This is a genomic window from Klenkia terrae (genome assembly GCF_900491935.1).
Classification (GTDB): domain Bacteria; phylum Actinomycetota; class Actinomycetes; order Mycobacteriales; family Geodermatophilaceae; genus Klenkia; species Klenkia terrae.
Genome location: NZ_UEXK01000004.1, coordinates 4,143,358 through 4,198,257, shown reverse-complemented (window position 1 = coordinate 4,198,257; position 54,900 = coordinate 4,143,358). Strand labels below are relative to the sequence as shown.

Genomic DNA, 54,900 nt, shown 5'->3' with positions numbered 1-54,900 from the left:
GAGGACACCCCGGACGACGCGGTGGACCTGCTCGCCGCCGAGGGCGGCCGGGCGTGGCGGGTCCGCACCCCCGAGCTGGGGGTGTCGGTCAACGGTGCCGGCGACGCTATCGCCGCGCTGTTCCTGGCGCACTGGATGTCCACCGGCTCGGCCGCCCGCGCGCTGGGTGCCGCGGCGTCCTCGGTGTTCGGCCTGCTGCGGATGACCGCCGAGGCCGGCAGCCGGGAGATCCTCACCGTCGCGGCGCAGGAGGAGTTCGTCTCCCCCACCCGCACCTTCGAGGTCACCGAGGTGACCGCGGCACCGTAGGACGGAGACTGTCACCACGGGTGCCGGGTCGGTCACCCCCAGCGCACCACCGGACGGCGAGGAGCCCGGGATGACCGCACCAGGCACAGCCGCACCCGGGACGACGACCGGGGCACGCGCCCTCGTCGCGGCCTTCTGCGCGCTGGTCGCCGCGACCCAGGTGCTCTGGCTGACCTTCGCGCCGGTGACCGACGAGTCGGCGCGCGCCCTCGGGGTCGGCACCGGGGCGATCGCCAACCTGGCCGCGGTGAACCCGCTGGTCTTCGTGCTGCTGGCGGTGCCCGCCGGGCGGTGGCTGGACCGCAGGCTGGTCCCGGCGCTGGTGGCCGGTGCGGTGCTGACCGCCGCCGGTGCCGTGGTCCGCGCCGCCGGGGTCGACTCCTACCCCGTGGTCCTGACCGGCCAGCTGCTGGTCTCGGCCGGCCAGCCGCTGGTGCTCGGCGCGACCGCGCTGCTGGCGGTCCGCTACGTCGCCCCCACCGCCCGCACCGCGGCGATCTCGGCGGCCAGCGCGGCGCAGTTCGTCGGCATCCTGGTCGCCGCCCTGGTCGGCGGGCCCGTGGTCGACGCGGTCGGGCTGGCCGGGTTGCTCCGGGCCGAGGCGGTGGCGGTGGCGGTGGTCGCCGCGGTGTTCGTCGTCCTGGTCCGCCGGGTGGCTCCCCGGCCCGTCCCCGCCTCCGCCGCTGCACCCGCGGGTGGGCGGCTGGTCCGGGACCGGCTGCTGGTCGGCCTGGCCGTCATGCTCTTCGTCGGCGTGGGCGTCTTCAACGCGGTGGCCACCTGGCTGGACCCGGTGCTCGACGACCTGGACCGGCCCGGTCTCGGCGGCCCGCTGATCGCCGGCATGACCGTCGCCGGGATCGCCGGCGCCGCCCTGCTGCCCGCCTGGGCGGCCGCCCGGGACCGCCGCCGGACCGTCCTGCTCGTCGCGGCGGTCACCAGCGCGGTGGGCTTCGCGGTCGCCGCGGCGGTGCCGGCGGAGGCGACCGTCGGGGTGCTGCTGGGGGTGCTGCCCCTGGTCGGCTTCGTGCTGCTGGCCGGCCTGCCGGTGGCGCTGGAGTGGGCCGAGCTGCACGTGGGCGCCGACCACGCGGCCCGGGCCACCAACCTGCTGCTGCTGGCCGGCAACGCCGGCGGGGTGGTGCTGGTGCTGGCCGTCGAGGTCGCCGGCGGCCGCGCCGCGCCGACCCTGCTGGCGCTGGCCCTGCTCTCGCTGCCGGCGGTCGTCGCCGCCTGGGTGCTCCCCCGGCGAGCGACGGGACCCACGACGGGCTAGGTGCCCCGGGCGACCGGGCACGCCGTGCGGCGGGCCCGGTCGATCCGGATCAGGGCAGGACGACCTTCTCGTTCTCGCCGACGTCGGTGCGCTCGCCGGTGGCCTTGGCCTTGACGAAGCTGATCGCCGTGGTCACCGCACCGGGGGTGTCCCAGTACTCGGCGCTGCTGCCGTCGACCTTGATCAGCACCACCGAGGCGTCCTCGGGCCCCTGCGGCAGCCAGGCCTCGGCGCCGGAGTTCCACAGCTCCTTCTTCTTCGCCACGTCGGTGACGACGATGCCCTCGCCGGCGATCGACACCCAGCTGGACCGGGAGCCGGTCGTCACGTTGACCTTCGGGTTGGCCGCGATGCTCTTCGCCGGCCCGCCGTCGGCCTCCGCGAAGAACCACAGGTCGCCGTCGAACTCGGTCTCCTGCAGCGACATCGGACGGCTCTCCAGGGAACCGTCGGCACCCAGGGTCGTCAGCATCGCGATCTTCTCGCCCGCCACCAGCTCGCGGACCTTCTCCACACCGTGCTCGGCCATCAGGCGCGCTCCTCGCAGTCGATTTCGATCTCCAGGACTGCGGTGCCCGGCGTGGTCCAGCGCAAACCGGATGTGCCCAGCGTCAGTCCGGCAGCCGCTCCGCCAGGCGGCGGAGGTCGGCCTCGGCGGTCGGCTCCAGCGGCAGGTCGGGGAGGACGGCGAGCACCTCGTCGCGCTCCAGCCCCTCGGCCAGCAACGCGTCGAGCACCCGGGTCACCGCGGTGTCCGGGATGGGGCTGCCCAGGTCGGCGACCGCGGCCCGGGCCAGGAACAGCACGCCGGCCAGCGCGTCGGGCCCGGCCGGGGGCGGCGGGACGGCCTGCCGGGTGAGCGCCTCGGCCGCCCGGACCAGCGACAGCGGCACGCCCTCGGCCTCCACCACGGCCAGCGGGGTGTCGCCGATCCCGGCCAGCACCAGGTGCTCGGCGACGATCCGCAGCGGCGCCTCCCACTCCCCCGCCCGCACCACCGCGGCGGTGTCCTCGGCGTCCTCGCCCACGTCGTCGGCCAGCTCGGCCCAGGCGGCCGGGCGCGCCGCCCGCAGCCGGTCGGCGGCCAGCTCGCAGGTGGCCAGCACGAACGGCTCCAGCACCTCGACGTCGAACCGGTCGGCCAGCAGGCCGCCCTCGGCGTCGGCCATGTTCAGCGCGTCCCGGAACGTGCCGGGTGCGGCGTCGGCGAGGTCCAGCCGGCCGACCTCCTCGTCGCCCAGCAGCTGCCCGTTCTCGGCCCGCACCCCCACGGTGGTCCCGGTCGTGACCAGCCGGCCGCGGCGGTGCGTCCGGTGCGGCCGGTCGCCGGTGCCCACCGCCCAGGCGCACGCCTCGGCGATCAGCGCGGCACCCCGCTCGCGGAGCACCTCGCGGGTCAGCAGGGCCATCTCGTCGATCTCGAACACGACTCCATGGTCCCCCCGCCCGGCGCCCAGCACCCGTCGTGGGCGTGGCCGGTCAGCCCTCCAGGGCGCGGCGGAGGTCGGCGGCCTCGGTGCGGACCTGGGTCAGCACGGGGACGACGTCCACCTCGCGCACCCGGTCGCAGGTGAGCCGGTGGATGGGCACCGGCCGGTGGCCCTTCACGACCAGCCGCTCGGTGACCTCGAAGGCCCCGCGCAGCAGCCCGCCGTCCACCGACGTCGGGTCGTGCAGCTGGTCCAGCGGCGCGACCATGGTGCTCGGGAAGCCCCACTGGCGCATGGCGGCGGCGGTCAACTCGACGGCGTGCACGCCGTAGCGCTCCACCTCGGCCTCGCGGCGGTCGACGGCCGACCGGTGCGCGGCGGTCAGCTCGCCGTAGCCCTGCGGGTCGTGGTGGTGCAGCAGGGCCGCCCCCAGCTGGGCCAGCAGGCCCATGCACAGGGCGTCCGCGGCGCGGTGCCCCATCCGGGGGGCCAGCGTCGAGCAGGCCAGGGCCAGGTGGGTGCTGGTGGTCCAGTGCTCCGCGGGCAGGGTCATCTGGTCGGTGCTGGTGAGCGCCACGGTGGCCATCGACCGGACCGTGGCGAACCCGACCACCGTGACGGCGAACTGCAGCGAGGAGACCCGCCCGCGCAGCCCGTAGTAGGCCGAGTTGGCCAGCTTGAGCACGCGGCCGGTGAGGGCCGCGTCGGCGGCCAGCAGGCGGGAGAGGTCCTTCGCGCCGGCGTCGTCGGCGTGGGTGAGGGCCACGATCTGCGCGGCCACCGGGCGCTGGGCGGCCATGGTGTCGATGCTCGCCAGCACCGCGTGGGCGTCGAAGGTCGCGCCCGGGAGCAGGACGTCGTCGACGCCGTCCTCGGGCTCGGCCACCTCGTCGTCGTCCAGCACGACGTCGTCCGAGGCGACCAGGGGCGCGGTCACCGGGCACGCTCGGCGAACCAGGCGGTCGCGGCCGCCCCGGTCATCGGGCGGGCGATCCCGAAGCCCTGCAGGTGGGTCGCGCCCAGCTCGACCAGTGCCCGGACCTGTGCCACGTCCTCGACCCCCTCCGCCACGCTGTCCAGCCCGAGCCCCGCGGCCAGCGCGACGATCGCGCCGGTGATCTCCGGGTGCCCCTCGGACAGCTCGGCCACGAAGGACCGGTCGATCTTGAGCCGGTCCACCGGCAGCCGGCGCAGCTGCGCCAGCGACGAGTAGCCGGTGCCGAAGTCGTCGACGGCGATGGTGACGCCCAGCTCGCGGAGCTGGTCGAGCACGGCGCGGGCCTGGTCGGCGTTGCGCATGAGCGCGGACTCGGTGACCTCCAGGCAGATCCGCTCGGCGCCCACGCCGTGCCGGGACAGGGTGGTGGCCACCAGCGAGGGCAGGTGCTCGTCGAGCTGCAGCGCCGACACGTTGACGTTCACGGTGCGGGGCGCGGCCACCCCCAGCTCGGCGTCCCAGGCGGCGATCTGCCGGCAGGCCTCCTCCAGGACGTAGCTGCCGAGGGCGTCGACCAGCCCGCTCTCCTCGGCCAGCGGGACGAAGACGTCGGGCCCGACCGCGCCCCGGGTGGGGTGGGTCCAGCGGGCCAGGGCCTCCAGGCCGACCGGCACGAGCGTCGCGGCCGCCACCACCGGCTGGTAGGCCAGGGTCAGCTGGCCGCCGTCGATGGCCGCGCGCAGGTCGGCGACCAGCCGCAGCTTGTCGCGGGCCTCCTCGCGGGAGGCCTGGTCCAGCACGGAGACGCGGCCCTTGCCGTCGGCCTTGGCCTGGTACATGGCGATGTCGCAGTCGCGGACGAGCTCGTCGGCGGTGAGGTGGGCCGGGGTCTGCACGGTGACCCCGACGCTGACGCGCACGTTGACCCCCACCCCGCCCAGCTGCACCGGGCGGGCGAGCTCGACGGAGATCCGCCGGCCCAGCGCGACGACGTCGTCCTCGTCGACGTCCTCGCAGACCACCACGAACTCGTCGCCGCCGAAGCGCACCACGAGGTCCGTGGGCCGGACGGCGGCGCGCAGCCGCCGGGCCACCTGGACCAGGAGCTGGTCGCCGGCGGCGTGCCCGAGGGAGTCGTTGACCACCTTGAAGTCGTCGATGTCGAGGAACAGGCAGCCCAGGCCGTCCCGGGTGCCGGGCAGGAAGCGCTCGGCCACGTAGGTGGACAGCCGGGCCCGGTTGGGCAGGCCGGTGAGCGGGTCGTGGGTGGCCTGGTGGGCCAGCTGCGCCTCGAAGGCCAGCCGCTCGGTGACGTCCTCGACGGTGGCCACGAAGCCGCTGCCCAGGTCGGGGGTGTGCAGGTGGGAGAAGCGGATGAGCGTGCTGCGCTCGTCGTCCGGGCCGCACAGCAGCCGGGCCCGGATGTCCCCGGACCCGCCCTCGAGCACCTCGGCGGCGAGGCCCACGACGGCGTCGACGTCGTCGGGGTGCACGCTGGCCAGCCAGCCGGTGCCCAGCAGCTCCTCGGCCTGGCGACCGGTCAGCCGGCAGAACGCGTCGTTGACGTGCGCCAGCCGCAGGCCCTGCTCGGACAGCAGGGTCGGCATCGGCGAGCGCTGGGTCAGCGTGGTGAACCGGCGCTCGTGGGCGGCGGCGGAGTCGGCCAGCGCGCGCTCGGCGTCGCTGCGGGCGTGCTGGGCGGAGACCGTCCAGACCCCGCCCTCGGTGGACGGCGTGGTGACGACGGCCAGCTCGACCAGCGAGCCGGTGCGGTCCCGGGCCAGGAGCTCCAGGGTGACCGAGCGCTCGCGGCGCAGCAGGGCCCCGGTGCCGCCCAGCGGGGGGCGCGGGAACAGCGCCTCCACCGTGGTGCCCACCAGGTCGGCCGCGGCGTACCCGAGCAGTCGCTCCACCCCGGTGTTGGCCCAGCGGATCCGCGCGCCGTCGCCGTCGGCGGTGACGACCAGGATGGCCACGTCGACGCGGACCGACGCCGCGTGCACGACCGCCCGGCTGACCCGGGCCGAGTCCAGCGCCCCGACCCGCGCCGGGGACGTCGTCCGCGGCCCGGGCACCCCGGGTGCGGGGACGACGACGGGGAGGCTCACGGATCCGGTCTCGGCACCCCGCGGGCGCCCCTGGAGCCCGGCGGCACCGGTGTCCCCCGCCCGGGTGAGGTGGCCCGCACCGCCGGGCGCTCCTAGCGTGGCGGCATGGACCTGCAGCTGAGCGGGAAGCGGGCGCTGGTCACCGGCGCCGGGCGCGGCATCGGGAAGGCCGTCGCGGTGCGGCTGGCGCAGGAGGGGGCCCGGGTCGCGCTGCTGGCCCGGTCCCGCGAGGACCTGGAGGCGGTGGCCGCCGAGCTGCCCGGGGAGTCGCTGGTCGTGCCGGCCGACACCACCGACGACGCCGCCGTGCGGGCCGCGGTGGCCGCGGTGGTGCAGGCGTGGGGCGGGGTGGACGTCCTGGTCAACGCCGCTGCCCGGCCGGCGTCCACGGCACCGGTCCCGGCGCTGGCCGACCTGCCCGACGACGCCCTGCGCGACGAGGTCGAGACCAAGGTGCTCGGCTACCTGCGCACCGCGCGGGCCGCGGCACCGCACATGGTGGCCCAGGGCTGGGGCCGGATCGTCAACGTCAGCGGGCTCAACGCGCGGGCCACCGGCAACCTGGTCGGCACCGTCCGCAACGTCGCGGTGGCCGCGATGACGGCGAACCTGGCCGAGGAGCTGGGGCCGTCGGGGGTGAACGTGACCGTCGTGCACCCGGGCCGCACCGTCACCGAGCGCACGCCGGCCGACGTCGCCGCCGCCCCCGCCGCCACCCGGATCGGCCGGCTGGTCACGGCCGCGGAGGTCGCCGACGTGGTGGCGTTCCTCTGCTCCCCGCGCAGCGTGGCCATCACCGGCGACGCGGTGGCGGTGGGCGGCGGCACGCCCGGGGTGGCCGTGTACTGATCCCCGGTTACCGGTCAGTAGTAGGTATGGGATCGTCGGGGCCACGGCTGGCACGGTCGCCGCCGGAGGAGAGAGGGTCGTCCATGCAGTTGCACCTGTCGCCCGAGGACCAGGCGTTCCGGGACGAGATGCGCACGTTCTTCACCACGCAGGTCCCGCAGTCCATCCGGGACGACGTCGCCGCCCACCGCGACGTCACCAAGGAGCAGTACGTCGAGGTGCAGCAGATCCTCAACGCTGCCGGCCTCGCCGTCCCGCACTGGCCCGCCGAGTGGGGTGGCCGGGACTGGACGCCGCTGCAGCGCCACATCTGGCGCGAGGAGATGCAGCTGGCCGCCGTCCCCGAGCCCCTGGCGTTCAACGCCTCCATGATCGGGCCGGTCATCGCCGCCTTCGGCAACCAGGAGCAGAAGGAGCGGTTCCTGCCCGAGACCGCCAACCTCGACATCTGGTGGTGCCAGGGCTTCTCCGAGCCCGACGCCGGCTCGGACCTGGCCAGCCTGCGCACCGCCGCCGTCCGCGACGGCGAGGACTGGGTGGTCAACGGCCAGAAGACCTGGACCACGCTGGGCCAGCACGCCGACTGGATCTTCTGCCTCTGCCGCACCGACCCGGGTGCCGAGAAGAAGCAGCGGGGCATCTCGCTGCTGGTCTTCCCCATGGACACCCCCGGGGTGACCTTGCGCCCGATCGAGCTGCTGGACGGCGGCTTCGAGGTCAACGAGGTCTTCTTCGAGGACGTCCGGGTGCCCGCGGAGAACCTGATCGGCGAGGAGAACCGCGGCTGGGACTACGCCAAGTTCCTGCTCGGCAACGAGCGCGTCGGCATCGCCCGGGTCGGTGCGACCAAGCGGATGCTGGTCGACGCCAAGGCCCACGCCACGCAGATCACCTCCGGTGGCCGCCCGCTGATCGAGGACCCCTCGATGCGCGCCCGCATCGCCGAGCTCGAGACCGAGCTGCTGGCCCTGGAGCTCACCGCCCTGCGGGTGGTGTCCAACTCCAGCGACGGCAAGCCGAACCCGGCGTCGTCGGTGCTGAAGCTGCGCGGCTCGGAGCTGCAGCAGGCCGCGACCGAGCTGATCGTCGACATCGCCGGCCCGCTGTCGCTGGCGTCGTTCGCCGACGACGAGGCCACCGACGTCCCCGAGTGGGCGCGGTCGGCCACCCCGGAGTTCCTCAACTACCGGAAGGTCTCCATCTACGGAGGCTCCAACGAGGTGCAGCGCACCATCATCGCCGGCACGATCCTGGGGTTGTGATCTGACATGGACTTCACCTTCGACACCGAGCAGCACGCCCTCCGCGAGGCCGTCGCCGGGCTGCTGCAGCGGGCCTACGACCCGGAGAAGCGCCGGGCCGTGACCAAGGACGAGCCGGGCTTCGACGAGAAGACCTGGTCCCAGCTGGCCGAGATGGGCGTGCTGGGTCTGCCCTTCGCCGAGGAGGACGGCGGCATGGGCGCCGGCCAGGCCGAGGTGGCCCTGGTGGCCACCGAGATCGGCAAGGTGCTCGCCCCCGAGCCGTTCGTCGAGTCCGTCGTGCTGGCCGGTGGCCTCGTCGCCGCCGTCGGCACCGCGGAGCAGCGCGCCGAGCTGCTCGGCCCGCTGGCCGAGGGCGCCTCGCTGGTGGTCTTCGCCCACGCCGAGCCGGGCAGCCGCTGGACCCCCACCGCCACCGGCGTCACCGCCGCCCAGGGCGCCGACGGCTGGACCCTCACCGGGGTCAAGGAGCCGGTGCCCTCGGGTGCCCGCGCCGACGTCCTCGTGGTGTCCGCGGCGGTCGAGGGCGGGACGGCGCTGTTCGTCGTCCGCGCCGACGCCGCCGGGCTGACCCGCACGGGCTACCGCACCCACGACGGCACCCGGGCCGCCCGGGTGACCCTCGACGGCACCCCCGCGGAGCTGCTCGGCGAGGGCACGGCCGACCGCACCGCCGACGTCGAGCTGGCCCTCGCCCGGGCCACCGTGGCCTACGCGCACGAGGCGGTCGGTGCGATGCAGACCGCGCTGACCACCACCAGCGAGTACCTCAAGACGCGCAAGCAGTTCGGCGTCCCGCTGAGCAAGTTCCAGGCGCTCACCTTCCGCGCCGCGGACATGTACGTGTCCCTGGAGCTGGTCCGCAGCATCGCGCTGTGGGCGACGATGGTGCTCGACGCCGAGGGGTCCTCCCCCGAGGCCGTGCTCGCCGCCGCCGACCGGGCCCGGCTGCAGACGTCGAAGGCCGGCCGGCACATCGGCAAGGAGGCCATCCAGCTGCACGGCGGGATCGGCGTCACCGCCGAGTACTCCGTGGGGCACTACACCTCGCGGCTGACCGCCATCGACCACCTGCTCGGCGACGGCGCCTGGGCGACCGGCCGGCTGGCGGAGCGGATCGACGCGGGGACCGTCGAAGCCCTGCCGTAACCCCTGCTGCACGAGCAAGGGAGCCCTTGCGCAACGTCCTCGACGGATCCGTTGCGCAAGGGCTCCCTTGCTGGGCGGTACGGTGACGTGCTCAGGCCTGCTTGATGATCGAGACGTCGAACTCGAGCTGGACCTTGTCGCTGACCAGGACGCCGCCGGTCTCCAGCGCGGCGTTCCAGACCAGGCCCCACTCGCTGCGCTTGAGCGCCAGGGCGCCCTCGAAGCCGACCCGGGTGTTGCCGAAGGGGTCCAGCGCGCTGCCGGTGAGCGTGAAGTCCACGGCCACCGAGCGGGTCTGGCCCTTGATCGTCACGTCGCCGGTGACGGTGTACTCGTCGTCGTCGGTCTGCTCGACCCCGGTGGACACGAAGGTGATCTCGGGGAACTGCTCGACGTCGAGGAAGTCCGCCGACCGCAGGTGGGCGTCCCGGTCGGCCTGACCGGTGTCCAGGCTGCCGGCGTCGATCCGCAGCTCGACCCGGCTGGCCGTGGGGTCGGCGGTGTCCAGGTGCGCGCTGCCCTCGAACTCGGTGAAGGTGCCGCGCACCGTGGTCACCATCGCGTGCCGGGCCCGGAAGCCGATCCGGGTGTGCGCGAGGTCAACGGCGTACTCGCCGGACACGTCGGCCAGCGCCGTGGTGGCGTCGTCGAAATCGGTCTCGCCGGTCTGGCTGGCGCGGTGCTTGGCCACGGTGGACCGTCCTCCCAGGGGGTTGCAAACCCTGCAAGTCTGACGGGTGCACCTCGGTCGTGCACAGCCGGGGCCCGCGCGACCCCTGGTCAGCCGTCCGTCAGGCGCCGGCGAACAGCTCCACGGCGGCCCGCGAGAAGGCCGGGACGTCGTCGGGGTTCCGGCTGGTGACCAGGTTGCCGTCCCGGCAGACCTCCTCGTCGACCACCGTCGCGCCGCCCCGGCGGAGGTCGCCGCGGATGCTCGGGTAGGAGGTCAGCGTGCGGCCCTCCAGCACCCCGGCCTCCAGCAGCGTCCAGGGCGCGTGGCAGATCGCGGCCACCGGCTTGCCGGCGTCGAAGAACGCCGAGACGAAGGCCAGCGCGCCCTGGTCCTGCCGCAGGGTGTCGGGGTTGACCGCGCCGCCGGGCAGCAGCAGCCCGTCGTAGTCGGCCGCGGACACGTCGGCCACCAGGTGGTCGACCTGGTAGGTCGCCCCGGGGTGGATGTCGCCGTCCACGCCCTGCACGCGGCCGTCCTCGACCCCGTCGGGCACCGACAGCAGGTGCACGGTCGCCCCGGCGGCCTCGACGGCCTTGCGGGGCTCCTCGAGCTCGATCGACTCGACGCCCTTGGCGGCGAGCAGCGCGATGGTCTTGCCGGTGAGTTCAGCCATGGGGACCCGGTTCCCCGAGCCCCCGGGGGCGGAAACTCAGTACCAGCCGACGGCCTCCGACTGCGCCCAGCCGCCGCACGGCGAGCCGTAGCGCTCCTCCAGGTAGATCAGCCCGGCGTCGATCTGCCGGAACCCGTTGGAGGTCTTGGCGATCCCGGTGCCGGCCCAGGTGGAGTTCAGGAACTGCGGGATGCCGTAGGCGGTGGAGGTGGGGTTCTGCGCGTCGGGGTTCCAGCCCGACTCCCGGCCCCACAGGTTCTGCAGGCAGGAGAACTGGCTCGCGTCGCCGTCCAGCTGGGCGAGGGCGTAGTCGTGGAAGTCCGACGTGGTGGCGTTCTCCGCGGCGGCCTCGGCGTCGGCGGCGGCCTGCGCCTGGGCGGCGGCCGCGGCCTCGGCGGCGGCCTGCGCGGCCGCGGCGGCCTGCGCGTCGGCGGCGGCCTGGTCGGCGGCGGCCTGCACCTGGGCGGCGGTGGCCTCGTCGGTCTCGCGCTGCGCGCGGCTGGCGGCCAGCTCCTGCAGGTGCCCGGACAGCTCGGTGGCCGCCTCGGTGCTGTCGGCCGGTGCGGTGATGCCCAGCTGCTGGGCCACGCTGACGGCCTGCGCGGCGGGCTCGGTCGTGGTGTCGGCCTCGGCGGCGGGTCCACCGCCCACCAGGACGTTGACCAGGACGGCGCCGGCGGCGGCCGCGGCCAGGTACACCGCCGGACGGCGGACCGGGGCCAGGCGGTGGCGTCCGCGGGCGACGGCGGCGACCGTCTCCTCGGCGGAGCGGACCACCTCGAACTCGGCGGTGATGGTGCCGACGCGGAGGAGGGGCTGCTGGCCGTCGCGGCCGGCGGGTCGTGCGGAATGGCGTGCGCTCATGCGGGCGGGGCTGGTCCTCGTCTTCCGGGTGCACGGACCACGTCGGTCGGTGCTGCCGCCTACCGGGTTAGCTGACGGATTCGGGCAGGAAGACGCCCTACCGCTCGGCCCGCGGGAGCGGGTCGGGCGGATTCACCCCAGTGCTGCGGTGGGTCCCCGATTCACCTGGTGCCGTGGGCTGCGCTGCCCCGACGGTGACTCAGCGGCGTCCGGTGCGGTCTCCCGGGGAGGGAGGTGCGGCCGACCGGACAAGCCCACGTTACGAGTCCGTGACAGAAGAACACAAGCGGCGGGGTCGAGTTCCACAGGTGTTGTTCGGCTCAGGGCAGTCGCCACACCGTGGTGCGGCGCGCGACGTCCACCCCGGAGTCGGGGACGTCGTACCCGGCGACCTCCCGCAACCCGTCGGGCAGCTGGGACCGGCCGGGGTCGCCGACCAGGACGGCGGCCCCCCGCGCCCAGGCGGTGAACAGCCACGGCCGGACCCGGTCGGCCATCCGCAGGTCGTAGAACACATCGCCGGCCAGCACCACGTCCACCTCCGGCAGGTCGTCGTCCAGCACGTCGCCCACCGGCTCGACCACCGCGACGCCGTTGGCGGCTGCGTTGAGCGGCATCACCGCCAGCGCGTACGGGTCCACGTCGCTGGCCAGCACCCGCTCCGCACCGGCCAGGGCGGCCGCGATCGCGACCAGGCCGCTGCCGGCGCCCAGGTCCAGCACCGTGCGCCCGGCGACCAGCCCGGGGGTGTCCAGCACGTACCGGGCCAGCCCCTGCCCGCCGACCCAGGCGGCCGCCCAGAACGGCGAGGCCTCCCCCGGGCCCGGGACGCCGTCCACCCGGCCCTGGTCCTCCATGGCCTGCCACAGGACGGCGACGTCGTCGGCCAGGTGCAGCGCCACCTCGGGCACCAGCGGCGGGCGCACCAGCCGGGTGTGCCGCGCGAAGAACCCGGCGGGCACGCTCACCGGCGCCGCATGCGGCTGGCCATCGCGGTGTACAGCGGGGTGAGGACGACGCCGTCCCCGGCCAGGCGGTCGCGCAGCCGCCGGCGGTGGGTGAGCACCCCGGCCAGCCCGATCGCCCAGAACAGGTACTGGACGGCGAAGGCGGCCTTGAACGAGCCCAGGTCGTAGTCGGTGGAGGCGCCCGGGGTGAGCGCGTCGAGCACCGCCCCGACGGCCAGGACGGTCAGCAGCGAGGCGACGAACCCGCCGATGTTCACCACACCGGTGGCGCTGCCCAGCCGGTGCACCGGGTTCCAGGTGCGGGCGTAGTCGAAGCCGATCATCGAGCCCGGCCCGTTGGTGGCCAGCACGACGACCAGCACCACGAGCAGCCAGAGCGGGGCCCGGCCCGGCCACAGCAGGACGACGGTCCAGGCGGTGATGGTGGCCCCGGAGATGCCGAACACCAGGGCCGACCGGCGCAGCGGCCAGCGCCCGCACAGGGCGCCCAGCAGCGGGCCGACGCCCATGCCCACCACGACCAGCAGGGTGAGCAGCCCGGCCGCGGTGCCGGCGGACAGCCCCTGGCCCAGCACCAGGAACGGGTAGCCCCACAGCAGCGCGAACACGGTGCCGGAGAACTGGGTGACCAGGTGGGTGTACAGCCCGATCCGGGTGCCCGACTCGTGCCAGGCGCCGGCCACGTTCTCCCGGATCTCGGCCCAGCCGGCCACCGGCGCCACCGGGGTGCCGGGCGGGGCGTCCTTGAGCGCGGCGACCACCAGGACGACGACCAGCACCCCCAGCGCCGCGGCGCCGGTGAAGGTCGCCGTCCAGGAGGTGTGGTGCAGGGCGAGGACCAGCGGGTAGGCCGCCGCGATCTGGCCCACCTGGCCGAGGATGCCGGTGAGCTGGGTGATCACCGGGACGGTGGGCCCGGAGAACCACAGCGTGACCACCCGCAGCACGCTGATGAACGTCATCGCGTCCCCGGCCCCCACCAGCACCCGGGCGGCGATCGCGGTCGGCACGTCGGTGGCGTGGGCCAGCAGCAGCTGCCCGGCGGCCATGGTCAGCGCTCCGGCGGCGACCATCGTGCGGGAGCCGAAGCGGTCCAGGGCGATGCCGACCGGCACCTGCAACCCGGCGTAGACGGCCAGCTGCAGGACCAGGAACAGGCTGACCGCGGACGCCCCGGCGGAGAACCGCTCCTGGGCGTCGACGGCGGCCACGCCCAGCGAGGCGCGCTGGAAGACCGCGACCGCGTAGGCGAGCAGCCCGACCACCCAGACGACGTAGGCGCGGCGGGAGTTCACGCCTCACGATGACACCACTCGTCGACACGGCATTCCCGCCCCGGCAGGATCGACCCGGTGCGGGAGGAACTGGGACGGGTCAGCGGGCCGCACGGCGAGGTCGCGCTGTGGCGCCGGACCGACGACGACGGCGCGGTCGTGACCGAGCTCGTGGTGGACGGCGTGTTCGCGATGGACGACGTGGACACCTCCACCGAGCGCGCGCTGGCCACCGAGGCGCTGGCCCGGGTGGACGGCGCCGAGCTGGCCGTGCTGGTCGGCGGGCTCGGCCTGGGCTGGACCACCGCGGCGGTGCTGCGCTCCCCCGGGGTGGCCGAGGTGGTCGTGGTGGAGCTCGAGGACGCCCTGCTGGGCTGGGCCGCCGACGGGCTGCTGCCGGGGCTGCGGAGCACCGCGGACCCCCGGCTGGACCTGGTGGCCGGCGACGTCGCCTGCGCGTTCACCCCGGGCCGGTACGACGTCGTCCTGCTCGACGTGGACAACGGACCCGAGTTCCTGGTGCACGGCTCGAACGCCGGCCTCTACGGGACGGCCGGGCTGACCCGGGCGCTGGCCGCCCTGCGCCCGGGCGGGGTGCTGGCCATCTGGTCGGCCGACCCGGCCCCGGCGCTGCTCGAGCGGCTGGCCGACACCCCGGGCACCCGGGACGTCGAGCAGCTGGTGCTCCCCGTCGAGCGCGAGGGCCGGGTGTTCGAGTACGCGATCCTGCTGGCCCGCTGCGGCTAGGTGTTCTGCTGTCCCGTGGGGCAGCTGCACCCCGGGTTGGTCAGCACACCGCGGGCGACCTGGTCGGCGCTGGCCGCGCAGTACCGGGCGGAGATGCGGTCGTGGGCCGACAGCGGGTGCGGGCACACCGGGCAGAGCGCCTGGCCCGGGTCCTCGGCGTGGGTGGCGGTGGGGGTGTTGCTGGGGGTGTCGGTCGTGGTCGGGAGGGTGCTCAACGCGGACGACCTGACTGCGCCGGACGACGGCGCGGTGGGGAGTGCACCCCGATCTGGGAGCTCCCACGCTACGCGACGCAGAGAACTGCGTAAACGGTGTTTGCTGGTGGCGCTGGGCGGACATCAGGTCGGCATGACCTCTCCGAGCGACACCACCGAGACCCGCACCTTCGCCGACCTGGGCAAGGAGATGTGGTCCTACCTCACCGGCAAGGGTGCGGCCATCAACTACGAGTTCGTCGACATGACCGTCGAGGTGCCCCGCGAGATCGGCGCCGACGCGCCCCGCGCGACCTGGAAGCTCAACGGCACCCTGCGCATCACCACCGCCGAGGGCGTCTCCCAGGGATGACCACCGGCCCGCTCGCCGTCCGGGCCGACCTCACCCTGGAGTCGGGCGGGCTCACCGCCCGGCTGACCGGCGACGGCACCCGCCTGGTGCTCGACGCGTCGGACCCGGTGGCCCTGTGGCGGGCGGCGGCCGGGATCCCCTGTCCGGCCGGCGTCACCGTGCGCCGCGGTCCCGGAGCCCTCGGCGAGCTCGCCGGGGTGCTCGCCGCGCAGGGGCTGCACCTGGACGTCACCGGTCCGCGCGGCCGGATCGCCGAGCTCGGGGCCGGCGTCTCTTCCCCGACCGGGCGGGTGCTCACCGGGTCCCCCGCCGTCCGGCCGGGGTCCGTGCGCACCGTGGCGGCGACCGTCTCCACCGGGCTGCGGCTGCGCCCCGGCCTGCTGCTCGGCGCCGCGGCCGCCGTCCTGCTCCTCCGCCGGCTGGTCCGGTCCCGCTAGTCCCCCGCCGACACCGTGGCGGCCCAGTCCCGGGCCGCCACGGTGAGGGCGTCCACGTCGACGTCCAGCGGCACCCCGCCGCCCAGCCGCGACCCGGTCGCCGGGTCGGTCCAGGCCGCCGGCCCGGACAGGTGCACCCGCAGCAGCCGGCGGTCCTCCCGGGCGGCGTCCAGCACCCAGGACAGCGACGGGTCGGTGAAGACCAGCCCCTCCCCCAGCACGCCGTCGGGCCGGTCGGCCACGGCGTGCAGCCAGCCGGCCAGCCGGTGGCCGTCCCACGGGGTCAGGCAGGGCTCGCGGAACACCCACTGCCGGCCGTCGGCGGTGCGCACCTCGCCGCGCACGAGCAGCAGGGTCTGCGTCCAGTCCGGCCGGTCCAGCTCGACCGCCCGGACCTCGAGGGTCTGCCGGCGGAGCACGCGCAGGTCCAGCACCGCGCCGTCCACCGACTCCAGCCTCATGCCGGCGGCCGGTCCAGCAGGGCGGCCATCTCGTCGAGGCCGAAGAAGGCCGCGGTGGCCCGGGCGTCGGGTGACCCGTCCGCGGGGTCCGCACCGGCGGCCAGCAGCGCGGTCACCGACGGCACCGACCGGCGGAACACCGCGGCGGCGAGCGCCGTCTGGCCCCGGTCGTTGACCCGGCCGTGGTCTGCGCCGCGGTCGAGCAGGGCGGCCACCGTGCCCGGGTGGTCGTGGTAGGCGGCCAGCACCAACAGCGTGTCGCCCTTGCCGTTGGTCAGGTTGGCCGGGACCCCGGCGTCCAGGCAGGCGAGCAGCTCGTCGGTGCCGCCGCTGCGGGCCAGGTCGAAGACGTGCTCGGCGAGCGCGACGACGTCGGGGTCCACCGGGGAGGTCACCGGCCGAGCCTAGGCACCGGTGGTCCAGTGCGCGGGTCGGGCGACCCCGTCGTCGAGCCGGGTGGCCGCGTCGCCCCGGGCGGCCTCCAGCTGCGCCGGGGTGACGAACAGCGAGCGCCGCAGGTCCGCGCCCTCCAGCCGGGCCCCGCGGGTGTCGGCACCGGTCAGGTCGGCCAGCCCCAGGTCGGCCCGGCGCAGGTCGGCACCGAGCAGGACCGCCCCGCGCAGCACGGCACCGCGCAGGTCGGCACCCCGCAGGTCCGCGCCGACCAGGTCGGCGCCGCGCAGGTCCCGGGGACGGCGGACCGACCGGCGGGCGTGCGCCCCGGCCCGGGTCAGCGGCCCGTTCACCCTGCCCCGGACGGCGTCGACGTCGGTGCCGCGCAGCTCGGCGGCCGACCGGGCCACCCGGGTGGCCAGGTCCTCCTCCGCCGCGGCCAGCTCGGCGGCGAGCCCGGCGGGCAGCTCGAGCGCGCGGGCGGCCCGGACCAGCCAGCGCAGCTCCTGCAGCGCCCGCACGACCGGGAACACCGTCGACACCTGGTGCAGGGCCGTGCGGTCGCGCCGGTCCAGGCCCGGGAACACCGCGCCGGTGACGTGCTGGCCGGCCCCGAAGCAGTCGTAGACCACGCAGCCGGGGAACCCCAGCGGGCGCAGCCGGTCGTGCACCCCGCAGCGGTCGTCGGCGGTCAGGTTCGGGCACGGCGTCCCGGCCGGCTTGTCCAGGGCGAAGTCCGCACCGCGGGAGAACGCCGGCACGACGCAGCACAGCGCCGCGCAGCGCGTGCAGTCGGCCTGCAGGTGGTCGGGCGCCTCGGGGACGACGGCGCTCAGCGCGCCACCCGCTCGGTCAGCGCGAGCACGTGCTCCCAGGCGTCGTCGCAGGCGCCCGCCCACTCGGCGAACCCCCGGTCGAAGAAGGAGTGCGGGGCGCCGTCGTAGACCACCGCGTCGACGTCGGCCCCCGCGGCCCGCATGCGGTCGGCCAGCGCCAGCTGGTCCTCGACCGGGGTGGCCGAGTCCGCGCCGCCGATGAGCATGACCGTGGGCAGCACGGCCCGGTCGGCGGCGTCCCCGACCCGCTCGGGCTTGCCGTAGAAGCCCGCGCAGCCGGCCAGGTCCGCGCCGCCGCCGGACAGCCGCCAGGAGTGGCTGCCGCCCAGGCAGAACCCGACCGTGACCACCGGCAGGTCGGCGGAGCTGCGCTGCCGCAGGTACCCGACCGCGGCGGCGACGTCGGCGTCCACCCCGGCGTCGGTCAGCTGCGGCACGTGCGCCGCCCAGTCGAAGTCCTCCTCGCGGGTGCCGGTGGCCGGCAGCCCGGCGGTGCGGCCGAACCAGTCCAGCGCGACGACGGGCAGGCCGGCCTCGGCGAACCGCTCGGCCAGGGCCACGTAGTACGGGTGCAGGCCGCGGACGTCGGGCAGCACGACCACCCCCACCCCGGCGGGGTGCACGGGGGCCGCGTAGGCCGCGGCGAAGGTGTTCCCGTCGGCCGAGGTGAGGGTCAGGGTCCCGCGCTCGACGACGTCACCGGCGGGGCGCGGGGCGGCGGGCGGGCGGCTGTCGTGGTCGTGGCACACGGGACGTTCCTACCCCCACCGCCGATGATCCGCAGCCATCTCACAACTGAGATATCGTCGCCCCCGATGTCCCTCACCGAAGAAGCCACCGGTCAGTCCCTGCGCCAGATCGGCAGCCTGGTGCGCGATGCCCGCCGGCACCACGGCCTGACGCAGACCCAGCTCGCCGAGCGGCTGGGCACCAGCCAGAGCGCCGTCGCCCGGATCGAGCAGGGCGCGCAGAACCTCACCCTGGAGCTGCTGGGCCGGCTGTCCGCCGCGCTGGACAGCGAGCTGATCACCGTCGGCCGCGGCGGGCCCACCCACCTGCGGGTCACCGGCGGCGGTGCGCTGTCCGGGTCGGTGACGGTGAAGAGCAGCAAGAACGCCGCGGTCGCCCTGCTGTGCGCCTCGCTGCTGAACCGGGGCACCACCACCCTGCGCAACGTGGCCCGGATCGTCGAGGTCGAGCGGATCCTGGACGTGCTGCGCTCCATCGGCGTCCAGGCGACCTGGGACACCGCCGGCCGGGACCTGACCATCGTCGTCCCCGAGGCCCTCGACCTGGCCGCCATCGACGCCGACGCGGCCCGCCGGACCCGCAGCATCATCATGTTCCTGGGCCCGCTGATCCACCGGGAGCCGGAGTTCCGGCTGCCCTACGCCGGCGGCTGCGACCTGGGCACCCGCACGATCGAGCCGCACATGATCGCGCTGCGGCACTTCGGGCTGGAGATCGAGGCGCACGCCGGGGAGTACCAGGCCACCGTCACCGAGCCCGAGGCCCGCGACCGCACCATCGTGCTGACCGAGCGCGGGGACACCGTCACCGAGAACGCGCTGCTGGCCGCGGCCCGGCACGACGGCCGGACGACGATCCGGAACGCCAGCTCGAACTACATGGTCCAGGACCTCTGCCTGTACCTGGAGCTGCTCGGCGTCCGGATCGACGGCTTCGGCACCACCACCCTGGTCGTGCACGGGCGCACCCAGCTCGACGCCGAGGTCGACTACACCCCCAGCGAGGACCCGGTCGAGGCGATGAGCCTGCTGACCGCGGGCATCGTGACCGGGTCGGAGCTGACCGTGTGCCGGGCGCCGATCGAGTTCCTGGAGATCGAGCTGGCGATCCTGGGCGAGATGGGCCTGCGCTACGACCTGTCCGCGGAGTACCCGGCCGAGAACGGCCGCACCCGGCTGGTCGACGTGACCATCCACCCCTCGGAGCTCAAGGCGCCGATCGACAAGGTGCACCCGATGCCCTTCCCTGGGCTCAACATCGACAACCTGCCGTTCTTCGCCGTCATCGCGGCGACCGCGACCGGCGGCACGCTGATCCACGACTGGGTCTACGACAACCGGGCCATCCACCTGTCGGACCTGACCCGGCTGGGTGCCGACGTCCGGCTGCTGGACCCGCACCGGGTGCTGGTCACCGGCCCGACGCACTGGTCGGCGGCCGAGATCGTCTGCCCGCCGGCCCTGCGCCCCGCGGTCTGCATCCTGCTGGCGATGCTGGCCTGCAAGGGCACCTCGGTGCTGCGCAACGTGGACATCATCGCCCGCGGCTACGAGCAGCTCTACGAGCGGCTGGTCGAGATGGGCGCCCAGATCGAGGTCTTCTCCGACTGACGGGCGGCCCGGGTCAGCGGGCGGCGAGCACGGCGACCCCGGCGCAGGCGCCTGCCCACAGCACGCTGGTCAGGGTGCCGATGATGAAGCGCTCGGCCGCCGGGGTCTCCTTGAGCTCGGCGAACCGGCCCAGGCCCTTCACCGCCAGCACCACCGGCACACCCTCGGGCCAGCCCAGCAGCAGGGTGGCGGTGAGCGCGAGCCGCTCGAGCACCCCGATCCAGGCACCGCCGCGCAGCACGTCGGGGTCGGCCACCCCGGCGGCCCCGCCGGCCAGCCCACCGGCCGCACCGGGACCGGTACCGGGGGGCTTGCCGACCGAGGCGACCGCACGGCCCGGGTCCGCCGCGGCCAGCACGGCGGTCACCACCGGCCCCCCGCCCAGCCCGGCGGCGGCCACGGCGGCGAGCGCCACCGTGGAGCGCAACCACGGGGTGGCCGGGTCGCCGGCCCAGGCGGCGCCGGCCGCCGCGGCCACCAGCACGACCAGCACCACCGCGGTCACGGTGCCCCGGCGCCGGTCGCCGCGCACCCCCACGAGCACCCGGCTGCGCGGCACCCGGCCGACCTCGACCCGGCGCACGGCCAGACCCCCGAGCACGGTGGCCACCACCAGCAGCGCGAGGGCGACGGCGCTCACCGGCGACCACCCTCGGCCCGGCCGAGCAGCCGCGCGAGCACCGGGTGCAGGTCCTGCTCGACCTCGTTGGCCGCGGCGGCCAAACGCTGGCCCACGGCCTGCCGGCTGATGCCCAGCGCGGCGGCGGCCTCGGCCTGGGTCCGGCCGGCGGCGACCAGGTCGATGGCCTCCCACGCCTGCGGGCTGCGCCGCTGCAGCAGCACCGCCAGCGCCGTCGCCAGGGCCTGCGCGTCTGCCGCGGCCTCCTGGTCGACGCCCTGCACCGCCAGCCGCGTCGTCCGGGTCTTCGCGGTGTCCACGGCGCGCCGGGCGGCGAGGAAGGCCGGACCGGTCGCGGCCCGGGTCGACTCCGGCAAGGGGGTCTGCACCGGGCCCGCGCCGATCCCGACGCTCCAGCCACCGGCGCGGACCAGCCTGACCAGCACGTCGACCACGGCGGCCGGTCGGTCGAGCACGCCCTGGAACTCGTCGCCGGCCGTCCGCTCGAAGCCCAGCACCACCGGGACGTCGGCGAGGACGTCGAGGGCGCCGGCCACCCGGTCGGGGCCGCGCCGGCTCCCCCGCTGGTCGATGGTCAGCACGAACGGCACCCGTCAAGCATGACAGCTTGCCTCAGCCCTGCGCAAGCCTCAATCCTTGTCGGCCAGCTCGGGCGGGAAGCCGCCGGTCGCGACCGGCCCCCACCGCACCGGGGTGACCCGGATCAGCGACTTGCCCTGCCGGTGCATCGCCGCCCGGTACTCGTCCCAGTCGGGGTGCTCGCCGCTGATCGACCGGAAGTACTCCACCAGCGGCTCGACCGACTCGGGCAGGTCCAGCACCTCGGCGGTGCCGTCGACCTGCACCCAGGGGCCGTCGAAGTCATCCGACAGCACGACCACGGTGACCCGCTCGTCGCGCCGGGCGTTCCTGGTCTTCGCCCGCTGCGGGTAGGTGGACACCACGATCCGGCCCGCGGCGTCCACCCCGCAGCTGACCGGCGAGATCTGCGGCTCGCCGTCCCCGCGGCGGGTCATCAGCAGCGCCTTGTGGCGGGGGCGGAGGAAGGCGACGAGGCCCTCGAGGTCGACGCGGTCGGCGGTCGCGGTCTTCGGCATGCCCGGACGCTACGACGGGGGTCCGACACCGCGCCCGTCGCGGCCGGGCCCTCCCGACCTGTGCGCGCCCCCGGGGTGTGCTGGGATCAAGCCATGGCCGACGACCCGCAGGACACCGACGGCCCACCCACCGGGGGCAGCACCGCAGCGTCCGCCCTGCCGCCCGCGGACTTCCACGACGACTCCGGCGAGCCCCCCTCGGAGACCAGCGCGCCGGTGCCCGGCCCCGAGCGCGCCGCCCGGCTCAGCGCCGCGACCCAGGTGCTGGCGACCTTCTCCTGGCGGTTGCTCCTGGTCACCGGGGCGGTCGTGGTGATCGGGTACGTGCTGGGCGTGCTCTGGGCGCCGGTGCTGCTGCCCGTCGTCCTCGGGCTGCTGTTCTCCACCGTGATGTGGCCGCTGACCAAGCTGCTGCGCCGCGGCAAGTTCCCGCCCGCGCTGGCCGCGCTGACCACGGTCGTGCTGTTCCTGGCGGCGTTCGTCGGCATCATCGCGGCCATCGCACCGCCGGTGGTCTCCCAGGTCAACGACCTGGCCACCGGGGTCAGCTCGGGCCTGCAGAGCGTGCAGGACTGGCTGTCGGGGCCGCCGTTCAACCTGGGCCAGGAGCAGATCGGCGAGTACGTCGACGACGCGATCAACCGGCTGCAGTCCAGCGCGGGCGACATCGCGAACTTCGCCCTCACCGGGGCCAGCGCGGTCGGCACCGGCCTGGTGAACCTCGTGCTGGCCCTGGTGCTGGCCTTCTTCTTCCTCAAGGACGGCCCGCGCTTCCTGCCCTGGCTGGCCGCGCAGACCGGACCGCGCGCCGCCCCGCACGTCGCCGAGCTTTCCCACCAGAGCTGGCGGACCCTGTCGGAGTTCATCCGGCAGCAGGCCCTCGTCGGCTTCATCGACGCCCTGGGCATCGGCATCGGCCTGCTGGTCCTCGGCGTGCCCCTGGTGCTGCCGCTGGCGGTCATCACCTTCTTCGCCGCGTTCATCCCGATCATCGGCGCCTTCGTGGCCGGTGGCTTCGCCGTGCTGATCGCCCTGGTGAGCAACGGGTTCAGCACCGCGGTCTGGGTGCTGCTGATCGTGGTCGTCGTCCAGCAGGTCGAGGGCAACGTGCTGCAGCCGATCCTGCAGGGCCGGGGCCTCAAGCTGCACGCCGGCGTCGTGATCCTGGCCGTCACCGCCGGGTCCAGCCTGGCCGGCATCATCGGCGCCTTCCTGGCCGTGCCGGTCGCCGCGCTGCTGGCCGTCGGCTACCGCTACGCCCGGGACCAGCTCGACGGCCGGCACCCCGAGCGCGACGACGACGGGCGGGTGCCCGAGCTCGTCGGCGACGCCGAGGGTGCCCGGCTCACCCGCAGCGCCGAGCCCGTCCGCGACTAGCGCGGGCGGCGGATCCGCACGGGCCCGCGGGCGGTGGCGACGTCGACGACCTCGCCCCGCTGGGTCACCTGCACCGCGCCGCGGGCCGCCAACCGGCCCGCGGCGTCCCGGGCCGCCGGCATCAGGTCCCGCCAGTCGTCGGGGTCCTCGGCCCGCGCGGCGTCCGACGGGCAGATGGACGACGTCGCCGCCCGCCCGTCCAGCAGCTCCTCGATCCGGCGCTCCAGCCGCCCGCCCAGCTCGTCGGTGCCGTCGTCCGCCATGCCGACGAGCCTGCCCGTCACCCCTCCGGGCCGCGAGGCGAGGACGATGGGAATGCCACGCGGCCCGCCGGGGCTGATCCGGGGAGAACCGTCGAACCACCAGGAGGGCCCGACCGTGCCACAGCGTCCCGAGGACCTCGTCGAACTGCTGCCCGCCCACGAGCGGCTGGTCGAGCGCACCGCCGCCGACGAGCTGGTGCTCGTGCACGACCTGGCCGGTGAGTACGACGCCGCGCACGCCGGCGCCCTGGCCGGGTCGCACCTGCTGGCCACCCTGCCGCACGAGGTCGTCGCGAAGTTCGACGCCGACGCCCTGGTCGACTACCGGGGCCACCGGCCGCGGATCACCTTCTCCGGCGACCACTACGAGTCCTTCGCCGCCCCGGAGATCACCCTCTACGCCGTCGACGACGACGGCGGCACCCCGTTCCTGCTGCTGCACGGCGCCGAGCCGGACTTCGCCTGGGAGCGGTTCACCACCGCCGTCCTCGGCCTGGTCGAGACCCTCGGGGTGACCCGGATGGTGATGCTGCAGGCGATCCCGATGCCGGTGCCGCACACCCGCCCGGTCACGGTCACCGCGCACGCCACCCGGCGGGACCTGATTGCCTCCTACCCCGTCTACTGGGGCGAGATGCGGATCCCGGGCAGCGCCGGCGCCCTGCTGGAGCTGCGCGCGGGCGAGGCCGGCGTCGACGCCCTCGGCGTGGCCGCCCACGTACCGCACTACCTGGCCTCGGCCACCTACCCGGCCGCCTCCCTGACCCTGCTGGAGCACCTGGCCACGCTCACCGGGCTGCACCTGCCCACCGAGACGCTGGAGGAGGCGGCCCGCACCCACCGCTCGGAGATCGACGAGCAGATCGGCCGCTCCGAGGAGAACACCGCTGTGGTGGCCCAGCTCGAGGCCCAGTTCGACAACTTCACCGCCGCCCGCGAGGGCACCGGGCTGCTGGGCTCCAGCGGCGAGGTGCCCACCGGCGACGAGATGGCCGACCAGATCGAGGCCTTCCTCGCCGAGCAGGACCGCCGCAGCCGCGACACCGACTGATCAGCGGCGGGTGCGGGTGACCGCGAAGGCGAGCGCGCCGAGGGCACCGACCACCGCGAAGAGGTAGAAGCCCCACGGGAAGGCGATGCCGGCGGTCACCAGCCCGCCGGTCAGCAGGGGCCCGCTGATCGCCCCGACCCGCCCGACGCCGGCCGACCAGCCCAGTGCGGTGGCCCGGACGTGCGGCGGGTGGTTGGAGCTGGTGAAGGCATAGACCAGGACCTGGGCGCTGAACACGAAGAACCCGGTCAGGAAGACCATCACGTAGATGCCCACCAGGGGCAGCCGGATCGACAGCAGCGCCAGGAACACCGCACCGGCGGCGAACCAGGCCATGCCCGCCGTCCTGGACCCGATCCGGTCGGCCACCTGACCGGCGACCAGCAACCCGGCGATCGCGCCGAGGTTCAGGGCCAGCAGGAACGCCAGCGCGGCACCCAGGTCGTAGCCGGCCTCGCGCATGATCGTGGGCAGCCAGCTGTTGAGGCCGTAGACCAGCAGCAGGCCCATGAACGACGTGACGCCGATGGCCAGCGTCGTCCGCAGGTACGTGGCGCTGAAGAGGACCCGCACGGTGGTGGCCGCCGTCGTCGGCTCCGGCGCGGCGTCGGCCGGTTCGAGGGTGAGGCCGTAGGCGTCGGCGATCTGCTCGGCCTCGGCCCGCCGGCCGTGCGCGACGAGGTAGCCCGGGGACTCCGGCAGGTGCTTGAGCATCAACGGCACCAGCACCAGGGCCGGCAGCGCGCCGATCACGAACATCCACCGCCAGCCCAGCGGCTCGATCACCACGATCGCCAGGGCCGCGGTCGCCACCGCCCCGACGTGGTAGCCGGTCATCACCGTCGTGGTGGCCCGGCCGGCCCGCCGGCTGAACTCGTTGACCAGCGCGATCGCGGTCGGCAGGCAGCCGCCCAGACCCACGCCGGCCAGGAAGCGCAGCCCGCCGAAGACCCACGCGTTCGGGGCCACCGCGCAGGCCAGGGTGAGCACCGAGAAGGCGACGACGGCGCCGATCAGCGCCTTGCGCCGGCCCAGGACGTCGGTGAGCGCGCCGATCGACAGCGCACCGATCGTCATGCCGACCAGCCCGATCGTCACCACGGCCGTGGCGCCGGACCCCGACAGCGAGAAACCGTCGGGCGTGAGCAGGGTCGGGACGACGGTGCCGACGACGACGAGGTCGAACCCGTCGAGCAGGACCGCCACCCAGCAGAGCGGGGCGACCCAGCCGGCGGCGCGGGTCACCGCCGGGCGGTCGGCGCGGGTGGAGCTGGACACGGGCGACCTCCGGTGTGTCGACGCTGACCCGCCGACTCTAGGAAGCGGCTGTGCGCCCCACCACCCGGAGCTGCCACCCAGCGGGAACCGTCCCGGGGCGTCCGGTCATGCGAAGACGATGGTCTTGGCGCCGTCGACGATGACCCGGTCCTCCACGTGCCAGGTGACGGCCTGGGCGAGGACCTGGCGCTCCACGTAGCGGCCCACCCGGCGCATGTCCTCCACGGTGGCGCGGTGGTCGATCCGGGCGACCTCCTGCTCGATGATCGGCCCGGCGTCGAGCTCCGCGGTGACGTAGTGGGCGGTGGCCCCGATCAGCTTCACGCCGCGGTCGGCGGCGGCCTGGTAGGGGTTGGCGCCCACGAAGGCCGGGAGGAACGAGTGGTGGATGTTGATCAGCCGCTCGGGGAACCGGGCGCAGAACTCCGCGGACACGATCTGCATGTACCGGGCCAGCACCACCAGGTCGCAGTCCCCCACCAGCTCCAGGGCGCGGGCCTCGGCCTCGGCCTTGGTCCCGGGAGTCACCGGCACGTGGTGGAACGGGACGCCGTGCGCGGCCGCGACGGGCTCCAGGTCGGGGTGGTTGGAGATGACGACGGCGATCTCGGCCGCCAGGTCACCGGCGCTGACCCGGTAGAGCAGCTCCTGCAGCACGTGGTCGGTCTTGGACACGAACACCGCGACCCGGGGCCGGTCGGCGGCCAGGGTCAGCCGCCAGGTCATGTCCCAGTCGGCGGCGAGGCCGGCCAGCGCGGCCTCCAGCTCGGGACGGCGCCCGGCGAGGTCGTCGAGCACGAACTCCAGCCGCAGCGTGAACGTGCCGCCGGTCGGGTCGGAGCTGTGCTGCTGGGAGTCGGTGATGTTCGCGCCGGCGTCGGCCATCAGCCGGGACAGGACGGCGACGATGCCGGGGCGGTCGGGACAGCGGACGACCAGCCGGCCGGTGTGGGTCAGGGACACGGGCGGAGATGATCCCAGACCCGTCAGGGCAGGTCGGCGGGCTCCCCGACGGCGAACAGGTCCCCCTGCTCCTCGACCCGCGCGAGCACGTCGGCGGTGTCGAAGACCAGCGGGCCGTCGAGCTCCGCCCAGGCCACCGGGGTGGACACCGTCGCGCCGGCCCGGGCCCGCAGCGAGTACGGCGCGACGGTCGTCTTGGCCGTGTTGTTCTGGCTCCAGTCGACCAGCACCTTGCCCGGCCGCAGCACCTTCTCCATCCGCCAGACGACCTCGTCCGGGGTCTCCTCGGTCAGGGCCTGAGCCAGCGCCTTGGCGTACCGGGACGGGTGGTCGGGGTCGGTGCAGCGGATCGGGGCGTAGACCTGCAGCCCCTTGGACCCCGACGTCTTCACCACCGGGTCCAGGCCGTCGTCCACCAGCCGTTCCCGCAGCCGCAGCGCCAGGGCGGCGCACTCGGCGACGCCGGTGCCCGGGCCCGGGTCCAGGTCGAGCACCAGCAGGTCGGGCAGCTGCGGGACGCCGTCGTCGTCCACCCGCCACTGCGGCACGTGCAGCTCCAGCGCGGCCAGGTTCGCCGACCACGCCAGGTCGGGGACCTCGGTGAGCAGCACCATGTCCAGGGTCTCGCGGTCCTTGGTCGACCCGGGCGCCGGCACCACCACGTGCCGGACCCAGGCCGGGGCGTGCCGGGCGTTGTTCTTCTCGAAGAACGAGGCGCCGTCCACCCCGTGCGGCCAGCGGGTGAAGGTGACCGGCCGGCCGGCCAGGTGCGGCAGGAGCACCGGCGCGACCTGCACGTAGTACTGGATGACCTCGGCCTTGGTGAACCCGACCTCGGGGAACAGCACCTTGTCCAGGTTGGAGACCTCCAGCTGCCGGCCCCCGACCGAGACCCGCTGCCGGCTCACGACTCGGGCTCCACGGCGGCCGGCGCGACGTCGTCCCGCAGGCCCCGCCAGGCCGGGTGCCGCAGGTGGCCGTCCCCGGTCCAGCCGGCGAACACCACCTCGCCGACCAGCTCGGGCTCCACCCAGTGCGCCTCGCGGACGACGTCGGCGGGCACCTCCCCGGCGAAGGGGGACGTCGTCCGGCCGGCGACCTGCCCGGCGAGCTGGCGCAGCGCACGGTCGGTGAAGCCGGTGCCCACCCGCCCGGCGTAGCGCAGGCCATCGGGACCTTGCACGCCGACCAGCAGCGAGCCGATGCCGCCGGCCCGCCGGCCGTTGCCGGGCCGCCAGCCACCCACCACGACCGACTGGTGCTGCACGTTCTTGATCTTCAGCCACTCCGGACCGCGGCCCCCGGGCCGGTACGGCGACGCCAGCCGCTTGGCGACCACGCCCTCCAGCCCGTGCTCCCGGCTGGCGGCCTGCACCCCGGCGCCGTCGGTGTCGAACCAGGGGGTCGGGGACCACCGCCGGGCCGCGGGCTCGAGGGCGTCCAGCAGCTCCCGGCGCTCGCGGTAGGGCCGGTCCAGCAGGGACTCGCCGTCCAGGGCCAGCAGGTCGAACACGAAGTAGGACGCCGGCACCCGCCGCGCGGTGCGGGCGACCTCCGGGCCGGTCAGGTGCATGCGCTGCTGGAGCAGCCCGAAGTCCGGCCGGCCCTGGTCGTCCAGGGCCACGACCTCGCCGTCGAGGACGGCGTCCCGGTCGGCCAGCGAGTCGGGCAGCGCCATCAGCTCGGGGTACCGGTCGGTGACGTCGGTGCCGCTGCGCGCCCGCAGCCGCAGCTGCCCGCCGGAGACGTGGGCGAGCACGCGGACGCCGTCCCACTTGAACTCGTAGGCCCAGCCGTCGTCGGTGCGCGGCAGCTCCCCGGCGACGGCCAGCATCGGCCGGGTGCCCTCGTCCACCACCTCAGGCGGACTTGGAGGCGGCGGCCTTCTTGGCCGGGGCCTTCTTCGCCGGCGCGGCCTTCTTCGCCGCCGCCTTCTGGGCGGGCGCCTTCTTCGCCGGCGGCTCCTCGGCGTCGTCGTCGGCCTCGGCGGCGGGCTTCTTGCCGGCCTTCTCCACGCTGCGCCGCAGGGCGCTCATCAGGTCGACGACCGAGCCGTCGTCCTCGTCCTCCTCGGTCTCCTCGGGACGGACGACCTCACCACCGGCCTGCTTGGCCTCCAGCAGCTTGGCCATCGCCTCCTTGTAGTCGTCGGTGAAGACGCTGGGGTCGAACTCACCGCTCATCGTGGAGATCAGCGACTCGGCCATCTTGAGCTCGGCGGGCTTGGCGGTGACGTCCTCGTCGAGGAAGCCGAACTCCGGCGCCCGGATCTCGTCGGGCCAGCGCATGGTGTGCAGCACCAGGACGCCGTCGCGGACCCGCAGCGCGGCCAGCGACTCCCGCTGCCGGATCGCGATCTTGGTGATGGCGACCTGGCCGGCGTTCTCCAGCGCGGTGCGCAGCAGGACGTAGGGGCGGGTCGCGGTGCCCTCGGGCTCGAGGTAGTAGGTCTTCTCGAAGTGGATCGGGTCGATCTCGGACTGCTCGACGAACTGCAGCACCTCGATCTCGTGGGTGCTGCCCAGCGGCAGCTCCTCCATGTCGGCGTCGGTGAGCACCACCAGCTCGCCGCTGGGCAGCTCGAAGCCCTTGGCGATGTCCCGGTACTCGATCTCCTCGCCGTCGACCGAGCAGACCCGGCGGTACTTCACCCGGCCGCCGTCGGTCTTGTGCACCTGGTGGAACTTGACGTCGTGGTCCTCGGTGGCCGAGTACAGCTTCACCGCGATCGAGACAAGCCCGAAGGAGACCGCGCCCTTCCAGATCGACCGCACCGCGCAGACCTCCACCCCGGGGCCCGGACGGGCCATGATCACAGCGTAGGGACAGCGGGGTGACCCCGCACTCCCTCGCGCGGGTCAGTCCCCGGTCGCGTCGGACTGCAGCTTGTCGTAGACGAACTGCCCGACGTCGGCGCCGGCGACCACCGTCATCACCAGCCCGGCCAGCCGGGTGGCCCGGGGCGCGGCGACCCAGGACAGCACGAACCCGGTGCCGATCCACTGCGCCAGGCAGAACGGGCAGGTCACCAGCTCCCCCACCGCGTGCTTCCAGCCCCCGTGCTCCCGGATCTCCTCGGCCACCTCCGCCTCGCCCGAGGTGCCCCGGAACGCGGTGAACGGTGCCCGCAGCGGGCTGGTCACCGGGTCCTTGGCGACCGTGCGGGCCAGCCGGAACGTGCCGACGGTGAGCAGCAGCGCGTCGCCGACCGGGATGCGGTCGGGCAGCGGACGGCCCGATGCGCGCAGGGCCACCGCGCCGGCCGCCGTCAGCGCCCCGTAGACCCCCACCGCCGCCAGCAGGCCACCCAGTGGCCGCGGCTCGCCGTGCGCGTACTCCTGCTGCTGCGTGCGGGCCCAGGACCCGACCTTCTCCGGAACGGACATGGCGGTCGCGCTACCCGGGCCGGTGACCGGCTCAACCACGGTGTGTCGGCCCGCGCGGCGCGGGTAGGGGGCGGTCATGACGCACCCGGAGGGCCAGACCGCCCGCGACCAGTTCCCCGAGGACGACGGCATCCCCGAGATCGCCGACGACAACCCCGAGTCCGCCCTCGCCGAGGACCCCCAGTTCGCCCCCGACATGGGTCGGGAGACCGCCGGCGCCAGCGACGACTTCGGCACCACCGCCGCCGAGCAGGCCGAGGGCGAGCCGCTGGACGGCCGGCTGGCCCGCGAGGAGCCCGACGTGGACGTCGACCCCGGCACCCGCCCGGCCGCCGACCCCGACCGGGCCGTCCAGCTCGACCAGGACGACGAGCCGGGCGACGTGTCGGGCACCGACTCGGTCGGGGACGATGTGCTGGCCACCGACGAGGAGTCGATCGGCGGGGAGGGTCCCGAGGAGGGCGCGATGCACCTGACCGACGGCTGAGACCCGGCAGCCGCCCCGGGCGGCCCCGGACTTGTGGCCCGGTGCGGGCCTGTCTAGGGTCCGACCGGGCGGTTGAGCCACCAGCTTCCCGAGACCGGACGCACCGCGTCGACCGGTCCGTGCAGCAGGTACGTTGTAAGCGCTGATGTGCGCCCGTCGGGCCACGCCGCTGAGAGGAGCTCCAGTCCGTGACCTCATCTGACCTGCCCGCCGAGGGGCAGCGCGACGCGTCGGCTGCCACCGACACGGCCGACGCACCCTTCGACGACGTGATCACCCTCTCGACGTCCTCGGACGCCGACGGCACGGTCACGGTGACGGTCGTGGGCGAGGTGGACACCTTCACCGCGCCGGTGCTGCGCGCCTCGCTGGACACCCAGCTGGAGCTGCAGCCCGAGGAACTGGTCATCGACCTGTGCGGGGTGCAGTTCCTCGGCTCGGCCGGGCTCGCCGTGCTCGTCGAGACGCAGAAGTCCGCCCGCAGCCGCGAGGTCGGCCTCAAGCTCGTCGCCTCCACCCGGGCGGTCACCCGCCCGCTCGAGGTGACTGGCCTGATCGACCTGTTCACCATCGTCGACGGCAACGCCTGACCTCCGCTTGACACCTGAACCACCCAGGACCCCGGACCGCCTCGGCGGCACCCGGGGTCCTGCGCCGTCCGGGGCCGGCAGCCGTCAGGCCTAGGCGGACAGCAGGCGGCAGACCGCGGCCTCCAGGGTGCGCTGGCGCTCCCGGTCGTCGGCGGCACCGGCAGCCTCCGCGAGAGCCACGGCGATCGTCTCGCCGTGCTCGAACCGGTCCACCACCCGCGGGTCGACGTAGCTCTGCCGGCACACGGCCGGGGTGTTGCCCAGCTGGTCGGAGACCGTCCGGTACGCCTCCCGCACGGCCTTCGTGCGCCGGGACGCCGAGGCGGCGTCGGCCTGCTCGGCCAGCAGCACCGCCATCAGCACCGTCGCCGTCCAGGTCCGGAAGTCCTTGGCGGTGATCTCCGCGCCGGACACCTCGCGCAGGTAGGCGTTCACGTCGTCGCTGTGCACGTCCCGCCAGCTGCCGTCCGGGTTCTGCCAAGCCAGCAGCTCCTCCCCCGTCGACCCCGGCCGGTCCAGCAGCTGCTGCACCACCGTGGCGGTGGGTGCGTCGGCCACCTCGATCTCCCGCTGCTTGCCGCCCTTGGCCAGGTAGCAGAAGGCGACCGTCCGCCCGCGGACGTCCACGTGGTCCCGGCGCAGCGTGGCCAGCCCGTAGGTGCCGTTGTCCTCGGTGTACTGGTCGCTGCCGACCCGGAACGCCCCCAGGTCCAGCAACCGGACGGCGGCGGCCAGCACCCGCTCCCGGCCCAGCCCCCGCCGGCGCAGCGCCGCGGCGACCTCGTCGCGCACGTCGGGCAGGTGGTGGCTGATCTCCAGCACGCGCTCGTGCTTGGCCGCGTCCCGCTGGACGCGCCACTGGTCGTGGTAGCGGTACTGCCGTCGGCCGGCCGCGTCCACGCCGGTGGCCTGGATGTGGCCGTGCGGCCACGGACAGATCCACACGTCGCGCCACGCCGGCGGGATGGCCAGCGCCTCGACCCGCGCCCGCCGGTCGTCGCGGATGACCGAGCCGTGCTCGTCGCGGTAGGTCCAGCCCCGGCCGGCCCGTCGACGGGTCCAGCCGGGGGCGCCCACGTCGCTGCGCCGCAACCTCATCCCGGTGCTGTTCACCCAGCGGGGACCGGCGCAAACACGGCTGCCCCCTAGATGAGTAAGTCCGAATGACACGGGTGTGATTTCAGGGCGGAGGGTGCTGGGGTACGGGTTGTGACGACCGACCTCAACACCCTCCTGACCTCACTCTATGTCCGCATCGACGACTACCTGGGCCCTCGCTCACGTGTGGGGCGCCCTCCGCGGCTGACCGACGCCGAGCTGCTCACCTTGGCCGTGGCCCAAGCGCTACTGGGAGTCCATTCCGNGCGACCTCCGCCTCCGCGACCTCCTCCTCGGCGACCGCGGCCTCCCCGGAGGCCGCGGTCGCCGAGGAGGAGGTCGCGGAGGCGGAGGTCGCCGAGGTGGTCGCGGAGGTGGTCGCCCCGGTGTCGGAGAACCGCCGCCGGGCCGAGCGCACCGCGCCGCTGTTCGTCGAGCTCGCCGGCCTGGACCCCGACGACCCGCGCCGCGAGCGGCTGCGGGAGACCCTCGTCCAGGAGCACCTGCCCCTGGTCCGGCACTTCGCCCGCCGGTTCAGCAACCGCGGCGAGCCCTTCGACGACCTGCTGCAGGTCGGCACGCTGGGCCTGATCGCGGCGATCGACCGGTTCGACCCCACCCGCGGCGTGGAGTTCCTGTCCTTCGCCGTCCCCACCATCACCGGGGAGATCAAGCGGCACTTCCGCGACCAGGGCTGGTCGGTGCGGGTGCCGCGCCGGCTGCAGGAGCTGCACCTGTCGCTGAACGCCGCGGTCGGCGAGCTGGCCCAGAAGAACGGGCGGGCGCCCAACCCGTCCGAGCTGGCCGAGTACCTGGGCATCCCGCGGGCCGAGGTGCTCGAGGGCCTGCAGGTGGCCAACGCCTACCGGTCCTCGTCGCTGGACGAGCGCCTGTCCGGCGAGGAGGACTCCCCCACGCTGGCCGCGACGCTGGGCCAGGAGGACGCCGCGCTGGAGGGCGTGGAGTACCGGGAGTCGCTGCAGCCGCTGCTGGCCACCATCCCGGCCCGCGAGCGCCGGATCCTCATCCTGCGGTTCTTCGGCAACATGACGCAGTCGCAGATCGCCGCCGACATCGGCATCTCCCAGATGCACGTGTCCCGGCTGCTCGCCCAGACCCTGGCGAAGCTCCGCGAGGGCCTGCTCAAGGACGACTGAGCCCCACCACGACGAACCCCCCGTGCCGGTCGGCACGGGGGGTTCGGTGTCTCAGCGGCCCTGGTAACCCGGGGGCGGGCCCTGCTGCCAGCCGGGCGGCGGGCCCTGCTGCTGCTGCCACTGCGGCGGCGGGCCGTCGTACTGCCCGCCCTGCGACCCCTGCTGACCCTGCTGCGGGCCCTGCTGACCGTAGGGCGAGGGCGGCATCGGGGTCCCGTCGTCCCCACCGTCCTCGGGCTCGTCGGCCGGCTGGTTGCGCGGGTCGGCCGCGGCCCCGGACTCCTGGACGTCGGCGGTCAGCTCGGCGATCGAGGGCGTGCTGGGCATCGACGGGTGCGGGGCCTCCGGCGCGACGTCGTCCAGCGTGCTCATCTCCAGCTTGGCCTCGGGCTGGTCGGCGGCCCGGGGCACCCGGGACTCGAACCAGTCGGAGGTGTCCAGCCGCTGGGCCGGCGCCGAGGCGGGCGCGGACTCCTGGGCGTCGACGTCCAGCCAGGACCGGCGGGGCTCGCCGTCCGCGGCCGGGCCCTTGCCGGCGCCGCCGAGGTTGGCCAGCCCCTCCAGCGCGGAGGAGAACTCGCTGGGCACGATCCACATCTTGTTCGCGTCGCCCTGGGCGATCTTGGGCAGCGTCTGCAGGTACTGGTAGGCCAGCAGGCCCTGGTCGGGCTTGCCGTCGTGGATGGCCTGGAAGACGGTCTCGATCGACTTGGCCTGGCCCTGCGCCTGCAGGAAGAGCGCCGCGCGCTCACCCTCGGCGCGCAGGATGCGGGACTGCCGCTCGGCCTCGGCCTCCAGGATCGCCGCGGTCTTGTGGCCCTCGGCGGCGAGGATCTGGCTGGCCTTCTGGCCCTCGGCGGTCATGATCGCCGACTGCCGCTGGCCCTCGGCGGTGAGGATCGTCGCCCGCTTGTCGCGGTCGGCACGCATCTGCTTCTCCATCGAGTCCTGGATGGACAGCGGCGGGTCGATGGCCTTGATCTCCACCCGGGCCACGCGCAGGCCCCATGGGCCGGTCGTGCCGTCGAGCACCGAGCGCAGCTGGGAGTTGATCCCGTCGCGGCCGGTCAGGGCGCCCTCGAGGTTCAGCCCGCCGACGACGTTGCGCAGCGTCGTGGTGGTCAGCTGCTCCATGCCGGTGATGTAGTTCGCGATGCCGTAGACGGCCAGCCGCGGGTCGGTCACCTGGAAGTACACGACGGTGTCGATCCCGACCTGCAGGTTGTCGGCGGTGATCACCGGCTGCGGCGGGAAGCTGATGACCTGCTCGCGCAGGTCGATGGTGGCGCGCACCCGGTCGGCGAAGGGGACCAGGATCGCCAGGCCGGGCGACAGCGTGCGGCTGTAGCGGCCGAAGCGCTCGACCACCTTGGCCTGGGCCTGCGGGACGATCGTGACGCTCTTGGCGAGCACGATGATCACCAGGACGGCGATCACGAGCAGTGCGATGAGGGCTTCCACGGGGGGTGGGCTCCTGACGTCGGGGCGGTGATCACCACCGATCCTGCCCCTTGCGGTTCCGCGGGGCCAGCGGCGGTCCGCTCAGGCGTGCGACACGTAGGCGATCGGGCCCTCGATCTGCACGATGCGGACCACCGTGCCGACCTCGTAGGTCTCGCCCTCGATCTGGGTGCGCGCCGACCACTCGTCGTGGCCCATCCGGACCTGGCCGGACTGCCCGGTCACCCGCTCGCTGACCTCGGCGGTGCGCCCCACGTAGACCTCGACGCCGTCGATCTGCTCGGGGGTGCGCTCGGTCAGGTGCCGCTTGGCCACCGGCCGCACCACCAGCAGCAGGCCCAGGGAGACGACGACGAAGGCCAGGATCTGGAACACCACGGCCCCGCCCAGCAGGGCGACGCCCATGCCGCCCAGGGCGCCCCCGGCGAACATGAGCAGGACGAGGTCCAGGCTGGCGACCTCGCCGGCGGTGAAGAGCCCCGCAGCGATCAACCAGAGCAACCAGGCGGCCATGCCCCGAGTCTGGCAGAACCGGTCGCGGCCGCCAGGTCGCCGCCCGCCTACCCTCGACCGGGTGCCCGATCTCCGCACCCGCCGCGCCGCGGGTGACCCCGCCGGTCGCCTGGCCGCCTGGTCGACCGCCTGGCTGGGTGGCCGGGTGCCCTACGACGACGCGCTGACCGAGGTGACCGGCGACCGCGCGCACCTGGTGCAGGACGCCGCCGGCGCCGCCGCCCCGCTGGGCACGGTGCTGGCCGGTCTGCGCGGCCGGGGCGAGCGGCGGATGCGGCTGGTGCTGCCGGTGCCCGGCGACGTGCACGGGCTGCCCCCGGTGCCCGGGCTGCCCGCGGCCGCCGTGGAGGCCGGCCAGGTCGTGGTCGGCGACACCCTGGTGCTGCTGCCGTCGGCGGCGACCTCGGAGACCGTGCTGTGGACGGCGGTCGAGGTGCCCCCCGGCGTCCTGGCACCCCCGCCGGTCGAGGGCACGCTGCGGTCGCTGTCGGGCCGGCTGGACCAGGCGGTGGGCGACGCCGCCCGCACCCTGGCCGGGCTGGACCTGGCCCGCTGGCACCCCGAGGTCCCCGCCCTGCTCGCCGGGTTGTCCGCGCGGGCCGAGGACCCCGGGCTGCCGCCGGACACCGACCCGGTCGCGGTCTCCGTGCTCACCCGGGCCCGCCGGCTGGCCACCGTGCTGGACCTGGCGCTGGCCGACTCCCCCGGCGCCGCGGTCACCGCCGGCCAGATGGCCGCGCGCGAGCAGGCCCTGCGCCCGCTGTCCGACGCGGTGAGGGAAGCCACGACCGCCGTCTGGAACTGGCTCCCCCGCTAGCCCGTCCGTCGATCATCGCCTCGTGCAGCCGGGGCACGCCGGTCGACGGCGCGCCCCACCTGCAGCTGACGATGATCAACCGGGCGGGCGGGCGAACCCCTCGTCCGCGGACCCCAGGCCGAAGCCTGCGGCCGCGGCGGCCGACAGCACGAACAGCTCGACCGGGAACCCGTCCGGCCCGTGCAGGTTCAGGTGGTGGCCGGCGTCGGTCGGGGTGATCCCCGAGTTGTCCACCCCGAGCTCGTCCAGGCGCGCGGCCCATCCCTCCAGCTCGACCAGCCCGGGCACCGCCAGGGCCAGGTGGTCCAGGCCCGGCCGGGTCGGGGTGACCGGGCCCTCGACCTGGCCACCGTGGTCGGTCAGCCCGACCGCGATGCGGGCCGCGCGGTGCACCACGAACACCAGGCCGGGCATCCGGGTGGTCACCTCGAAGCCGAGGACGTCGACCCAGAAGGCGGCGGCCGCCTCCAGGTCGGGGACGCTGAACCCGAGATGGCTGATCCCGGCCAGCGGTGGTGGGGTGGTCACGGTCATGGTGGGCCTCCGTCGGCGCTCCCCCCGCGCCACGCAGTCTGGCCACCCCGCCCATGCGCCGGCAACCACGATCCCGCCCGTGCTCCCGGCCGGGAGTTGATCATCGCCTCGTGCAGGCGGGACGCGCCGGTGGACGGCGCGTCCCACCTGCAGCTGACGATGATCAACTGGTGGGCGCGGCCTCCGGGCGGGGACGGCGGGGCTCGACGAAGCAGCAGCTGGCCGGGCAGTTGGTGCCCAGCCGGGGCTCGCCGCCGGCGCGGCGCTCGGCGAGCAGGCCGACCAGCGACTCCACGAAGGCCGGGTGGGTGCCGGCGGTGCCCGCGCGGGCGAAGGCCAGACCCAGCTCGCCGGCGGTCTCCCGCGCCTCGTTGTCCAGGTCCCAGATCACCTCGAGGTGGTCGGAGATGAAGCCCACCGGGAACAGCACGACGGCCTGCTCGCCGGCCTCGGACAGCGCCCGCAGGTGGTCGTTGACGTCGGGCTCCAGCCACGGCACGGACGGCGGCCCCGACCGGGACTGCCAGACCAGGTCGAAGGACCGGCCCGGCGCGACGGCGTCCACCACGAGCCGCCCGGCGGCCTGTAGCTCGCGCTCATAGGTGTGCCCCTCCGGTCCGGCGACGGCGGCCATCGCGTCGGGGATGCTGTGCGCGGTGGCGACCAGCCGGGCGCCGTCCCGCAGGTCCTCGGGCAGCTCGGCCAGCGCGGCGGCCAGGGCGTCGGCGTTGGCCCGCACGAAGCCCTCGGCGTCGAAGTAGTGCGGCAGCTTCTCCGCCGTCGGGCCGGTCGGGCCGTCGGGGTCGGACTCCAGCGCGACCCGGGCCCGGGCGACGTCCTCGTGGTACTGCCGGCAGCCGGAGAACGAGGCGTAGGCCGAGGTGGCCAGCACGTAGGCGTGCTCGATGCCGTCGGCGGCCATCTCGCGCCAGACGTCCTCGACGTAGGGCGCCCAGTTGCGGTTGCCCCAGTAGACCGGCAGGTCGACCCCGGCCCCGCGCAGCGCGGCGACCAGCGCGCGGTTCTGGTCGTTGATCGGGCTGACGCCGTCGAAGTGGTGGTAGTGCTCGGCGACCGACGTCAGCCGCTCGGGCGGGATGCCGCGGCCGCGGGTCACGTTCTCCAGGAACGGCATCACCTGCTCGTGCCCCTCCGGGCCGCCGAACCCGAGCACCAGCAGGGCCTCGCGGCGACCGGCCGGGGCCGGCGCGGACCCGGGGACGACGCCGCCGTTGTTGCGGGCGGCGAGCGAGGGCTCCTGGTCCGGGCGCTGGCCCTCGGGGGTGATCGAGACCCCGTCGGGCAGCGGGTGCGCGGGTCGGGAATGCAGCAGGGAGTCGGTCACCACCCAGTCATACCCCGACTGCGTGGAACCCACCGTCGACGTGCACGATCTCACCCGTCGTCGCCGGGAACCACTCGCTGAGCAGCGCCACGATGGCCTTGCCCGAGGGCTCGGTGTCGGTGACCGACCAGCCCAGCGGGGCCCGGCCCTCCCAGGCCTCCTCGAACTGCGCGCTGCCCGGGATGGACTTCATGGCCATGGTGCGCAGCGGGCCGGCGGCGACCAGGTTCACCCGGACGCCCTCGGGACCCAGCTCGCGGGCCAGGTAGCGGGAGGTGGACTCCAGCGCCGCCTTGGCCGCACCCATCCAGCCGTAGACCGGCCAGGCGACCGTGGCGTCGAAGGTCAGCCCGACGACCGAGGCCTTCTCGGCGAACAGCGGCCGGCAGGCCTGGGTGAGCGAGGCCAGCGACCAGGTCGACACCTGGAAGGCGGTGGCCGCGTGCTCCCACGCCACCTCCGGGAAGCCGTCGCCCATGGCCTCCTGCGGCGCGAAGCCGATCGAGTGCACGACGCCGTCGAGCTTCGCGCCCTCGGGCAGCACCTCGCGCAGCCGGTCCGCCAGGGTGGCCAGGTGCTCGGTGTTCGTCACGTCGAGCTCGACGACGGCGGCCTCCTGCGGCAGCCGCTTGGCGATCCGCTGGCACAGGCTCAGCGCCCGCCCGAAGTTCGACAGGACGACGGTGGCGCCCTGCTCCTGGGCGATGCGCGCCGCCGAGAAGGCGATCGACGCCTCGGTCAGCACCCCGGCGATCAGGACCGTCTTGCCCTCGAGGATTCCCATGCTCAGTGCCCCATTCCCAGTCCGCCGTCCACCGGGACGACGGCCCCGGTGATGTAACCCGCCTGCTCGGACGCCAGGAAGCGCACGACGCTCGCGATCTCGTCGGCCTCGGCCAACCGACCCAGCGGGACCTGCCCGAGGATCTCCTGCTGCCGCTTCTCCGGGAGCTCCGCGGTCATGTCGGTGCGCACGAAGCCCGGCGCCACCACGTTCGCGGTGATCCCGCGGCCGCCCAGCTCGCGGGCGATCGAGCGGGACAGCCCGACCAGCCCGGACTTGGACGCCGCGTAGTTGACCTGGCCGGCCGACCCGAGGAGCCCGACGACCGAGGACACGAAGATCATCCGCCCGCTGCGGGCGCGCACCATCTTGGCGCTGGCCCGCTTGGCCACCCGGTAGGCCGCCGTCAGGTTGGCGTCGATGACGTCGGTGAAGGCGTCCTCGCCCATCCGCATGAGCAGCCCGTCCCGGGTGATGCCGGCATTGCTGACCAGCACCTCGACCGGGCCCTGGTGCTCCTCGACGGCGGTGAAGGCGGCGTCGACGTCCGCGCCGGAGGTCACGTCGCACTGCACGCCGAAGAGCCCCTCGGGTGCACCGCTGCCGCGGTGGGTCACCGCGACGGAGTCACCCTGCTCGGCGAAGGACCGCGCAATCGCCAACCCGATCCCCCGGTTGCCCCCGGTCACCAGCACCGATCTGCTCACTGTCGCTCCTGTGCTCGTCCGGCGTCCGTCGCGAGCAACCTATCGGGGGCCCGGGGGGCCCGCCGGGCCGGGCGGGCTACCGGCGGGTAGCGGCGGAGCGCTCGTCGTACCGCAACGCGGCCAGGCACAGGGCGCCCCAGGCAGCTGCGAAGCCGAGGACCTTGGCCTGGGTGGGGCGACCCTTCAGCGCGGCCCCGAGGACGGCGGCGTCGCCCCAGTCGCTGGCCACCCGGGCACCGACCGCGGCCCGCCGGGCGGCACCGGCCGGGGCCAGCACCATGGCCAGCCCGATGGCGGTGTCGCGGGCGCCGACCAGCCGGGTCAGCGCCCGGCTGTCGTGGGTGCTGGCCAGGCCGCACGGCTTGAGCAGCAGGTCCGGCGAGACCAGGAGGGCGGCGGAGTAGGCCGCGGTGGCGGCGCCGGTGAGCGTGGTGAGAGCGGGCACGGGTGGTCCTCCGGGGAGCGGGTGTCGGCCCCGGTCGGGGCCCAGCGCTCCCTACCCTGCCCGCCCGTGCCGACACCGGCCCCCCAGGGCCTCGACCAGGGCCACCCGCTGGTCCTCGGTCGACCGGGCGACGACGTCCCACGCGGGCAGCACCGGGCGCCCCGGCCACAGGCAGCGGTCCAGCGCGGCGTCCAGCGCATCGGCGTCCACGTCGTCTGCGCCCAGCAGCACCGGCCAGCCCAGCGCCTGCGCCTGGGCGGTGACCTTGGCCCCGCCGCGGACCGGGTCGAGGGCGACCACCGGCCGCCCGCACCCCAGGCCGAGGACCAGGCCGTGCAGCCGCGAGCTGACCACCACGTCGGCCCGGGCCAGCGCGGCCTGCACCTGGCCCACCCGGCGGGGCCGCCCGCTCGGGGTGAGCAGGTCGGTGGCCACGTCGAAGGAGCCCAGAGCCCGGTCGGCGATCCACTGCTCCACGGCGGCCTGCACCTGCTCCTGCCGACCCCGGTCGCCGTACTCCGGCTGCACCGGCGCGAAGACCGTGGCGACCACCGCGGGGCCCTCCCGCGCCGGCACGATGGCCAGGTCGGGCCGGGGTGCCGAGCCGGGGTGGTCGCGCGGCCAGACCGCGTCGAACCGGTCGGCCACGGCCGCGTCGACCACCGACACCCCCACCGCGAACCGGGTCGCCGCGGCGAACCGGTCGAGCAGGCCGGCGAGGAGGTCGGCGTGCAGCAGCGGACCGCAGACCCAGACCAGGTGGGTGTAGCGGGCCGGGTCGACGTCGGCCAGGTCCACGCCCCGGTGCAGGTAGTCCGCCCACGCCACGTCGTGGTCGACCCCGGCGTCGCCCAGCCAGTCGGCCACCACCTCGGCGGCCCGCTCGTCCCCGACGGTGGCGATGACCTCGGTGAAGCTGAACCAGCCGGCGACCAGGACCCGGGTCACGACGCGGCCACCGGGTACTTCGGGGCGGACCCGGCGGGCAGACCGGCCAGGCGGGCGGCGTCCCGGGCGGCGAACCGGCGCTCCTCCAGCACCCGCAGCCCGGCGTCGACGTCGGCCGGCAGCGGACGGCGGCGGGCCAGCACCCACGGCACCCCCCGCAGCGCCAGCAGCACCGCGCGGACCAGCTCGACGTCCCGCGGGGAGGACCGCAGCACGAAGGCGGTCCAGCGCAGCGCGCTGCGCCGGGGGCGGTGCAGCCAGGCGTTCCACAGGGTGTTGCGGATGCCCAGGTGCCGGATCCGTCCGAAGTTGGCCAGGCTCGGGTGGTGGTGCATGACCACGTCGTCCACGTACCGCATCAGCCAGCCCTCCCGCAGCAGCGGGTGCGCCAGCGTCTCCTCCTCGCCGCCGATGAAGAAGGCCGGGGCGTAACCGCCGACCTGCTCGTAGGCCGCGACCCGGACCACCGAGGCGCCGCCCATGAAGCTGTACAGGACCGTGCCCGGGACGCCGTCGGTCTCCGGCAGCGGGCTGTCGGCCATCTCCGCGGAGATCGGGTCCGGCGCGCACTCCTCCCCCACCACGATCCGGGCGTTGACCAGCGCGAGCCTGGGGTGGGCGTCCAGCAGCGCGACGGCGAGCTCCAGCCCGGCCCGCTCCCACCAGCCGTCGTCGTCGCAGAACACGACGTAGGGGGTCAGCGCGGCGCGCACGCCCTCGTTGCGGCCGGCCGCGCCGGTGTTGGTCGGCAGCGCGCGCAGCTGGACGAACGGGCGGGCGGCGAGCAGCTCGCGGGTGCCGTCGGCCGACGCGTTGTCCACCGCGACCACCGGCAGGCCGAGGTCGGCCAGCCGGTCCAGGGTGTGCGGCAGCCACGGCGCGCAGTCGTGGGTCAGCAGGACGACGGTCAACCGCTCGGCCAGGTCGGTCACGCCGCCACCTCCCGGGCGCAGGCCAGCACGTCGGCGACGGTGGTGCGCGCCAGCACCGGGTCGAGCGCGGCGCCGTGCGGGTCGCCGCGGTACCTTGGGTCGTCGGCCGGCCACAGCACCCGGTGCCGGTCCCGGGACGGCGGGCCCCACCGGGCCGGGGAGACCGGCCCGCACAGCACCACCGACGGCGTCCCGAACGCCGACGCCACGTGGGCGGTGCCGGTGTCCCCGGACAGCACCAGCCGGGCCCCGGCCACCAACCCGAACAGCCCCTCGACGGACAGGTCGGTGGCCGCCACGGCCCGCGCCGCCCCGGCCACCGCGTCGACCAGGTCCTGCTCCCCCGGCGTCCCGGTCACCACGACCCGGTGCCCGTCGTCGGCCAGCGCCCGGGCGACCGCGGCCCACCGGTCCACCGGCCAGCGGCGGGAGCCCGACGCCGCACCGGGGTGCACCACCGTCGACCTGGGGCGCACCGGCCGCGGGTCGGGCAGCAGGCCCCAGACCGGCGGGGCCGCGCCGGCCCCGGGCAGGTGCTCGGCCAGCAGCCGGCACCAGCGGGCCACCTCGTGCTCGTCGTCGTCCCACACCGAGCGGTCGGGGGTGGGCACCTCGCCGGGCCGGACGTACCCGATCAGCCGACCGGGGTCCAGGGCCAGCAGGGGTGCGCGGGAGGCGGGGCCGTTGCCGTGCAGGTCGACGGCGAGCTCGGGCTCGGCGGGCAGCCCTCGGACGTCGTCCAGCCCCTCGGTGGGGACGACGACGTCGGCCAGCCCCGCACCGGTGAGCACCCCGGCGAACCGGCCGGGCACGGCGGCCACGACCTGCCACCCGGGCAGCGCCCGGCGCAGCACGGCCATCGCCGGCAGCCCGGCCAGCAGGTCACCCAGCCCGATCGCGCGCAGCACGACGCAGGTGCTCACGCCCGGGCCAGCTCGGTCAACCGGGTCGTGGACCGACCGGCCAGGAACGGCACGGTCACCACCCGGCCGCCCCAGCCGGCGAGCACCTCGGCCTCGGGCACGGTCACCCCGGCGTAGTCGCCGCCCTTCACCCACAGCGCCGGCCGCACGGTGCGCAGCACCTGCTCGGGGGTGTCCTCGTCGAAGACCACGACGTCGTCCACGCAGGCCAGCGCCCGCAGGATGCGGACCCGGTCGGCCTGCGGCTGCAGCGGCCGGCCGGGTCCCTTGAGCCGGGCGACCGAGGCGTCGGAGTTCACGCAGACCACCAGCCGGTCGCCCAGCGCCCGGGCGGCCTCCAGGGTGGCGACGTGGCCGGCGTGCAGCAGGTCGAAGCAGCCACCGGTGGCCACCAGCACCCCCGACGTCGGCGGCACCGGGGCCGGTGCGGCGACGAAGTCCGAGGCCGCCGCGACCGCCACGGCCACCGCCTCCGACGGCAGGGCCCCCGCCGCGAGCGCCCAGCCGGCGGCGGAGGCGAACCGGTCCCCGGCGCCGCAGGTGTCCCCGGCGACCACCGGCGGGGCCGGGACGGCGAGCACGCCGTCCTCCCCCGCGGTGGCCAGCGCGCCCCCGGGCCCGAGGGTGACCGCGACGGCGCCGGCGGCCCACTCCCGGCGCAGCGCCAGCGCCCGGTCGGCCACCGCCGCGAGGTCCGGGCGCGGGCCGGGGTCGACGCCCAGCGCCTCGACCGCGTTGGGCGTGACCAGCCGGCACCCCGGGACCGGGGCGGCCCCGCGCGGGTGCGGGTCCCAGACCACCGGACGGCGTCGGGCGGTGGCCGCCAGCAGCTCGCGCAGCTCCCGGCAGGACGTGGCGCCATAGCCGTAGTCGGCGACGACCACCGCGTCGGCCTGCGCCAGCACGGTGGCGACCTCCGGCGGCAGCGGACCCACCGCACCGCGGTCGCCGCCGCGGTCGACCCGGGCCACGGTCTGCCCGCCGGCCCGGATCCGGTGCTTGACCGGGGTGGAGCCGGCCCACGGGACGGCGACCAGCTCCACGCCGTCCGGGAGCACCGACCGCAGGGTCCGACCGTCCGCGTCGTCGGCGAGCGGGGCGACCAGCACGACCCGGCCGCCGTCGGCCGCGGCCAGCGCCGCCGTCAGCCCCGCGCCGCCGGCCCGGGTCTGCTCGGTGGTCGTCTGCACCACCGGCACCGGGCCGTCCGGCGACAGCTTCGCCGCCCGGCCCTCGGTGTCCACGTCGAGCAGGCAGTCGCCGACCACCACCAGGACGCTCACGACGACCGGGCCAGCAGCTGGGCGTCGAGCTCGGCGTCCAGGCCCGCGCACAGCACGTGCAGCAGCACCAGGTGCAGCTCCTGCACGGTGGCGGTGAACGGCGACTCCACGGTGAGGGAGTCGTCGGCGAGCTCGGTGAGCGCGTTGGGGCCCCGGCCGGTCATCGCCCAGCAGGTGACCCCGCACTCGCGGGCCCGGTGGGCCGCCCGCACCACGTTCGGGCTGCCGCCCGAGGTGGACAGCAGGACGGCGACGTCCCCGGGCCGGGCGTGCGCCTCCAGCTGGCGGGCGAACCCCTCCTCCTGGCCGTAGTCGTTGGTGATCGCGGTCAGCGCCGACACCTCCGCGTGCAGGGCGACCGCGGAGAACGGCCGCCGGTCGTCGCGGTAGCGGCCGACCAGCTCGGCGGTGAGGTGCGCGGCCTGGGCGGCGCTGCCCCCGTTGCCGGCGGCGAACAGCCGCGCGCCGGCGCCCAGCGCCCCGGCGAGCTGCCGGCCCCACCCGGTGGCGGTGGCCACGGCGGGCCCGGCGACGGCGAGCGCCGCGGACAGGTGCTGCACGTGCTCGATCCCCACCGGGGTCGGCGGCCGGGTCACCGGGCACCGGCCCGGGGACGGGCGGCCCGGTGGGCACCGGCGAAGCGCCGGTAGGCGGACTCGGTCATGCGGGCGACCTCCTGCCAGTCGTAGGAGCGGGTCGTGCGGCTGCGGCCGGCGGCGCCCATCGCGGCCCGGCGCTGCGGGTCGGCGAGCAGCTCCCGCAGCGCCCCGGCCAGCTGGTCGGGGTCGCGCGGCGGCACCAGGAGCCCGGTGCCGCCGTCGACGACGGTGTCGGTGAGGCCGCCGACGGCGGTCGCCACCACCGGGACGCCGCAGGCCATCGCCTCCAGCGGGACGATGCCGAAGGGCTCGTACCAGGGGGCGCAGACCACCAGGTCCGCCGAGCGGATCCACCCGGCGACGGCGTCCCGGTCGGCCCGGCCGACCAGCTGCACCCGGTCGGCCACGCCCAGCGCCGCGGCGCGGGCGCGCAGCTCGGCCGCCGCGGGGTCGGCCACCAGCTCGTCCGCGGCCGGGCCGCCGAGCACCACCAGCTCGGCGTCGGGCACCGAGACCAGGGCGGTGAGGACGTCGGCCAGCCCCTTGCGCGGGACCAGCCGGCCGATCACCAGCAGCCGCGGCCGGTCCCCCCGCGGCGCGGTCGGGCCGGTGGGGTGGAAGACGGTGGTGTCCACCCCGCTGGGCACCACCGCGACGCGCTCCGGGTCCACCCCCAGCGCCACCAGCTCGGTGACCTCGTCGCGGCAGGTGGCGACCACCCCGGCGGCGGCGCAGGCCACCGCGGTCTCCACCCGGACGCGGACCGACGGGCTGGTGTCGGCGGCGCCCTGCCAGCGGCGCTTGACCGACCCGAGGGCGTGGAAGGTCTGCACCACGGGGACGCCGAGCCCGCGGGCGGCGTCGACGGCGGCCCGGCCGCTCATCCAGAAGTGGGCGTGCAGCACGTCGGGCCGGTCGGCCTGCAACTGCGTGCGCAGCGCGGCGGCCAGCTCGGGCACGTGCGGCCAGAGGTCGTCCTTGGCGACCTCCTTCGGGGGGCCGGCGTCCAGGTGGACGACCTCCACCCCGGGGACGAACGCGACCCGGTCGGGCAGGTCGACGTCGTCCCGGCGGGTGTGCACGGTGACGGCGTGCCCACGGTCGGCCAGCGCCCGGGCGAGCATCGCGACGTGCACGTTCTGCCCGCCGGCGTCGACCCCGCCCAGGGTGGCCAGCGGGCTGGCGTGCTCGGACAGCATGGCGATCCTCACCGGGCCACCCCCTCGAGCAGGGCGTCGGCGTCGGCCAGGAAGCGGGCCAGCCCGAACCGGTCCAGCGCCGCGGCGCGGGCCACCTCGCCGGCGGCGCGGGCGGCGTCGGGGTCGGCCAGCAGCCGGCGCGCGCCCTCGACCAGCGCGTCCACGTCGGCGGCCACCACCCCCGCGCCGGGGGGCACCGCCGTCGGCACCTCGGTCGCGGCCAGGGCCACCACGGGCATGCCCATCGTCATCGCCTCCACCAGGGACAGCCCGAGCGAGGTCCACCGCGGGAGGTGCAGGTGGACCCGTCGTCGGGCGAGCTCGTCGTGCATGTCGTCCTGCGGGAGGTCCTCGTGCTCCCCCAGCTCGGTGCCCAGCGCGGCCGACATGCCGGTGACCCGCATGCCGAAGACGTCCACGCCCAGGTGCGCGAACCGCGGCAGCAGGTCGGTGCCGACCGTGCGGCCGCGGGTGACCGGGTCGTTGCTGACCACGCCGAGCCGCGGGACCTCACCGGTCCAGCGCTGCCCCGGGTCGACCACGCCGTGCTCGAGCACCCGGGTGGGCGCGCGGCCGGCGTCCCAGGCGACCCGGTTGAAGTGGGTGACGTGCACCAGCGGGATGTCCGTGCGGTCGGCCAGCAGGTGCCGGCTGGCGGCCGGGGTGGGCGGGGTGTCGTGCTCCACGTAGACCGCGGGCACGTCGACACCGGGCTCCCAGCCGGCCCACTCCCGCAGCAGCTCCAGGTCGCGCGGGCGCTGCAGGACGACGACGTCGACCTCGGTGTCGCGCAGCTCCTCCGGGGTCACCTCGACCACCGACCCCGGCCAGACCCAGGTCCGGGCCCGGCCCAGCCCGTCGCCGGTGCGGCCGGGGACGACCGGCACCAGGTAGCGGTGCGGCCCCTGCACGAGGGCGGTCAGCCACGAGCCGTGCACGTGCCAGACCAGGACCTTCACGCCGCCACCCCCACCAGCTGCTGCACCGCGGCGGCGACCGCCGCGGGCTCGACGCCGGCCAGGCACGGGTGCCCGGGGACCGGGCAGGTCCGCGCCCGGCTGCCGGCGCAGGCGGCGGACTGGTCCCCCAGGACGACGCGGTGCGGTGTGTGCGGGGCCCAGCGGACCAGCGGCACCACCGGGGAGAACAGGCTGACCACCGGCGTGCCGACGGCGGACGCCAGGTGCGCGGGGCCGGTGTTGCCGACGGCCAGGACGTCGGCGGCCCGGAGCACCGCGGCGAGCTCGGCGACCGTCAGCCGCCCGCCGAGGTCCAGCGCCCGTCCCCCGGCCACGGCGGCGGTCAGCGCCCGCTCGTCCGGGCCGCCGGTGACGACGACGTCGACGCCCTCGTCGGCGAGCAGCTCGACGACCTCGGCCCACCGCGGGTAGGCGCGCGCCGCCGCGTCCGCGCCCGGGTGGACGACGACGGGGTGCGCGGGCAGGTCGCCGACGGCGGGGAGGTCCTCGACCAGGCGGAGGGCGCCGTCGTCCCCGGACGGGAGGGCGAAGCCGGCACCCGCGGCCACCGCGAGCATCCGGACCGGCTCCGGGTCGTCGGGGGGCTCGGGCAGCCGGACGTCGAGCAGGCTGCCCGGGTGGTCGGTGCTGACCGCGGCGGTGCGCGGCACCCCGGCCAGCCGGAGCAGCAGCGCGGTGGGCAGCGCGCTCTGGTGGAACGAGGTGAGCACCAGGGCGGTGTCGAACCGGCCGCGCAGCTCGTCGACGAGGCGGTCGACGGCCGCGGGGTCGACCGGTGCGGCGTCGGCGGTGATCCAGGGCGCGTCGAAGACCAGCACCTCGTCCACCCCGGGCAGCAGCCGGGCCGCCTCCGCGCCGCGCGGTCCGGCGAGCACGGTCACCGACCCGGCCGAGGCGGCCACGGCCCGCACCGCCGGGCCGCAGACCACGACGTCGCCGAGGCTGTCCAGCCGCACCACCAGGGCCCGGGTCACCGCCGGGACCCCAGGACGGCGGCCACCGCGTCGCCGAGGTCCCGCGCGACGACCGGCGCCTGTGCGACCTCCGCGGTCCGGGTGACCGCGCTGGGCACCAGCACCGACCGGGCGCCGGCGGCCCGGGCGGCCTCCACGTCGGCGCCGATGTCGCCGACCAGCACGCAGTCCTCCGGCTCGACGCCCAGCGTCGCCGCGGCGGCGAGCACCGACCCCGGCGCGGGCTTGCGGCAGGCGCAGCCGTCCTCGGGTCCGTGCGGGCAGACCGCCCAGGTGTCGAACGCGCCGAACAGCTCGTCGACCCGGGCGTGCACCGCGGCCATGTCCTCGGCGGTGAACGCACCGCGGGCCAGCCCGGACTGGTTGGTGACCACGCCGACCGGCAGCCCGGCCGCCCGCGCCGCCTGCACAGCCTGCACCGCACCGGGCAGCGGGCGGACCCGCGCGGGGTCGCCGTTGTAGGGCACGTCGACGACCAGGGTGTCGTCCCGGTCCACCAGCAGCGCCTTGGCCTGCGGCTCGGCGGCCACCGGTCGCGGCGGGGTGCGGCGCAGCAGCGCGCGCAGCCACCACCAGGTGGCGGCCGGCGGGATCGCGACGCTGGTCGCGAGCATGGTGAGCACCTCGGTGCGGTCCCGCGGTCCGGGGGCGATCCGGGCCCGGGCGAACTCGGCGGTGCCCGCGGCCCAGACCGCGGCGGCGACCCGGCTGCGGGTGGCCAGCGCGAGCAGCCCGGCGGCGGTGATGACCAGGTGCCGGGGACGGCAGCCGGTCGCGGCACCGGCCCGGTCGTGCCACAGCCGCCCGTGCACCCGGGCCATCAGCACGTCGTCGGCGTTGCCGCGCTGCTGGCGCAGGCTGGTCCACCGGCCGGGGGGCCGGACCGGGTGGGTGGTGCGCCGCCGTCCGACCACCAGCCGCCGCCCGGTGTCCTGCACCCGGAGGGCCAGGTCGGCGTCCTCCCGGAACGCCCGCGGGAACCGCTCGTCGAAGCCGTCGACGGCCACGAGGGCGTCCCGCCGGTAGGCCATGTCCGCGGTGATCCACCACGCGCCGGACAGCCCGGCGGTGCCGCGCTCCCAGTCGGTGGGCCGGCGGTCGGCCGGCAGCGGGACGTCGATCTCGGCCTGGCTGGCGGCCAGCCCGTGCCGGTCGGCGGCGGCCAGGTCCGCGACGAGGTCGGCGCACCAGGCCGGGCCGACCAGCACGTCGTCGTCGAGGAAGGCGATCCAGTCCACGTCGGCCGGCACTGCCCGCCAGCCGGTGTTGCGGGCCGCCGCCGGGCCACGGCCACCGCTGCGCAGCACCAGCACGTGCTCGGCGACGTCGGCCGGCAGGTCGCGCACGTCCACGGCCGGGGTCCCGCCCGGCACCGCCCGGTCGTCCACGACCACCAGCCACTCCGGTCGGGGACCGGTCGCGGCGGCGAGCGCGTCGAGCAGCACCCGCAGGGAGGGCCGCCCCACGGAGGGCACGACGACGGCGTACCGGGGCCCGCTCACGAACGGGCCAGCCCTTCGTGCGCCCACCGTCGGTGGACGACGAACGGCCCGATCGCCAGCAGGTCGACCGGTCCGGACCCGAAGCACTCCAGGGCGTCCCGCGGGCTGTCGACCATCGGCCGGCCGGCGGTGTTCAGGCTGGTGTTGACCACGACCGGCAGCCCGGTGCGCCGCTCGAAGCCGGTGAGCATGCGGGCGACCAGCGGCTCGGTCGCCGGGTCCACGGACTGGATCCGCGCGGTGCCGTCGACGTGCACCACGGCCGGGATGCGGTCCCGCCAGTCCGCGGCGACGTCGTGCACGAAGAGCATGTAGGGGCTGGGCACCGGGCCCTGCGGGAACACCTCGCGGGCGCGGTCCAGCCGCACCATCGGGGCCACCGGGCGGAACTGCTCCCGGCCCTTGACGTCGTTGAGCCGCTCCAGGTTCGCCGCGCGCCCGGGGTGCGCGAGCAGCGAGCGGTGGCCCAGTGCGCGCGGGCCGAACTCGCTGCGCCCCTGGTACCAGGCGACGACGCCGTCGTCGGCCAGGCACTGCGCGACCTCCTCGGCGACGTCGTCGCTGCGCCGGTAGGCGACCTGCGCCGTCCGCAGCACGGCCTCGATCTCGGCGTCGGACCAGCCGCGGCCCAGGTCCGCGCCGGGGAACGGCGCGGTGGGCTCGCCGCCGCGCCAGGACAGCTCCAGCGCCCCGCCCAGGGCGGTGCCGGCGTCCCCGGCGGCGGGCTGCACCCACAGCTCGGCGAACCCGGACCCGGCGGCCAGCCGGCTGTTGGCCACGCAGTTCAGCGCCACCCCGCCGGCCATCGCCAGCCGGGTCTCCCCCGTCGTCTCCCGCAGCCAGCGGGCCAGGTCCAGCAACACCTCCTCGACGACCAGCTGGACGCTGGCCGCGAGGTCGGCGTGCTCCGCCGTCCACTCCTCGTCGGGGTGCCGCGGCTTGGTCAGCGCGCCCAGGTCGACGCCGGCGGTGACGAACCCGCCGTCCCCGGTGGCGTGCACGAGCGGGCGCAATGCCTCGGCGTGCCGGGGCGTGCCGTAGGAGGCCAGCGCCATGACCTTGAACTCGTCGGAGCTGCGCAGGAAGCCCAGGTGCGCGGTGACGTCCTCGTACAGCAGGCCGAGGGAGTGCGGCAGCTGCTGGGAGGCCAGCACCTCCAGGACGCCGTCCCGGTAGACCCCGGCCAGGTGGCTGTGCCGCTCGCCGCGGCCATCGAGCACGAGGACGGCGCAGCTGCCGCCCCAGGGCGCGGCCAGCGCGGCGGAGGCCGCGTGCGCGACGTGGTGCGGGACGAACCGGACCTTGTCCGGGTCCAGCCCCGGGATGCCCTCGGCGAGGAAGCCCGGGGCCTGCTCGGCGTAGGTCAGCCGGAGGTGGTCCCACGGGTCGTGCACGCCGGCCTGCTCGGGGCCCAGGTGCAGCGCCGGGTCGTAGGAGTAGGCGACGGCGTCCAGGTCCTCGGGCCGGACGCCGGCGTGGCGCAGGCACCAGGCCGCGGCCAGGTCGGGGGTCTCCCAGGCGGAGAACGGGACGGGGCGCTTGCCGTGCTTGCGACGGCTGAAGCGCTCCTCCTCGGCCGCGGCGACGACGGCGCCGTCCACGACCAGCGCGGCCGCGGGGTCGTGGAAGAGGGCGTTGATGCCGAGCACGCGCACAGGCCACCTCGCAGGCGTCCGGGGGCGCGGGGCGCCCCGGGTCGTCACGCAGCGGCGGGTTCGGCTGGCGGGGACGATCACAGCACGACCGCGACCGGTCCCGCACGTCGGGGCACCGGATGGCCGCCCACCGCGGGGGTCGCTACGGTCGGTCCGGCTCGAACCCGCGGCCGCCGCCCTCGTCCGAGGAGCTGCCATGCCCGCCGCCGACTCGCCCGCCTCCGCCCGCCCGGGTCCGGCCCACCGGCACGCCCTCGTCACCGGGGGCGCCGGCTTCCTCGGGTCGCACCTGTGCGAGCAGCTGCTCGTCGCCGGCACCCGGGTGACCTGCATGGACGACCTGTGCACCAGCGACGGCGGCAACGTCGACCACCTGCGCGACGACCCACGGTTCAGCTTCGTGCACCACGACGTGAGCGAGCCGTTCACCACCGCCGACGACGTCGACCTGGTGCTGCACTTCGCCTCCCCGGCCTCCCCCGCGGACTACCTCCGGCTGCCGGTGGAGACGCTGCGGGTGGGCAGCGTGGGCACCTGGCACGCGCTGGAGGCCGCCCGCCGCACCGGGGCGCGGATGGTGCTGGCGTCGACGTCGGAGACCTACGGCGACCCCCAGGTGCACCCGCAGCCGGAGAGCTACTGGGGGCACGTCAACCCGGTCGGCCCGCGCGGGGTCTACGACGAGGCCAAGCGGTTCGGCGAGGCGATCACCACGGCGTACCGGACGGCGCACGGGGTGGACACCGCGATCGTGCGGATCTTCAACACCTACGGGCCGCGGATGCGCCGGGAGGACGGTCGGGCGATCCCGACCTTCGTCGCGCAGGCGCTCAGCGGCCAGCCGATGACGGTGGCCGGGGACGGGTCGCAGACCCGGTCGGTCTGCTACGTCGACGACACGGTGCGCGGGGTGCTGGCCGTCGCGGCGTCCGGGCTGCCGGGGCCGTTCAACGTGGGCTACCCGGAGGAGCGCTCGGTGCTGGCCATCGCGCAGGCCGTGGGCGAGGCGGTCGGCACGGACCCGGGGGTGGAGTTCGTCGGCCGACCGGTGGACGACCCGACGGTGCGCTGCCCGGACATCTCCGCGATCCGGTCCGCGGTGGGCTGGGAGCCGCAGGTGCCCTTCGCCGACGGCCTGGCCCGCACGGTCGACTGGTTCCGCGCCACCGCCCCGCGCCTGCCCGAACGGGGTGCGGCGCGGCTGGTCGGGTGAGCCCCGGGCACCCTTGCCCGCCGTCCCCGGACGGCGGTAGCGTCGGCGCCGCCGGTCGAGACCCAGGCCGGAGACGCGCCGAGTGCGCGCCACCACCGCCACCCGCGGTGAGCAGTACGTCTCGAGGTCCTGCCGTGCCTGCCTCTTCCCCCTCGCTCTCCCCGTCCGCGGCGCCCGCCCCGGTCCGGTTCCTGCACGCCGTCCCGCACCCGCCGCTCCCCGACGAGGCGTTCGGGGCAGCCGTCGTCCGGCCGGCCGGGTCCGGCACCACCACCGTCCTCGTCCGCGGCGAGGTCGACCGCGAGACCAGCCCCACGTTGCAGGCCTGCCTGCTGGGCCAGCTGCAGCAGCCCGGTGCCCGTCCGCTCCTGGTCGACCTGAGCGCGGTCACCTTCCTCGACGCCGCCGGCCTGCACGCGCTGGTGGCGGCCCGGCAGACCGCCCGGGGCCTGGACGTGCCGTTCCGGATCCACTGCGGCGAGCGCCGCGCCGTCCGCCGCCCGTTGGAGATCACCGGGCTGCTGCAGGAGGTCTGCACGGACTGCTGAGGCCTGGCCGCCGGGGTCCGGCCGGGAGCAGACTCGGGTGCGTGGACCTGGGCCGAGCGAGCGGGATCGTGCGACTGATCAACACCTCCGGCGGCGGGGTGCTGTGCCTGGCCGGCGACGTGTCGGGCGAGGTGGTCGCCGACTTCCGGCGCCGGCACGGCCGCGAGCCGCACGTCGTGGCCGCCGTCGACGCCGGTTCGGTGACCGCGCTGTCGCCGGACGCGGTGGACCTGGTGCTCGACCACCTGGACGCGGCGGCCCTGCGCGGCCGGGAGATCCGGGTCCGCCGGTCCCCCGTGGTCGAGCGCGCGATGGCGGGGAGCACCCACGCGGGTTGAGTAGTCCTGCGGTCGGCCGGGTGCTCCGGCTCGCGCATCGTCGTCGGCAGCGGACGCACCCGGCGTCCCGAGCCCGCAGGAGCCCGCCGTGACCAAGGACAACCCGCTCAAGAACAAGAACACCTCCGCGTTCTTCGCCCAGGCCGCGATCGCGTTCGGCATCAGCGCGGTGGGCCTGCTGGTGGGGGTGGCCTACCTGCCGCTGGACATCTGGCAGCGGCTGTTCCTGGGCATGACGGCGCTGTTCACCATCACCTCGTCGTTCACCCTGGCCAAGGTCATCCGCGATGCGCAGGAGGGCTCGACCGTGATCTCCCGGCTGGACGAGGCCCGCCTGGAGCGCCTGCTCGCCGAGCACGACCCCTACCGCGCCCAGCAGCTCTGACGGCCCGGCCCCGTCCCCGCGGCTCAAGCCTCGTCGAGTGCGGAAGCAGAGCGGTCATCCGTGCCGGTTGACCGCTCTCATCCAGCACTCGGCGGCTCGGGCAGGTCCCAGACCCGGCCGAACTCGTCGGCCACCAGACCCCAGAGCACCTGTACGCCCTCATCGACGGAGTAGATGCCGTCGACCAGCGGCGGGAGGACGACGAACTCGTGCGGGATGACCCGACCCGACCGGTCACGTCGCCCGAGTGGGTCCGGGAACCGCAGCGCTGCTGGCGAGTCCGGGTGAGCAGGCCGGTGCCAGACCTCTGGCTCGTCACCTGCCCCTGTGAACGCGCGGTCGTAGACGGGCAGCGGATCGTCGAATCCACCGTTGCGCAGGAAGCGGAACCCCCAGGTCTGTCCGCGAGTGGCCCAGAGGAAGGTCATCGCAGACTCCTCATCAGCACGCGGTCCCGCTCGGCGTCGTCGAGGTCGATCCCGAACCTGGACAGCACGGCCCTGAGGTGGTCGCCCTTGGCCGAGGCTTCGGCATTCGCCTCCCGCAGGCGCTCTGTTGCCCAGTCGGTGAGCAGGTTGACGTTGGGTCCGACCAGCTTCCAGAGCTTGCCGAACGGCCCGGGCAGGCCGCTCAGGACCCCGCTGAGGACCTCTTGGATAGGACCTACTCCTTGGAGCAAGTTTTCCGCGACCTTGGATTGCACGTTCTGCCTCGCCACCCATCGGGCGTGCCGTTCCAGGGGCAGCATGGCCGCCAGCGGCAGGACCAGATCCAGGCCGACCCGCTCGCCGACCTCGATCCGGCCGGCCTCGAACCTCGCGGAGGACAGCAGAAGAATGTCCTCGCCGACGGAGAGTGCGTCGCTGTCCTCGACCAGGCCCGCGATGACCGACCGCAGGTGGTCGATCTCCCCCGCAGCCTTTTCCACCACCAGGTCGCGGAACCCGATGACGTCGAGATCGGGCAGGAGGTCGGCTTTCGACAGCGCGAGCAGCCAGATGCGGGGGAACTCGACGAGCGGCTTGCCGTCGTCGAGCAATTCGTCCTTGAGGCTCAGCAGGTTGTTGCCAACGTTGGTGAGCAGTGCCTTCAAGTAGCGCTCTTCCTCGCCAACATTGTCCAGTAGACGTTGGCCGTCGACCAAGAGGAGTGCCACATCGGATCCCAGCAGCTCGCGGAAGGTATCGACCCGCCGTCGAGCCTCTTCGGGTCCGCTGACGTCCCCGTCGAACCACTCACCTGGGTAGTCGTGCCACACCAGACGGAGTGCCTGGAAGGGCTGCGCAGCGGCCGCCTTCGACGCAGCGCCGTGCATCAGCTTGATCGAGAACGAGTAGGACGTCGCTGCGAACCTCGTCGTGGCCGGGAGCCGGTCCGAATTCTTCATGCCGAGGTAGTTCTGGTGGAGCTTGTTGCCCTCACCCACCCGGTCTGCCAGCAGATGGAACTGCTTCTGGTTGGCCCAGCCAGGCTCCTGGGCGGCGCCGTAGAAGGCCGAGACCAGCACGGTCTTGCCGCTCCCGCTTTCCCCGAGAACCGCGATGTGCTGCTCCAGCGCTCTGCTCAGCTCCATGCCCGCAGCCTAGGTCCGGCCACGATGGCCTATCCGGTTCGCCAGACCGGCCACGGCTTCGTCGGAGCGAGGAACTGGGTTGGCGTTTCTCGCGCTGCAGACCCGCCAAAGACGCCCCCCCCCCCCCCCCCCCCCCCCCCCCCCCCCCCCCCGGCCCCCCCCCGGGGGGGGGCCGGGGGGGGGCCGGGGGGGGCGGGGGGGGGGGGGGCGCCCCCTCCTTTTTTTCCACATCCCCCCCCCCCCCGCCCCACGAGGGCACCGCCTTCCCTCTCTTTCTTTTAA

General features: G+C 75.3%; 63 protein-coding genes, 1 pseudogene and 1 riboswitch (1 of these 65 only partly in view). Of the genes and pseudogenes, 20 read left to right on the top strand and 44 right to left on the bottom strand.

Going from position 1 to position 54,900, the window contains the following annotated elements; genetic code table 11:
- Both pdxY and LFA75_RS20855 read left to right on the top strand, forming a co-directional pair.
- Nucleotides 1-309, top strand: partial view of a pyridoxal kinase PdxY gene (pdxY, locus tag LFA75_RS20860; protein ID WP_225235508.1) — the 3' portion only. Its footprint begins 555 nt before the window's first position; 309 of the gene's 864 nt are visible here — the last part of the coding sequence; its start codon lies off the left edge, out of view; the stop codon is at nt 307-309.
- Between the two features lie 70 nt (nt 310-379).
- Nucleotides 380-1,585, top strand: a complete 1,206-nt coding sequence (locus LFA75_RS20855) for an MFS transporter (RefSeq protein WP_225235507.1) — start codon at nt 380-382, stop codon at nt 1,583-1,585.
- Between the two features lie 49 nt (nt 1,586-1,634).
- Here LFA75_RS20855 and LFA75_RS20850 read toward each other — a convergent pair whose 3' ends face one another.
- The 4 genes from LFA75_RS20850 to LFA75_RS20835 all read right to left on the bottom strand — a co-directional run bounded on the left by LFA75_RS20850 (nt 1,635) and on the right by LFA75_RS20835 (nt 6,060).
- A complete protein-coding gene (locus LFA75_RS20850) occupies nt 1,635-2,114 on the bottom strand; it encodes a pyridoxamine 5'-phosphate oxidase family protein (RefSeq protein WP_225235506.1) in 480 nt (159 codons plus the stop codon).
- 82 nt (nt 2,115-2,196) lie between these two features.
- Nucleotides 2,197-3,012 (bottom strand): hypothetical protein, encoded by an 816-nt coding sequence (locus tag LFA75_RS20845; RefSeq protein WP_225235505.1) that lies wholly within the window; start codon nt 3,010-3,012, stop codon nt 2,197-2,199.
- 52 nt (nt 3,013-3,064) lie between these two features.
- Entirely contained in the window at nt 3,065-3,952 is an 888-nt protein-coding gene (locus LFA75_RS20840) for an HDOD domain-containing protein (protein WP_225235504.1), read from the bottom strand.
- The gene (locus LFA75_RS20835) at nt 3,949-6,060 is read right to left on the bottom strand and encodes a putative bifunctional diguanylate cyclase/phosphodiesterase (RefSeq protein WP_225235503.1); all 2,112 of its coding nucleotides are present in this window, start codon (nt 6,058-6,060) and stop codon (nt 3,949-3,951) included. The genes LFA75_RS20840 and LFA75_RS20835 overlap by 4 nt, the downstream gene beginning before the upstream one ends.
- Before the next feature lie 105 nt (nt 6,061-6,165).
- On the opposite strand from LFA75_RS20835, the gene LFA75_RS20830 reads away from it, so the two are divergent.
- From LFA75_RS20830 to LFA75_RS20820, 3 genes are all read left to right on the top strand, one after another.
- On the top strand, nt 6,166-6,909 hold the full coding sequence (locus tag LFA75_RS20830; protein ID WP_225235502.1) for an SDR family NAD(P)-dependent oxidoreductase: 744 nt from the start codon (nt 6,166-6,168) through the stop codon (nt 6,907-6,909).
- An 83-nt stretch (nt 6,910-6,992) separates the two neighbouring features.
- Nucleotides 6,993-8,171, top strand: coding sequence for an acyl-CoA dehydrogenase family protein (locus LFA75_RS20825; protein WP_225235501.1), 1,179 nt, complete (start codon nt 6,993-6,995; stop codon nt 8,169-8,171).
- A gap of 6 nt (nt 8,172-8,177) precedes the next feature.
- The gene (locus LFA75_RS20820) at nt 8,178-9,320 is read left to right on the top strand and encodes an acyl-CoA dehydrogenase family protein (RefSeq protein ID WP_225235500.1); all 1,143 of its coding nucleotides are present in this window, start codon (nt 8,178-8,180) and stop codon (nt 9,318-9,320) included.
- Between the two features lie 91 nt (nt 9,321-9,411).
- On the opposite strand, the gene LFA75_RS20815 is transcribed toward LFA75_RS20820, so the two are convergent.
- The 5 genes from LFA75_RS20815 to LFA75_RS20795 form a co-directional block, all read right to left on the bottom strand.
- Nucleotides 9,412-10,011 (bottom strand): YceI family protein, encoded by a 600-nt coding sequence (locus LFA75_RS20815; RefSeq protein ID WP_225235499.1) that lies wholly within the window; start codon nt 10,009-10,011, stop codon nt 9,412-9,414.
- A 100-nt stretch (nt 10,012-10,111) separates the two neighbouring features.
- Entirely contained in the window at nt 10,112-10,666 is a 555-nt protein-coding gene (locus LFA75_RS20810; RefSeq protein ID WP_225235498.1) for a type 1 glutamine amidotransferase domain-containing protein, read from the bottom strand.
- Nucleotides 10,667-10,702: 36 nt separating this feature from the next.
- The gene (locus LFA75_RS23910; protein ID WP_263639398.1) at nt 10,703-11,530 is read right to left on the bottom strand and encodes an aggregation-promoting factor C-terminal-like domain-containing protein; all 828 of its coding nucleotides are present in this window, start codon (nt 11,528-11,530) and stop codon (nt 10,703-10,705) included.
- Nucleotides 11,531-11,588: 58 nt separating this feature from the next.
- A riboswitch (cyclic di-AMP (ydaO/yuaA leader) is annotated at nt 11,589-11,707 on the bottom strand.
- Between the two features lie 143 nt (nt 11,708-11,850).
- Nucleotides 11,851-12,498: a class I SAM-dependent methyltransferase gene (locus LFA75_RS20800; RefSeq protein ID WP_225235497.1), complete on the bottom strand. Its 648-nt coding sequence runs from the start codon at nt 12,496-12,498 to the stop codon at nt 11,851-11,853.
- Nucleotides 12,495-13,793: an MFS transporter gene (locus tag LFA75_RS20795; RefSeq protein WP_225235496.1), complete on the bottom strand. Its 1,299-nt coding sequence runs from the start codon at nt 13,791-13,793 to the stop codon at nt 12,495-12,497. The genes LFA75_RS20800 and LFA75_RS20795 overlap by 4 nt, the downstream gene beginning before the upstream one ends.
- A gap of 57 nt (nt 13,794-13,850) precedes the next feature.
- On the opposite strand from LFA75_RS20795, the gene LFA75_RS20790 reads away from it, so the two are divergent.
- A complete protein-coding gene (locus tag LFA75_RS20790; RefSeq protein ID WP_225235495.1) occupies nt 13,851-14,519 on the top strand; it encodes a polyamine aminopropyltransferase in 669 nt (222 codons plus the stop codon).
- Here the strand turns inward: LFA75_RS20790 and LFA75_RS20785 are convergent.
- Nucleotides 14,516-14,734 (bottom strand): RGCVC family protein, encoded by a 219-nt coding sequence (locus LFA75_RS20785; protein ID WP_225235494.1) that lies wholly within the window; start codon nt 14,732-14,734, stop codon nt 14,516-14,518. The genes LFA75_RS20790 and LFA75_RS20785 overlap by 4 nt on opposite strands.
- Before the next feature lie 133 nt (nt 14,735-14,867).
- Here LFA75_RS20785 and LFA75_RS20780 point away from each other — a divergent pair, with 133 nt between their 5' ends.
- Both LFA75_RS20780 and LFA75_RS20775 read left to right on the top strand, forming a co-directional pair.
- Entirely contained in the window at nt 14,868-15,086 is a 219-nt protein-coding gene (locus LFA75_RS20780) for a hypothetical protein (RefSeq protein ID WP_225235493.1), read from the top strand.
- A complete protein-coding gene (locus LFA75_RS20775) occupies nt 15,083-15,523 on the top strand; it encodes a hypothetical protein (RefSeq protein ID WP_225235492.1) in 441 nt (146 codons plus the stop codon). The genes LFA75_RS20780 and LFA75_RS20775 overlap by 4 nt, the downstream gene beginning before the upstream one ends.
- Here the strand turns inward: LFA75_RS20775 and LFA75_RS20770 are convergent.
- The 4 genes from LFA75_RS20770 to LFA75_RS20755 form a co-directional block, all read right to left on the bottom strand.
- Entirely contained in the window at nt 15,520-15,984 is a 465-nt protein-coding gene (locus tag LFA75_RS20770; RefSeq protein WP_225235491.1) for a WapI family immunity protein, read from the bottom strand. The two genes, LFA75_RS20775 and LFA75_RS20770, sit on opposite strands and share 4 nt — an antisense overlap.
- Nucleotides 15,981-16,379, bottom strand: coding sequence for an ankyrin repeat domain-containing protein (locus LFA75_RS20765; RefSeq protein ID WP_225235490.1), 399 nt, complete (start codon nt 16,377-16,379; stop codon nt 15,981-15,983). The genes LFA75_RS20770 and LFA75_RS20765 overlap by 4 nt, the downstream gene beginning before the upstream one ends.
- A gap of 9 nt (nt 16,380-16,388) precedes the next feature.
- Complete coding sequence (locus LFA75_RS20760) at nt 16,389-17,138, bottom strand: pentapeptide repeat-containing protein (protein ID WP_225235489.1); 750 nt, start codon at nt 17,136-17,138, stop codon at nt 16,389-16,391.
- Nucleotides 17,139-17,209: 71 nt separating this feature from the next.
- Nucleotides 17,210-17,962, bottom strand: a complete 753-nt coding sequence (locus LFA75_RS20755) for a dienelactone hydrolase family protein (RefSeq protein ID WP_225235488.1) — start codon at nt 17,960-17,962, stop codon at nt 17,210-17,212.
- A 66-nt stretch (nt 17,963-18,028) separates the two neighbouring features.
- On the opposite strand from LFA75_RS20755, the gene LFA75_RS20750 reads away from it, so the two are divergent.
- Nucleotides 18,029-19,573, top strand: a complete 1,545-nt coding sequence (locus tag LFA75_RS20750) for a helix-turn-helix domain-containing protein (RefSeq protein ID WP_225235487.1) — start codon at nt 18,029-18,031, stop codon at nt 19,571-19,573.
- A gap of 13 nt (nt 19,574-19,586) precedes the next feature.
- On the opposite strand, the gene LFA75_RS20745 is transcribed toward LFA75_RS20750, so the two are convergent.
- Genes LFA75_RS20745 through LFA75_RS20735 form a run of 3 tightly spaced genes read right to left on the bottom strand, consistent with a single transcriptional unit; the run spans nt 19,587 to nt 21,310 of the window.
- Nucleotides 19,587-20,213, bottom strand: coding sequence for a hypothetical protein (locus LFA75_RS20745; RefSeq protein WP_225235486.1), 627 nt, complete (start codon nt 20,211-20,213; stop codon nt 19,587-19,589).
- Nucleotides 20,210-20,803, bottom strand: a complete 594-nt coding sequence (locus LFA75_RS20740; RefSeq protein ID WP_225235485.1) for a hypothetical protein — start codon at nt 20,801-20,803, stop codon at nt 20,210-20,212. The genes LFA75_RS20745 and LFA75_RS20740 overlap by 4 nt, the downstream gene beginning before the upstream one ends.
- A gap of 39 nt (nt 20,804-20,842) precedes the next feature.
- Nucleotides 20,843-21,310, bottom strand: a complete 468-nt coding sequence (locus LFA75_RS20735; protein WP_225235484.1) for a PPOX class F420-dependent oxidoreductase — start codon at nt 21,308-21,310, stop codon at nt 20,843-20,845.
- Nucleotides 21,311-21,403: 93 nt separating this feature from the next.
- Between LFA75_RS20735 and LFA75_RS20730 the strand changes: the two genes are divergently transcribed.
- The gene (locus LFA75_RS20730; RefSeq protein WP_225235483.1) at nt 21,404-22,687 is read left to right on the top strand and encodes an AI-2E family transporter; all 1,284 of its coding nucleotides are present in this window, start codon (nt 21,404-21,406) and stop codon (nt 22,685-22,687) included.
- Here LFA75_RS20730 and LFA75_RS20725 read toward each other — a convergent pair.
- Complete coding sequence (locus LFA75_RS20725) at nt 22,684-22,950, bottom strand: DUF3253 domain-containing protein (RefSeq protein ID WP_225235482.1); 267 nt, start codon at nt 22,948-22,950, stop codon at nt 22,684-22,686. The genes LFA75_RS20730 and LFA75_RS20725 overlap by 4 nt on opposite strands.
- A 115-nt stretch (nt 22,951-23,065) precedes the next feature.
- Here LFA75_RS20725 and LFA75_RS20720 point away from each other — a divergent pair, with 115 nt between their 5' ends.
- On the top strand, nt 23,066-24,001 hold the full coding sequence (locus LFA75_RS20720; protein WP_225235481.1) for a proteasome assembly chaperone family protein: 936 nt from the start codon (nt 23,066-23,068) through the stop codon (nt 23,999-24,001).
- Here LFA75_RS20720 and LFA75_RS20715 read toward each other — a convergent pair whose 3' ends face one another.
- From LFA75_RS20715 to LFA75_RS20690, 6 genes are all read right to left on the bottom strand, one after another.
- The gene (locus tag LFA75_RS20715) at nt 24,002-25,279 is read right to left on the bottom strand and encodes an MFS transporter (RefSeq protein ID WP_225235480.1); all 1,278 of its coding nucleotides are present in this window, start codon (nt 25,277-25,279) and stop codon (nt 24,002-24,004) included.
- Between the two features lie 105 nt (nt 25,280-25,384).
- Entirely contained in the window at nt 25,385-26,242 is an 858-nt protein-coding gene (gene purU / locus LFA75_RS20710; RefSeq protein WP_225235479.1) for a formyltetrahydrofolate deformylase, read from the bottom strand.
- A 23-nt stretch (nt 26,243-26,265) separates the two neighbouring features.
- Nucleotides 26,266-27,150: a non-homologous end-joining DNA ligase gene (gene ligD, locus LFA75_RS20705; protein ID WP_225235478.1), complete on the bottom strand. Its 885-nt coding sequence runs from the start codon at nt 27,148-27,150 to the stop codon at nt 26,266-26,268.
- Nucleotides 27,147-28,097 carry a non-homologous end-joining DNA ligase gene (gene ligD, locus LFA75_RS20700; RefSeq protein ID WP_225235477.1) on the bottom strand — a complete coding sequence of 317 codons (951 nt, stop codon included), beginning with the start codon at nt 28,095-28,097 and terminating at the stop codon, nt 27,147-27,149. The genes ligD (LFA75_RS20705) and ligD (LFA75_RS20700) overlap by 4 nt, the downstream gene beginning before the upstream one ends.
- A 4-nt stretch (nt 28,098-28,101) precedes the next feature.
- Nucleotides 28,102-29,052 carry a non-homologous end joining protein Ku gene (gene ku / locus LFA75_RS20695; RefSeq protein ID WP_225235476.1) on the bottom strand — a complete coding sequence of 317 codons (951 nt, stop codon included), beginning with the start codon at nt 29,050-29,052 and terminating at the stop codon, nt 28,102-28,104.
- A 48-nt stretch (nt 29,053-29,100) separates the two neighbouring features.
- Complete coding sequence (locus tag LFA75_RS20690; protein ID WP_225235475.1) at nt 29,101-29,628, bottom strand: DUF1360 domain-containing protein; 528 nt, start codon at nt 29,626-29,628, stop codon at nt 29,101-29,103.
- A 76-nt stretch (nt 29,629-29,704) separates the two neighbouring features.
- On the opposite strand from LFA75_RS20690, the gene LFA75_RS20685 reads away from it, so the two are divergent.
- Both LFA75_RS20685 and LFA75_RS20680 read left to right on the top strand, forming a co-directional pair.
- Complete coding sequence (locus tag LFA75_RS20685; RefSeq protein WP_225235474.1) at nt 29,705-30,115, top strand: hypothetical protein; 411 nt, start codon at nt 29,705-29,707, stop codon at nt 30,113-30,115.
- A 188-nt stretch (nt 30,116-30,303) separates the two neighbouring features.
- A complete protein-coding gene (locus LFA75_RS20680) occupies nt 30,304-30,705 on the top strand; it encodes an STAS domain-containing protein (protein ID WP_225235473.1) in 402 nt (133 codons plus the stop codon).
- 90 nt (nt 30,706-30,795) lie between these two features.
- On the opposite strand, the gene LFA75_RS20675 is transcribed toward LFA75_RS20680, so the two are convergent.
- Nucleotides 30,796-31,818 (bottom strand): DNA topoisomerase IB, encoded by a 1,023-nt coding sequence (locus LFA75_RS20675; protein ID WP_225235472.1) that lies wholly within the window; start codon nt 31,816-31,818, stop codon nt 30,796-30,798.
- Nucleotides 31,819-31,914: 96 nt separating this feature from the next.
- Here LFA75_RS20675 and LFA75_RS24335 point away from each other — a divergent pair.
- Both LFA75_RS24335 and LFA75_RS20670 read left to right on the top strand, forming a co-directional pair.
- Nucleotides 31,915-32,067, top strand: a pseudogene (locus tag LFA75_RS24335) (IS982 family transposase); the annotation flags it as partial.
- Nucleotides 32,068-32,165: 98 nt separating this feature from the next.
- Nucleotides 32,166-32,960, top strand: coding sequence for an RNA polymerase sigma factor SigF (locus tag LFA75_RS20670; RefSeq protein WP_225235471.1), 795 nt, complete (start codon nt 32,166-32,168; stop codon nt 32,958-32,960).
- A gap of 51 nt (nt 32,961-33,011) precedes the next feature.
- On the opposite strand, the gene LFA75_RS20665 is transcribed toward LFA75_RS20670, so the two are convergent.
- On the bottom strand, nt 33,012-34,421 hold the full coding sequence (locus tag LFA75_RS20665) for an SPFH domain-containing protein (protein ID WP_225235470.1): 1,410 nt from the start codon (nt 34,419-34,421) through the stop codon (nt 33,012-33,014).
- An 81-nt stretch (nt 34,422-34,502) separates the two neighbouring features.
- Nucleotides 34,503-34,934 carry an NfeD family protein gene (locus tag LFA75_RS20660; protein ID WP_225235469.1) on the bottom strand — a complete coding sequence of 144 codons (432 nt, stop codon included), beginning with the start codon at nt 34,932-34,934 and terminating at the stop codon, nt 34,503-34,505.
- A gap of 61 nt (nt 34,935-34,995) precedes the next feature.
- On the opposite strand from LFA75_RS20660, the gene LFA75_RS20655 reads away from it, so the two are divergent.
- Nucleotides 34,996-35,751 carry a hypothetical protein gene (locus LFA75_RS20655; RefSeq protein ID WP_225235468.1) on the top strand — a complete coding sequence of 252 codons (756 nt, stop codon included), beginning with the start codon at nt 34,996-34,998 and terminating at the stop codon, nt 35,749-35,751.
- Between the two features lie 75 nt (nt 35,752-35,826).
- On the opposite strand, the gene LFA75_RS20650 is transcribed toward LFA75_RS20655, so the two are convergent.
- The 15 genes from LFA75_RS20650 to LFA75_RS20580 all read right to left on the bottom strand — a co-directional run bounded on the left by LFA75_RS20650 (nt 35,827) and on the right by LFA75_RS20580 (nt 50,561).
- Nucleotides 35,827-36,285 carry a VOC family protein gene (locus LFA75_RS20650; protein WP_225235467.1) on the bottom strand — a complete coding sequence of 153 codons (459 nt, stop codon included), beginning with the start codon at nt 36,283-36,285 and terminating at the stop codon, nt 35,827-35,829.
- Nucleotides 36,286-36,448: 163 nt separating this feature from the next.
- Nucleotides 36,449-37,630 (bottom strand): ferrochelatase, encoded by a 1,182-nt coding sequence (locus LFA75_RS20645; RefSeq protein ID WP_225235466.1) that lies wholly within the window; start codon nt 37,628-37,630, stop codon nt 36,449-36,451.
- Nucleotides 37,631-37,637: 7 nt separating this feature from the next.
- Nucleotides 37,638-38,414: an enoyl-ACP reductase FabI gene (fabI, locus tag LFA75_RS20640; RefSeq protein WP_225235465.1), complete on the bottom strand. Its 777-nt coding sequence runs from the start codon at nt 38,412-38,414 to the stop codon at nt 37,638-37,640.
- A 2-nt stretch (nt 38,415-38,416) separates the two neighbouring features.
- On the bottom strand, nt 38,417-39,121 hold the full coding sequence (fabG, locus tag LFA75_RS20635; RefSeq protein ID WP_225235464.1) for a 3-oxoacyl-ACP reductase FabG: 705 nt from the start codon (nt 39,119-39,121) through the stop codon (nt 38,417-38,419).
- A gap of 76 nt (nt 39,122-39,197) precedes the next feature.
- A complete protein-coding gene (locus LFA75_RS20630; RefSeq protein WP_225235463.1) occupies nt 39,198-39,566 on the bottom strand; it encodes a hypothetical protein in 369 nt (122 codons plus the stop codon).
- A 51-nt stretch (nt 39,567-39,617) separates the two neighbouring features.
- Nucleotides 39,618-40,514, bottom strand: a complete 897-nt coding sequence (locus tag LFA75_RS20625; RefSeq protein ID WP_225235462.1) for a polysaccharide pyruvyl transferase family protein — start codon at nt 40,512-40,514, stop codon at nt 39,618-39,620.
- The gene (locus tag LFA75_RS20620; protein ID WP_225235461.1) at nt 40,511-41,446 is read right to left on the bottom strand and encodes a glycosyltransferase family 2 protein; all 936 of its coding nucleotides are present in this window, start codon (nt 41,444-41,446) and stop codon (nt 40,511-40,513) included. Before LFA75_RS20620 ends, LFA75_RS20625 begins: the two co-directional genes overlap by 4 nt.
- Entirely contained in the window at nt 41,443-42,369 is a 927-nt protein-coding gene (locus LFA75_RS20615) for a glycosyltransferase family 9 protein (RefSeq protein ID WP_225235460.1), read from the bottom strand. Before LFA75_RS20615 ends, LFA75_RS20620 begins: the two co-directional genes overlap by 4 nt.
- A complete protein-coding gene (locus LFA75_RS20610; protein WP_225235459.1) occupies nt 42,366-43,652 on the bottom strand; it encodes a PfkB family carbohydrate kinase in 1,287 nt (428 codons plus the stop codon). Before LFA75_RS20610 ends, LFA75_RS20615 begins: the two co-directional genes overlap by 4 nt.
- A complete protein-coding gene (locus LFA75_RS20605; RefSeq protein ID WP_225235458.1) occupies nt 43,649-44,248 on the bottom strand; it encodes a D-sedoheptulose-7-phosphate isomerase in 600 nt (199 codons plus the stop codon). The genes LFA75_RS20610 and LFA75_RS20605 overlap by 4 nt, the downstream gene beginning before the upstream one ends.
- Nucleotides 44,245-45,462: a glycosyltransferase gene (locus tag LFA75_RS20600; RefSeq protein ID WP_225235457.1), complete on the bottom strand. Its 1,218-nt coding sequence runs from the start codon at nt 45,460-45,462 to the stop codon at nt 44,245-44,247. Before LFA75_RS20600 ends, LFA75_RS20605 begins: the two co-directional genes overlap by 4 nt.
- On the bottom strand, nt 45,459-46,409 hold the full coding sequence (locus tag LFA75_RS20595; RefSeq protein WP_225235456.1) for a glycosyltransferase: 951 nt from the start codon (nt 46,407-46,409) through the stop codon (nt 45,459-45,461). The genes LFA75_RS20600 and LFA75_RS20595 overlap by 4 nt, the downstream gene beginning before the upstream one ends.
- A complete protein-coding gene (locus LFA75_RS20590; RefSeq protein ID WP_225235455.1) occupies nt 46,406-47,404 on the bottom strand; it encodes a glycosyltransferase family 9 protein in 999 nt (332 codons plus the stop codon). The genes LFA75_RS20595 and LFA75_RS20590 overlap by 4 nt, the downstream gene beginning before the upstream one ends.
- Nucleotides 47,401-48,906: an HAD-IIIA family hydrolase gene (locus LFA75_RS20585; protein ID WP_225235454.1), complete on the bottom strand. Its 1,506-nt coding sequence runs from the start codon at nt 48,904-48,906 to the stop codon at nt 47,401-47,403. Before LFA75_RS20585 ends, LFA75_RS20590 begins: the two co-directional genes overlap by 4 nt.
- Entirely contained in the window at nt 48,903-50,561 is a 1,659-nt protein-coding gene (locus tag LFA75_RS20580; protein ID WP_225235453.1) for a carbamoyltransferase family protein, read from the bottom strand. The genes LFA75_RS20585 and LFA75_RS20580 overlap by 4 nt, the downstream gene beginning before the upstream one ends.
- A 196-nt stretch (nt 50,562-50,757) precedes the next feature.
- On the opposite strand from LFA75_RS20580, the gene LFA75_RS20575 reads away from it, so the two are divergent.
- The 4 genes from LFA75_RS20575 (at nt 50,758) to LFA75_RS20560 (ending at nt 53,045) form a co-directional block, all read left to right on the top strand.
- Nucleotides 50,758-51,774 carry an NAD-dependent epimerase/dehydratase family protein gene (locus LFA75_RS20575; protein WP_225235452.1) on the top strand — a complete coding sequence of 339 codons (1,017 nt, stop codon included), beginning with the start codon at nt 50,758-50,760 and terminating at the stop codon, nt 51,772-51,774.
- 134 nt (nt 51,775-51,908) lie between these two features.
- The gene (locus LFA75_RS20570; RefSeq protein WP_225235451.1) at nt 51,909-52,322 is read left to right on the top strand and encodes an STAS domain-containing protein; all 414 of its coding nucleotides are present in this window, start codon (nt 51,909-51,911) and stop codon (nt 52,320-52,322) included.
- Between the two features lie 41 nt (nt 52,323-52,363).
- Nucleotides 52,364-52,660: a hypothetical protein gene (locus tag LFA75_RS20565; protein WP_225235450.1), complete on the top strand. Its 297-nt coding sequence runs from the start codon at nt 52,364-52,366 to the stop codon at nt 52,658-52,660.
- An 88-nt stretch (nt 52,661-52,748) separates the two neighbouring features.
- A complete protein-coding gene (locus LFA75_RS20560) occupies nt 52,749-53,045 on the top strand; it encodes a YiaA/YiaB family inner membrane protein (protein WP_225235449.1) in 297 nt (98 codons plus the stop codon).
- Nucleotides 53,046-53,122: 77 nt separating this feature from the next.
- Here the strand turns inward: LFA75_RS20560 and LFA75_RS20555 are convergent, their stop codons facing one another.
- Both LFA75_RS20555 and LFA75_RS20550 read right to left on the bottom strand, forming a co-directional pair.
- On the bottom strand, nt 53,123-53,473 hold the full coding sequence (locus LFA75_RS20555) for a hypothetical protein (RefSeq protein WP_225235448.1): 351 nt from the start codon (nt 53,471-53,473) through the stop codon (nt 53,123-53,125).
- Nucleotides 53,470-54,618, bottom strand: a complete 1,149-nt coding sequence (locus LFA75_RS20550; protein WP_225235447.1) for a TRAFAC clade GTPase domain-containing protein — start codon at nt 54,616-54,618, stop codon at nt 53,470-53,472. Before LFA75_RS20550 ends, LFA75_RS20555 begins: the two co-directional genes overlap by 4 nt.
- Between the last annotated feature and the right edge of the window lie 282 nt (nt 54,619-54,900).

Coding starts and splice junctions, on each gene's coding strand:
- LFA75_RS20780 (WP_225235493.1), top strand. CDS start 14,868: ATGACCTCTCCGAGCGACACCACCGAGACCCGCACCTTCGCCGACCTG.
- LFA75_RS20855 (WP_225235507.1), top strand. CDS start 380: ATGACCGCACCAGGCACAGCCGCACCCGGGACGACGACCGGGGCACGC.
- LFA75_RS20550 (WP_225235447.1), bottom strand. CDS start 54,618: ATGGAGCTGAGCAGAGCGCTGGAGCAGCACATCGCGGTTCTCGGGGAA.
- LFA75_RS20685 (WP_225235474.1), top strand. CDS start 29,705: ATGACGCACCCGGAGGGCCAGACCGCCCGCGACCAGTTCCCCGAGGAC.
- LFA75_RS20775 (WP_225235492.1), top strand. CDS start 15,083: ATGACCACCGGCCCGCTCGCCGTCCGGGCCGACCTCACCCTGGAGTCG.
- ku (WP_225235476.1), bottom strand. CDS start 29,052: ATGGCCCGTCCGGGCCCCGGGGTGGAGGTCTGCGCGGTGCGGTCGATC.
- LFA75_RS20810 (WP_225235498.1), bottom strand. CDS start 10,666: ATGGCTGAACTCACCGGCAAGACCATCGCGCTGCTCGCCGCCAAGGGC.
- LFA75_RS20735 (WP_225235484.1), bottom strand. CDS start 21,310: ATGCCGAAGACCGCGACCGCCGACCGCGTCGACCTCGAGGGCCTCGTC.
- LFA75_RS20575 (WP_225235452.1), top strand. CDS start 50,758: ATGCCCGCCGCCGACTCGCCCGCCTCCGCCCGCCCGGGTCCGGCCCAC.
- LFA75_RS20725 (WP_225235482.1), bottom strand. CDS start 22,950: ATGGCGGACGACGGCACCGACGAGCTGGGCGGGCGGCTGGAGCGCCGG.
- LFA75_RS20690 (WP_225235475.1), bottom strand. CDS start 29,628: ATGTCCGTTCCGGAGAAGGTCGGGTCCTGGGCCCGCACGCAGCAGCAG.
- fabI (WP_225235465.1), bottom strand. CDS start 38,414: ATGGGAATCCTCGAGGGCAAGACGGTCCTGATCGCCGGGGTGCTGACC.
- LFA75_RS20770 (WP_225235491.1), bottom strand. CDS start 15,984: ATGAGGCTGGAGTCGGTGGACGGCGCGGTGCTGGACCTGCGCGTGCTC.
- LFA75_RS23910 (WP_263639398.1), bottom strand. CDS start 11,530: ATGAGCGCACGCCATTCCGCACGACCCGCCGGCCGCGACGGCCAGCAG.
- LFA75_RS20825 (WP_225235501.1), top strand. CDS start 6,993: ATGCAGTTGCACCTGTCGCCCGAGGACCAGGCGTTCCGGGACGAGATG.
- LFA75_RS20850 (WP_225235506.1), bottom strand. CDS start 2,114: ATGGCCGAGCACGGTGTGGAGAAGGTCCGCGAGCTGGTGGCGGGCGAG.
- LFA75_RS20650 (WP_225235467.1), bottom strand. CDS start 36,285: ATGACCGTGACCACCCCACCACCGCTGGCCGGGATCAGCCATCTCGGG.
- LFA75_RS20555 (WP_225235448.1), bottom strand. CDS start 53,473: ATGACCTTCCTCTGGGCCACTCGCGGACAGACCTGGGGGTTCCGCTTC.
- LFA75_RS20660 (WP_225235469.1), bottom strand. CDS start 34,934: ATGGCCGCCTGGTTGCTCTGGTTGATCGCTGCGGGGCTCTTCACCGCC.
- LFA75_RS20730 (WP_225235483.1), top strand. CDS start 21,404: ATGGCCGACGACCCGCAGGACACCGACGGCCCACCCACCGGGGGCAGC.
- LFA75_RS20820 (WP_225235500.1), top strand. CDS start 8,178: ATGGACTTCACCTTCGACACCGAGCAGCACGCCCTCCGCGAGGCCGTC.
- LFA75_RS20750 (WP_225235487.1), top strand. CDS start 18,029: ATGTCCCTCACCGAAGAAGCCACCGGTCAGTCCCTGCGCCAGATCGGC.
- LFA75_RS20830 (WP_225235502.1), top strand. CDS start 6,166: ATGGACCTGCAGCTGAGCGGGAAGCGGGCGCTGGTCACCGGCGCCGGG.